Raw genomic sequence first — 57,671 nt, 5'->3', positions numbered from 1 at the left:
ATGACATCTTGAATATCTTGAATAACAGAATCATAGTCAAACTGTAATGTATTCTTATTTGCTTGTTCGTTTGTATATTCCAATACATCATTTGTATAGCGAGGCACATCATTGATTAAAGTAATCAAATCTTGAATATCTTTTTCACTTCGTAAAATGTATTCAGAAAAAACAGAAACCAGGCTTTGGTGAAGTCCGCTCATTGTGCTCCAACAATTATTCAAATATTGAAATTTCTTGTTCTCTGCTTTTAAATTCAATTCATTCTCATACTTTAATTCATCATAGATGGTTTGTTGCGTCTTGTCTAAAGTACTGCGATTAAACTTGTTTAATTCTTTTTGATCTTCTTTGATTTCTTCTGTATTGTCCGTATAAAATTCACCAAGACTTACATCTACATTATTAATATCAATACCATAGTCTTCTGGATGTTCGAAGAATTGGTGCATCGTTGTATAGTCATTCTCGGCATATTCAACAACCAACTGATTTGTGTATTTTGTGAAGTCTTTGTTTTCTTTAGCCGCAAACGTATTGTCTTGCATAGTTGTTGATCCACATGCAGTAAGTGATAATACGGTAAAGCTAATAAATAGTTTTTTGAATGTATTTTTCATTAGAATCCTCCGAATTTTTAAAAAAATGGACTGATTATTCATCAGCCCATGTAATTTTCTTATTCTTAACACCTGCAATAGATGCCAACGCCAAAAGGTCATATCCCTTTTCAGTAATATACGTATGTCCTTTTTGGAAAGCTTTTTCGATAACCATTCCAACACCTACGATTTCAGCTTGTGCCTGTGCAATTAAGTTTTCAGTTCCCTTAAATGCTTCGCCATTTGCCAAGAAGTCATCAATGAATAAAACTATGTCACCTTTTTTCAAGTATTCTTTTTCAATACAAATTGGATATGTTTTATTCTTTGTGAAAGAGAAGACTTCCGCAAATGCTGGATCGATCATTGTGCTTGGTTGTGTTTTCTTGATGAAAATCAATGGCACATTCAAACGAATGGCAGTTGCGAATGCTGGGGCAATACCACTAGATTCGATGGTTACTACTTTTGTGATGCCTTTGTCTTTAAAGTGTTCATAAAATTCATTTCCCATTTCATCTACTAAAGAACAGTCAATTTGGTGATTTAAAAAAGCATCCACCTTTAATACTTCATCATTGATAAAATGTCCTCTAGTCTCGATTGCGTTTTTCAGTGCTTTCATTTTGCTTTCCTTCCTCTTTTCGTTTTATTTGTACAATAGTTTGTCCGATACGATGATTCTTTACTTCCTTAACATATACATCCATTAAGTCTAGACTGACTTTAAAATGTGAACCTTCATCAGGGATTTGTCCATAATGATTTAGGATGTATCCACCAAACGTGTCACAATCCTCATCTTCTAATGAAATGCCTAAAGCTTTTTCGACATCTTCAATGTCAGCTTGGCCATAGATTCTAAATTGATCTGCATCAATTTGTTGGATTGGATCTGGTTCTTCAATATCATCATCTTCTTGGATTTCACCAAGAAGGGTTTCAATAATATCGTGTAAAGTCACGATACCGGTCATTCCTCCGTATTCATCCAGTAAAACCGCAAAGTATACTTTTTTGATTTTCATTTCCTTCAATAAAACATCGGCCTTCATGTTTTGTGAAATAAAGAAAGGCTGATCCATTGCTTTATTGATGACATTATCTTGTTCAATCGAATCTAAACGGAAATAATCACGTGTATCTAGAATACCTACGACATCATCATTATCCTCATCACATACAGGGTATAATGTGTGACGATTTTCTAGAATGGTCTTTTTCCATGTTTCTTTATCATCATTTAAATATAGACAAACAACTTCACTTCGATGTGTGCAAATTTCTTCAACGGGTGTATCATCAAATTCAAATAAGTTTTCAATAAACTCCTTTTGACTTGGCTCAACTCCACCACCGTTGATAACTTCATAAATATCTTCTTCAGAATAATCTTCTTGTTCTTTTTCTACTTCAAAACGCAAGAAGAAAGTAAATGGTGTAAATAAGGATTGAATGCCTTTCGCAATAGACATAAATGTTTTTTCAAACTTGTCTGAATGAGCATTCGCAAATTTTCTTGGTAATAAATCACTCAATAAAATATATACATACACCAATAGAAGTACGACTACATAAAGTAATGGACCATGGATCAAAGATTGTAAATAGATTACGCTCATCACAATGCCAAATACTTCCATGCATAGAGATAACCATTTTAATGTAGCTTGATATTTATAAGAATCATCTTCGATTTCTTTGTTTGTAGAAACGATGCTGCTTGTCATTGAAAACAAGATGTTTAGAATAAATGTAAATAAAATTAAGATGGGAAGGCTCATATTAACCCTCCTAAACTATACTGTAACGGGACTGAATCATCCGGATTCATGAAACTATCACTCCTTCATTAATACCCATTATCATACACAATTTAAAGGCTTTTTTCAATGTGATAAAGAAAACAACCAGAAAAATCTGGCTGTTTTAAAATTATAGATATTTACTTGCGTTATTCATTAAATATTGAATGATGGATTGTCGTGTCACAATACCAATAAAGATCTGGCGATCATCGACTACGGGTACGAAGTTTTGTTTCAAAGATTGAGCGAACAATTGATCGACTGGAACATCGATTTGAACTGGTGGCGTAAAGTCTCCACGAATTAGTTCACGAATCTCCATTTGTTCAAGATCTTCTTTATGAATCGAAGGATGGTCTAATAAGTACCAAAGAAAATCCCCCTCTGTAATGGTTCCTACATAAACTCCTTCCTTATTAATAATGGGCATCGCCGTATATTTGTGCTTGCGCATGAGAGCGAGTCCATCTTCTACACTGATATTATCATATAAATATTTAACACTATTTTTAGCCTTCAGAAAAAAGAATACATTTTCCTGCATTGTCTATCACCTCAGCTTTATACTACCATAATATTTATCATTTAAAAATCATACAATTATGGGAAATTGTGCAGAAGTGTGATAGAATTTTTATAAAAGTGGAGGCAAGAAAATGGAACAATATAAAAAAGAGTTTATTGATTTCATATTGGAATCTAAAGTATTAAAATTTGGTGATTTTACACTAAAATCAGGACGTAAATCCCCATTCTTTATGAATGCTGGTGGATATGTTACAGGTAATCAATTAAAAAGATTAGGTGAATATTACGCAAAGGCCATCGTTAATCAATATGGTAAAGACTTCGATGTATTATTCGGACCTGCATATAAGGGAATTCCATTGGCTGTTGCGACTACAATCGCATTAGATAATTTATATGGAATGGAAGTTCGTTATTGTTCAGATCGTAAAGAAGAAAAAGATCATGGAGCTGATAAGGGAAGTTTCTTAGGAACAAAACTACAAGATGGTGATCGTGTCGTTATGATTGAAGATGTTACGACATCTGGAAAATCAATGGAAGAAACAGTACCAAAGGTTCGTGGTGCAGCAAATGTTGAAATCGTTGGATTGATGGTTTCTTTAAATCGTAACGAAAAGGGAAAAGGTGAAAAAACTGCATTAACTGAAGTTAGTGAATTATATGGTTTCCCAACAGCTGCAATCGTGTCAATGCCAGAAGTAATTGAATATTTAGGAGATAAATTAGATCCTGAATTAAAATCAAGAATTGATGCATACTATGAAGAATATGGAGCTAAGGAATAGAGTCGAAAGATTCTATTCTTTTTATATACTTTGCGCACTGCGGTATATTTCTTGTTAAATTACTTTGCGCACTGCGGTATATTTCTTGTTAAATTACTTTGCGTACTGCGGTATGTATATCTGTAAGTGCTTTATATAAAGCAAATTTATACGTTTTGTTTTTCTTGTGTTAAAATGCAACATTTTACGTTACTTTTGACATATTGTGAATTAAAATATAAGTAGATAGTGCAGTGTATAAAAGTGAGGTGATGGTGTATATGATATGCTGTACCATGACTTTAAGGAAAAGACGAATAATAATTCTTACAAAAAATTTATAATTTTGGTAAAATGTCTACAACAACGAGTCTTCTTACAGGATATAATTCCAGTTGTAGAAGGCTCGATTTTTGTATATTAGGAGGTATCTTATGATAATTACAATTACACGTGAATTTGGAAGTGGTGGAAGAACCATTGCCAAGAAATTAGCTGAAAAACTAGGCTATGCTTATTATGATTATGAAATTGTGCAACAAATTGCTCAAGAAAGTGGTTTTGCGAAAGAGTATATTGAAGAAAATGGGGAAGATGCATCAAGCACAAGTACATTTGGTTTTATTTGGAATAATTATGGATATAATTTATCCGACGAATTATATATTGCACAAAGAAATGTAATTTGTGAATTGGCCGATACAGGAAACTGCGTTATTGTAGGAAGATGTTCAGACTATATTCTTCGTGATCGTAAAGACGTATTGAATGTATTTATTCATGCCGATTTTGAATATCGAAAAAATCGTGTTGTTTCGGTTTATGGGCAAAATGAATTTGCGCCAGACAAACGAATCAAAGACAAAGATAAACGTCGTATTGCTTACTATAAATATTACACAGATCGTAAATGGGCCGATGCTAAAAATTATCAATTATGCTTAGACAGTGGTGTTTTGGGTATTGATAAATGTGTAGAATTAATTGAAAAAGCCATGTAATTTTACTTTGACAAATTAAAAAAATAAAAATATAATCACTTCGTAACGAGTAGCGGAAACAGCGTAAATCCAGTTTTCTGCTACTTTTTTATATTTTTGTAAAGTGTGTTGCTCAAAAGCGTAAGTCCAACTTATGTAGACAATGCACTTTTTTGTGTTTTAAGGAGGAAAAGAATGGAAGAAAACAACAAAATGAAAAATGAGCCCATCAATAAGTTAATGCTTCAAATGGGTGTGCCCATGATTTTATCTATGGCTTTGCAAGCTGTCTATAATATTGTGGACAGTGCCTTTGTAGGAAATATGAAAGAAGGAAGTGAAGCCGCATTAAATGCACTTACCTTAGTATTTCCAATTCAGATGTTGATGGTGGCCTTAGCCATTGGTACAGGTGTTGGAGTAAACGCCTTACTCGCAAGAACTTTGGGGCAGAGAAATCGTGAAAAAGCTTCTAAAGTAGCCGGAAATGGTTTGTTTCTAGCTACAGTTATTTATATTATTTGTGTGTTGTTTGGATTGTTTGGCATTAAAGCCTATATATCCTCTCAAACAAGGAATGTGCTTGTATTATCGATGAGTGTAGACTATCTAAGGATTTGTTGCCTATTATCCTTTGGCGTTGTGTTCTTTTCTATATTTGAAAAACTGCTCCAAGCTACAGGACGCTCCTTATATTCTACAATTGGACAAGTTACAGGAGCCGTAATCAATATGATTCTAGATCCTGTATTAATCTATGGTTTCAATTTAGGTGTACAAGGAGCGGCTTATGCGACAGTCATTGGACAAATTTTATCGGCTCTATTATTAGTTGTGTTTCATATGCGTTTAAATAAAGAATTTGATCATGGTCTCACTTATACAAAACCCAATAAGCGTATCATCAAAGAAATCTATTCGATTGGACTTCCAGCCATTATTGCGCAGGCATTGATGTCATTCATGGTATATGCGATGAACTTAATTCTAAAATTTGATGCATCTGCACAAACAGCCTATGGACTTTTCTATAAAGTACAACAATTTGTACTATTTATGGCATTCGGTTTAAGAGATGCGATTACACCTATCATTGCCTTTTCGTATGGTATGCAAAATAAGCAGCGTGTTAAGGATGGAATCAAGTATGGCTTAATATATACTATAGTGTTAATGGCCTTGGGTACTCTAATTACAGAACTGTTCCCAAACTTTTTTGCGACACTATTTAATGCAGGACAATCTAGAATATATTTCATCAGTGCTGTTCGAATCATATCCATTAGCTTTTTGTTTGCAGGTGTAAATACCGCATTTCAAGGTGTGTATCAAGCTTTGAATGGAGGTATGGAATCCTTGATCGTATCCTTGCTTAGACAAGCCATTTTGATTTTACCTTTAGCTTGGGGATTTTCAAAATTAGTCATTCAATATAAGATGGATGTTTCTTTGATTTGGTATGCATTTGTGATTACGGAAGTTTTATCTTGTGTTGTGGGATGGGTATTTTTAAGACGAATTGAGAAAAAGAAGATGGTGTTTGATTAAGGTCAAACACTTTTTCTTTTGTGTGGTGTATAATAAAGTACATATGGAGGAAACATATGGAACAAGATTCTCTATTTTCAATACAAGAAGATACAAGGCCTTTAGCCGATCGTATGCGTCCGGAAACATTGGATGAATATGTGGGACAAAAACAGCTTGTTGCCAAGGGAAATCTTTTGTGGCAAATGATTGAACATGATCAAGTGACATCGATGATTTTCTGGGGTCCACCAGGAGTAGGAAAAACGACATTGGCACGTATTATTGCACATCAGACAAAGAGTTATTTTGTGGATTTCTCAGCTGTTACTAGTGGCATTAAAGAAATCAAGGAAGTTATGAAACAGGCTGATACGCGTAGGGCCTTGGGACAAAAAACAATATTATTCGTAGATGAAATCCATCGTTTTAATAAGGCGCAACAAGATGCGTTTTTACCTTATGTTGAAAAGGGAAGTATCATTCTGATTGGTGCTACAACAGAAAATCCAAGCTTTGAGATCAATTCAGCCCTTTTATCTAGGTGTAGAGTATTTGTGTTAAACAGTCTAAATACGGATGACTTAAAAGATTTGATTATTCGTGCTATTTCCAGCTCAAAAGGATTAGGCAATTTAAAAATACATATTACGGATGAAGATATAGATGCGATTGCCGCATTTTCAGGTGGGGATGCCCGCTTTTGTTTAAACACATTAGAGATGGTTGTATATAATAGTCCAAGTGAATTGGATGGAATTCATGTTTCACAGGATATTTTGAAGCAATGCCTTCAAAAAAGGTCGTTACTGTATGATAAAAAAGGGGAGGAACACTATAATATTATTTCGGCTCTACATAAAAGTGTACGAAACTCCGATGTACAGGCCGCTGTATATTGGCTAGCACGTATGTTAGAGGCTGGAGAAGACCCTTTATATATCGCAAGAAGATTCGTTCGTATGGCTAGTGAAGATATTGGTATGGCAGATTCTAGAGCCTTAGAAATCTGTGTGGCAGCCTATCAGGCATGTCACTATTTAGGTGTTCCAGAATGCAATGTACACTTAACGCATGCAGCTGTATATTTGGCTTTGGCTCCAAAATCAAACGCTTTAGAAGTGGCTTATAATAATGCGAAAAGTGATGCATTAAAAACATTAGATCAGCCAGTGCCTTTACATATTCGTAATGCACCGACAAAGTTAATGAAAGATTTAGGTTACAGTAAAGGATATGAGTATTCACATGATTATGAATATCACATGACGGATATGCAGTGTCTTCCAGATGCTCTAGTTGGTAAAGAATATTATGTACCTAGTGATCAGGGATCTGAAGTGAAGGTGCGTAATCGTCTTGCGCAGATTAAACAAATCAAGGCAATGGTGCATAGAAATCGTATGATGAAGCAAAATCCTAAAGGAGGAAAATCGTGAAACCACATGAGCTAATGAATGAATTACAATATGGTGAGAGTATAGAAGTAGAATGTAAAAAAGCGTCAAATTCTTTACCAAAATCTGTATGGGAAACATATTCTTCTTTTGCAAACACAAATGGTGGAACTATATATCTAGGGGTTGATGAACCCAAAAACAATCATTTTGAGATTGTTGGAGTAGATTGTCCTGAAAAAATAATAAAAGATTTTTGGGATACAATTTCTAGCGATAAAGTAAGTTCAAATATTTTGTTGGAAAAAGATGTTCGTAAAGAATGTATTGATGGCAAAAGTATTGTCATAATTCATGTGCCTCGTGCCGATTACAAGCATAGACCAGTTTATATAAACGGAAATCCTATGAAGGGAACATATAAAAGAAATTATGAAGGAGATTATCATTGTACAGAAAGTGAGATAAAATCATTCTTTCGAGATGCTAGCGATGAAGGGAACGATGGTACCTTGTTATCAGGCTATACAATGGAAGATATTGATGGAGATACTTTGCAGATGTATAGGAATGCATTTGAGGTACATAATCCAAATCATGTATGGAATTCATTGGATAATAAAAACTTTTTGAGAAGTCTTGGCGGATATGCTGTAAACAGAGGGACAAAAGAAGAAGGATTGACGTTAGCGGGATTATTGATGTTTGGGAAAGGTCTCTCTATACGGGAAAGATTAGAGAATTTTCGCTTTGATTTTTTAGATATGACAAATTTGATTGGAGACAGAAGATGGTCAGATCGTTTGACATATGATGGAACATGGGAAAATAACATTTACAATTTTATTAAGATAGTATTACCTAAGTTAGTGTCTGATTTAAAACGACCTTTTGTTTTGGAAGGTTTTCAACGGAAAGATGATACAGAAGTACATGCCTCTATACGAGAAGCAATGATGAATAGTATTATTCACTGTGATTATCATCAAGCTGGAATTTTAAAGATAATTAAAAAAGATAATGAATTTATTTTTTCTAATCCAGGTAGATTAAAAATATCTATTGAAGAAATTTATGAAGGTGGAAATTCAGTTGCGAGAAATCCTAAAATACAAACAATGCTGAGGATGATTGGATATGGTGAGAATATTGGTTCTGGATTCCCTATGATTTTAAAGACGTGGAAAGCCGAAAATTGGAGAAAACCAGAACTTTTAGAAAATGAAAACTTATCATGTGTTGAATTGCATTTACATATGATAAGTTTATTGCCTCAAGAGATAACAGAATATTTATCGCAAATATTTAAAGAGGATTATTTCTTGTTAAACGCAGAAGAACAAATGATTTTAAGCATTACTTATATGGATAAAGAAATTACAAATGAGAAAATACAATTATTGCTTAACACACATGTTGTTGAAGTTGGTAAATATTTATCTGATTTAGTAAAAAAAGAAATGTTGGTAGTAAACCAAAATGGTAGATGGACAACCTATAGCATAAATGAAAAGTATGGAGTATCTTTGATTTCATCTTTGGAATCAGATGAAGATTTGAATAAAACAGATAGAGAAATATTAGAATATTTAAAGAATAATAAGAAAATTACATCTAAAGATGTTATAAAGGTGACTAATATTTCATCCATATCAGGAGCTAATAAAGCTCTAAAAAGATTATTTGATAAAAATCTGTTGAAAAAAACTAGAATTAAGAATAGTGTATTTTATGAAATAAAGGAGTGTTAAAGTGGAAACCACTCAAAAAAGTGGAAACCACTCAAAAAAAGTGGAAACCACTCAAAAAAAAGTGGAAACCACTCAAAAAAAAGTGGAAACCACTCTATGAGATACAAACAAAACTTGGAGGATTACATGAAAATAGAAATTCATAGTTTACAAGAAACACAGAAATTTGCCACTAAAATGGCAGATCTTTGTAGAAACAAACAATTAGTCATTACATTAGATGGAGATTTGGGTGCAGGTAAAACAACTTGGACCAAAAGCTTTGGGAAAGCTTTGGGTGTAAAGAATGTGATCAATTCACCAACTTTTACAATCTTAAAGGATTATAAGCAAGAAGGTGGAGTCCCATTCCATCATATTGATGCATATCGTTTGGAAGGAAAATGTCAGGACTTAGGTTTTGAAGATTGTTTTGATGAAGGAATTACTGTAGTAGAATGGTCTGAATTTATTGAAGATCAATTGCCACAAGATCATATCAAAATTTCTTTTGAAGAAGGCATCGATGAAAATCGTACAGTGACATTAGAATATACGGGTCCTGTATCAAAGAGTATTGTGGAGGCATATCATGATTAGTTTATGTATGGATAGTGCTTATAAAGCATTAGTGTTAGGTTTATATAAAGATGGAACATTGATTGATGGTGTATCTATTGAAGCGTTCAAGAAACAAAGTGAAACGATTTTTGTGGAATTAAATCAATTGTTTGAAAAGACAGGTTTAGACTATAAAGACGTAGATGAAGTGATCATTACAGATGGTCCTGGATCTTATACAGGTATTCGTATTGCGATGACAATTGCGAAAGTATTCTGTACACAAATGCATAAAACATTAAAGTGTATTAGTACCATGCAGTTGTTTGCGGGCATGGATGAAAGTGCCAACGTTATTTTGGATGCGCGTAGTAAAAGAGCGTATGTAGCACACTTAGAAAAGGGTGTTGTGGTTGGAGAAACACAAATTTTAGAAGTCGATCAATTAGAAGATTTCTTGAACGAACATCCTGGAACTTTATATGGAGATGGTTATTTGGTGAATCAAGAAGCTGCAAGTTGTGATTTCTTGAAGAATTTTATTGAGGTACCAAGTCGTACAATTGAAAATATACATGCCTTAGTTCCTCAATATTTAAAAGAAAGCGATGCTTATAAAGCATGATTTTTAAAGAAATGAAAGACACAGATCTAGTTCGTGTTTTAGAGCTTGAACAAGCTTGTTTTAAACAGCCTTGGCTAGAAAAAGATTGTTTATATGAATTGAATGAGAATCCCTTTTCTCATGGTTGGATTTTACTAGATGAAGATACCATTGTTGGATACGCCTTTTTATGGGAAACCTTTGAAATGGCGCAGCTTGCTCGTATTGGAGTCGATCCAAACTTAAGAAAAAGAGGATATGGTAAAGAATTGATGATGCATTTGTTTGATCGAGCTCGAGAAGTGGCTTGTGAATATATGACATTAGAGGTTCGTGCCAGCAATGAGGCAGCCTTGAATTTATATCAAAAAATGGGCTTTATTCAAGTCAATGTATCTAAAAGTTATTATCCAGATGGAGAAGATGCCATTGTGATGACATTGGCATTGTAGGAGGATTATATGATTATTATCGGAATTGAAAGTAGTTGTGATGAAACAGCCGTTGCGGTTGTCAAAGATAAAAAGGAAGTATTATCAAGTGTAGTCGCAAGCCAAATTGATGTGCATACAGAATTTGGTGGTGTCGTACCCGAAGTTGCGAGTCGTATTCATGTAGAAAATATTTCGTATTGTATTGAAAAAGCATTGAAGGATGCCAATATCACTATGGAAGATGTGGATGCGGTTGCCGTTACGCAAGGGCCTGGTTTAATTGGATGTTTACACGTTGGTGTGCAAGCTGCCAAGACTTTGGCTTTTGCCTACCACAAACCATTAGTTCCTGTACATCATTTGGCAGGACATATTTATGCCAATGAATTAGTTGTGGATATGAAATATCCAGTATTGGCGCTTGTTGTTTCTGGTGGAAATACAGAACTTGTTTATATGAAGGATGAAACAAGTTTTGAAATCTTAGGAGAAACGCAGGATGATGCGATTGGAGAAGCCTTTGATAAGGTGGCTCGTGTATTGGGTCTTGGATATCCGGGTGGTCCTAAAATTGATAAATTAGCAAAAGAAGGAAAGCCTGTTTATGAACTGGCAAAACCTAAGACACAAGGTCGTTATGATTTTAGCTTTTCTGGATTGAAGAGTAGTGTTCTACAATTTACGAAACGTATGGAAAGACAGGGCAAGACATTTGATATGGCAGATTTAGCTTGTTCATTCCAAGAATGTGCATTGGATGAAATCTTCTCTCGTGTAAGAGCCGTATTAGATGATCATAAAGATATTCGTCATTTCGTTGTAGGTGGTGGTGTAAGTGCTAACTCAAGACTTCGTGAAAAGGTAGAAGAATTAAGAAATGAATATCCGGAAGTTGAATTTACTGTACCTCCAATGTATTGTTGTACAGACAATGCGAGCATGATCGGTGTTGCAGGAACAATCGCCTATCTTTCTGGAAGAAGAGCAGATGCAAGTTTAACTGCCGATTCAAGTTTAGAAATCCAATAGGAGGTTTTATGCAAGAGCTACGTTTACTTCAAGAAAAAGATTTAGAAAGTATATATCCAATCTATGTACATTATGTAAAGACAAGCGTTGCGATTTTTGATGTTGTGTCAGATTCTTTTGATGTATTTAAAGAACATATGATGGAAATATCAAAGACAAATCCATTTTATGTCGTACTTAATGATGATGTTCTAATTGGCTATGGCTATGTACACCCTGCTTTTTCGAAGGAAGCGTATAAGTATTGTGTAGAGCTTACTATTTATTTTAAAGAAGGAAAACATTATGGTTTACCTTCTAAAATGTTAGATCAGCTTGAAGCGGATTGCAGAAAATTAAACATGCGTTGGATCATTTCATGTATTACAGATTCGAATGAAGAAAGTATTGCCTTTCATAAAAAACATGGCTTTACTATGTATGGGGCATTACCTTCTTGTGGTATGAAATTTGATGTGTGGCATGGTGTAGTTTGGCTTTGTAAGAGACTGGATGAGGTTAAAAAGAATTTTTCTTGTGCAAGTAATGCAACCATCTTGGGTAATGTTTCAATTGGCAAAGATTCAAGTGTTTGGTATAACGCCGTGATTCGTAGTGAAGAAGAAACGATTGAAATTGGGCAAGAAAGCAATATTCAAGATCAGTGTGTTTTGCATACGGATTGTGGCTATCCATTAAAAATTGGTGATCGTGTTACGATTGGTCATGGAGCCATTGTGCATGGTTGTACGATTGAGGATGAGGTGCTTATTGGAATGGGCGCTATTATCTTAAATGGAGCTCATATAGGAAAGCATAGTATCATCGGTGCTGGTTGTGTTGTGCCTGAAAATATGGTGATTCCACAAAAGAGTGTTGTGGTTGGAGTACCGGCTAAAATCATTAAAAAGACTTCAGAATCTCAGGTTTCTGACATTCTTTCAAATGCAGATCATTATGTAAAATTATCAAAAAAATTGGGTTAGTCATTTGGCTAATCCTTTTGTATATTGTAAAATCTTTGTAGTGAGGTTGACTATGGAAAACTTATTGAATTATGTACATTTAAGAAGAGATATAGACTTTTCTATTCGTCCATTTAATGATGTGGATATGTTAGTATGTGCCGATCTATCTTATGTGGATTGGGATGGCATTGTGGAAAAGGACGAGGTTTCTTTAGAAGAAGCATGTCGTAAATATCTTTCTTTATATAGTGAAGAGGAATTAAAAAGTAAGTATACATTTTCAATAAATCTTCCACATTTGATTGATGCATTACAAGATACGATTCGTTATGGAAATATAAAGTTAAAGAACTATAAAAAAGTCTATAGCGATGAAGATGTGATTCAATTTAGTGTCGTAACACTTGTGTTGCCAGATGGATCTTTCGTTATTTCTTTTAGTGGTACAGATGGTAGTATTACGGGCTGGAAAGAAAATTTAATGATGACTTATAAGCAGGACCTTCCTTGTCAAATCCTGGCGAAGGATTATGTCAAAGAAACCATTGAGAATATTCCTGAAACGAATTATTTGTTTGGATTGAAAAAGAAGAAGGTCTATCCAAAGATGTATTTAACGGGGCATTCAAAGGGTGGAAATCTAGCCATGTATGCGTATTTAAAAAATCCAGAACTACAGGGATATATTGAAGGTGTGAAAAGTTTTGATGGGCCTGGCTTTGTAGAGAGTTTCTGGCAAGGTAATGAGGATATATCTAAGATCACAAACTATATTCCTAAGGATAGCATTGTGGGTCGTGTTTTAGATCATAGAGAACAAACGAAAGTCATGGATGCCGAAGGTTCTGGTCTAGTTCAGCATGATACGCTTATGTGGAGTGTGGATGTAAAAGACTTTAATTATTGTGATGCACTCACAAAAGAGAGTGATGATTTATTGGAATATGTAAATAAGTTATTAATGGATCGTCCACTGGAAGAAAAAGAGCGTTATTGTCATTTGATTGGAGAATTATTTGATCGTATGGAAATTTATACGATTGCGGATTTAACTGAATTTTCATTTAAACAGGCATTGTCTGGAATTAAGGAGATTCGTCAATTGAATGCAGAAGAAATTAAGTTTATGTTTGAAGTTGTGAAATTTATCGCGGTGCAATCCGCTCCAATATTAGTGAAAGGAAGAAAGTAAAATGAGAAAAATAGGTTGGATTGGTGCTGGCATTATGGGTCAGCCAATGGTTATTCATTTATTGAATAAGGGTTATGAAGTGCATGTGTACGCAAGACATCCAGAAAGGGTAGAACAAGCTAAAAATGCAGGTGCCATTTTAGAAGAATCGATTGTGTCTTTGACATCCAATGTAGATGTGATTTGTACAATGGTCGGTTTTCCTAGTGATGTTAAAGAAGTATATGATGTGATTTTTAGTTGTATTGAAGCGGGTAAAACTTGTATTGATTTTACGACTTCAAGTCCAAAGCTTGCTAAAGAATTGTATACAAAAGGAAAAGAATTGGGCGTTCATGTATTGGATGCGCCAGTGACTGGTGGAGATACGGGAGCTAAAAATGGTACTCTAACTGTTTTGGTTGGTGCAGACAAAGAAGATTTTGAAACAAATAAAGAAATCTTTGAAGCGTTTGGAACACAGATTGAGTATTGTGGCAAGGCAAGTTGTGGTCAACATGTCAAGATGGCCAATCAAATTATGATTGCGAATACGTTACAAGGTATTTGCGAGGCTATGTCGTATTTAAATTGTAAAGATGTGGATGAATCTTTCGTGTATCGCTTCTTGCGTAATGGAGCTGCTGGATCTAAACAGTTGGAATTCCAAGGTAAGAAGATGTTAGAGAATGATTATGCGCCTGGTTTTTATGTGAAGCATTTTGTGAAAGATCTAAAGATTGCACAAGATGAGGCAAATTTTCCTCTGTATGGTGTAAATCGTGTAATCAAAGAATATGTGGATCTAATGGATCGTGGCATGAGTGATTTGGGTACGCAGTGTTTGATTGAGTATTTTAGAAAGCCACAAATCAAAGCGGTTATCTTTGATATGGATGGTTTGATGTTTAATACGGAGAAGATGTTTAAGGATGAGTTTAAAGAGAAGGCTAAAGAATTAGGTGTTTCTTGTCCAGACTATTTTCCAGAACCATTGATTGGTTGTGATTCAAGAAAGGTTGCACTCTATGAAGAAATGTATCCGGGTGTGACTCAGGTTATGGAAGAAATTCAGGAAGAACGCGTGGATTATTTCTTTACATATTTTAAAGAGCCTGGTAGTGCCAATATGGTTGGGTTACAAAATTTAATTGAGTATATTGAAGAGAATAAGATTCCTTATGCGGTTGCCTCAAGTTCGCATCCGCAAGCTATTAAAAAGTTCTTGTCGCATGCAGGTTTTGTGTTAAGTCCAAATGTGATTGTATCTTCTAAAGAGGGATATAAATCAAAGCCGGCTCCAGATGTTTTCTTGGCAGCAGCAAAAAGATTAGGAATGGAACCAGAAAATTGTTTAGTATTAGAAGATAGTAAGCATGGAATTATGGCAGCAGCCAATGCGAAGATGCATTCCATTTTTATTCAAGATCAGATTGCGCCAGATGACGAAATGAAGGAGTATATTCAAGAGTCTTGTACGGATTTAAATGGGGTAATTGATTATTTAAAGCGTTGTAAATAATTGGTTGCTACTTTATAATATTGTTGAGAAATTAATAGGAGGACGTAATGAAAAAAGAATTAGTCATTGTTCTTGATTTTGGAGGACAATATAATCAGTTGGTTGCACGTCGTGTTCGTGAGTGCAATGTATATTGTGAAATTTATTCATATAAAACAGATTTAGAAAAAATCAAAGCTATGAATCCAAAGGGAATTATCTTGACTGGAGGACCAAATAGTTGTTATGAGGCAGATTCACCTACATATTCAAAGGAATTATTTGAGTTGGGTATCCCAGTTCTTGGTCTTTGCTATGGCGCACAATTGATGATGCATGTATTGGGTGGAAAAGTAGAAAAAGCGGATCACCGTGAATATGGTAAGACAGAGGTTCTTGTGGATAAGACTTCTTCTAAAATCTTTGAGGGTGTATCTGAAAAAACAATTTGTTGGATGTCACACTTTGACTATATTTCACAGGTAGCACCTGGATTTGAAATTACGTCTCATACAGATAACTGTCCTTGCGCATCAAGTGAAAATGCAGAAAAAGGATTATATGCAATTCAGTTCCATCCAGAAGTATTACATACACAAGAAGGCTCAAAAATGTTATATAACTTCGTTCGTGGTGTTTGTGGATGCAGTGGTGATTGGAGAATGGATAACTTTGTTGAAGAACAAATTAAGGCTATTCGTGAAAAGGTTGGAGATGGAAAAGTTTTATGTGCCCTTAGTGGTGGAGTAGACTCTTCTGTTGCAGCTGTATTATTATCAAAAGCAATTGGTAACCAATTGACATGTGTATTTGTTGATCATGGTTTACTTCGTAAAAACGAAGGGGATGAAGTAGAAGCTGTATTTGGTCCTGAAGGTCCATATGAATTAAACTTCATTCGTGTAAATGCGCAACAAAGATATTATGAAAAGCTAAAGGGTGTTGAAGAGCCAGAAGCAAAGCGTAAGATCATTGGTGAAGAATTCATTCGTGTATTTGAAGAAGAGGCTAAGAAAATTGGAAAAGTTGATTTCTTAGTTCAAGGAACGATTTATCCAGATGTTGTTGAGAGTGGTTTAGGTGGAGAATCTGCTGTAATTAAATCTCACCACAACGTTGGTGGACTTCCTGATCATGTAGATTTCAAAGAAATCATTGAACCATTACGTGACTTATTCAAGGATGAAGTTCGTAAAGCTGGTTTAGAATTAGGTATTCCTGAATACTTAGTATTCAGACAACCATTCCCAGGACCTGGTTTAGGAATTCGTATCATTGGTGAAGTAACTGAAGAAAAAGTAAAAATCGTCCAAGATGCAGATGCCATTTATCGTGAAGAAATCGCAAATGCTGGATTGGATCGTTCAATTGGTCAATACTTTGCAGCATTGACAAACATGCGTTCAGTAGGTGTTATGGGTGATGAAAGAACATATGATTATGCCATCGCTTTACGTGCCGTTAATACAATTGACTTTATGACTGCTGAATCTGCTCAGATTCCATATGAAGTATTAAATAAAGTTATGTCTCGTATTATCAATGAGGTTCGTGGGGTTAACCGTGTAATGTATGACCTTACTAGTAAGCCTCCTGGAACAATTGAGTTTGAATAATATCAAAAGTTGAAAAAGTCCTTTATTCAAGGGCTTTTTTTAATATCTCAAGTGGTGCTGAAAACATTTTGAAAACGTATTTTGTATTTGGTGCCTTAACTAAAGGCTTTCATAAGGGTCCAAAATCGCGCTTTTTAGCAAAAAACAGGTAAAATTGACCGATTTTTGACAAGAATCAGGTTATTTTTTAGCTGAAATCACTGAAATTTGGCTAAGCGGTTTGGAGGTGCTTAGAGGTTGTGCAAAAACATTAAAAAAGCCTTTAAAATAAGGCTTTCATGAGGATTTGCTTAGCCAATAAATACTTCTGTTTTACCCTTTTTTCGCATTGCCAAGATGGTTTTGAGGGCCAAAGTAATCATTTCATCGTCTGCATCGTTATCAATTTTAGTTCCATACAAGTTAATGAACCGAATAAGTTCGTCTTGTAGGCTTCTGAATACATATGGATTGCCATATACGGCTATCTCTTTTCCGAGTAATGAATTGACTATAAAATCTTGTTTTGTAAGTCCGGACATCAGTACTCTTCTATCTAATAGTTCTGCTTCCTCTTTTGACATTCTGAAAGAAATAATTTTATTTCTCAAACGTCCTTTCTGATCTAGATTTTTCTTGCTCATCTTTTTCACCATTTCTTGAAATGTTTAATTTTTTGGCAATCATAAGATCTTTATTAGGAAACATATGTGCGTATCGATAGGTTACTTTAACACTTTCATGCCCAACACGATTTGCGATATCTACAGCACTAAATCCCATTTCAATCAGCATAGATACGTGGGAATGTCTTAAATCATGGACACGTATTCTTTTAACACCGGTTTCTCTGCATCCTCGATCTATTTCATGATGAAGACCAGATTTAGTGATTGTAAAGATACGATCATCAACTTTTAAGTAGGGGAGTCTAGAGATATAATCTTGCATTTCTTCGGCTAGAAAATCAGGAAGTGTTAATACACGATTACTCTTTTTGGTTTTAGGTGTTGTGATAACGTCTTTGCCTTTAATACGCTGATATGATTTGTTGATTCTTAAAGTTTTCTTTTCAAAATCAAAATCTTCAGCTGTTAAGGCAAGCAGTTCACCAAGACGTATGCCACACCAATACAAGATTTCAAATGCATGATAACTTTCTTCTTTATTCATCATTGCTCTAGAGAAAGTAAGATATTCTTCCTTAGTCCAAAACTTCATTTCACCAACTTCTTCTTTACCCATGTTACCGGCAAGTCTAGCAGGATTGCTTTTTAATCCATAAAATCTAACAGCATAATTAAATAGTGCGCTGAGTTGATTATGAATCGTTTTAAGATACGTTTGTTTGTAGTTGTTGTCTTTCATGACTTGATCTTGCCAATGGATAATATCTTTTGGAGTAATTTCATCTAGTTTCATTTCACCAAGATAGGGAACGATATGATGATAAAAGATATTTTGTTTGGTCATCAACGTATTTTCTTTAATACGATATTCCATTGATTCTAGATAGATTTCAACAAAGTTCTTAAATAAGATGTCAGTGCTATCTTTCTTTTTGTCAATGAATAAGGATTCATATCTTTGAGCATCATGTTTTGTTCTAAAACCACGTTTTGTAGTTTGTTTAGCTTTGCCAGTCCAATCTTTATATCTTGTGACAACAAACCAAGTATTTCTTTGCTTATCTCTGTATACGGACATACTTGCTATCCTTTGTTTCATCGTCCTTGCCAAAGAAACGTTCATAGAAATAAGTACTAACAACTCTTCCTTTGATAGTTAGATATCCTTTTTTCTCTAGTTCTTCATTTAGCTGGCAGATATATCTATGTGCATATGAAGTTGATCTCCCCATGATTTCTCCGACTTCTTTTGCTGATAAAAATCTTTTTTCTTGCATAAAACATTTCTCCTTTCAATGATGTTATAGATGATTTTGAAAACACATTCACACATGCAAACCATGTTTATGAAGTGCAAGACTCGTTTTGATTTGATAATCAATCCTTGCCATTTGTCTTTTATCGAGCTTTGTAATTCTCTTTATTAATCGTGATTTATCAATAACTTTGATTTGTTCTAGCATGACAATGGATTGGTATTTTAAATCTTTGTTGTAGCGAATTAAATAATGCGTTGGAAGATAGGCTTTGGAATTAACCTTACTAGTTAAACACGCAACAATTGTTGTTGGACTATGTTTATTTCCTCGGTCATTCTGAATAACTAATACAGGCCTTACTCTAGCTTGTTCACTTCCATAGGCATCATTTAAATTGGCTAAATAAATTTCTCCTCGTTTAACTTTCATATTCGAAGCTCTCTTTCTAATATGTAAAACCAGGATTGCTCCTGGTTGATATTTAATAATTAGTATTTATCGTGTTTTCTATTTATCACCTGATTACCCGAAAACAAGGGAATCCTATTCGACAAGATGTTCGCAATTCATCTTTCATTGGGGTCGCACCAACCCATCTTACGCGTGGGCCTGTCGCTAGAAGTATCATTATCTTATATATTGTCATGGCACAATCAGCATCATTGTTTATCAATCTAAAGTATCATCGCTCCGTATTAAACATCATCGCGCAATAGTGAAATAGCTCGAATATATAAGTGGTGTATCGAATAGTTGTTATTGAGTTTTCAAAGAGCTATATAAGAGAATATTTTTCCCTTCACCCTATGAGCCAATTGAAATACTCAATAATTGCACACTTTGCATTATTTTTTTGATTTATATACTTTTTCTAGTTTGGATAGTCTTCTTGATATCGTATATCTAGGAATACCAGTAATTTCGGATATTTCTTTCCCGGTATACCCACGATACATTAAAAAGACAATGAGCTGAACCTCAAATCCAAATTCTTCTAAAGCTTTTGCAAGAGCTATACTATGAATTGAATTCATAAAATCTTCTACTGTTGTTATTTCTGCTGTTGAATTATCACATACGAATTCAAAAAAATTATCGGATGGTTGTAGCGCATGTTCATAGAATCTACGATCCGAATTAAAAATCATGCGATCATAATCATAGATAAGTTTGATTTTGTCTTCTGTCAAACCATTTTCTTTCATGAATTTTTCATCCCTTTCTTTCCATTTTTTAAATCTGTTTTCTTCACTTCTGTGGTTTTTAAATCTTGTCATTTCATCTTTCTCCTTTTAAACTCACACTTTTGAAGGAAGTAGCCCTTCATATATGAGCCGACGAAAGATGACATTTATTGCAGTGGTTTAAAAAAAGAAAGAAAACTTCTTCCATGAAGTATGTGCAATGATAAAAAAATGCAGATCGTTATAAATAGGATCTGCATCATTTATTTGTGTTATCGGTTATTTATGAGAGTTGGATCTCTGATTTTTGCCATCAATACAATTAGAACATTCTTAAAATACTTAAACAATATTTAAAATATAAAAATCGACGAATAAACACAAAATATCATTCGAAGAATATATATCTTATTGCTTTGAATATGATATACTGTTCTTATCAGAAAGAGGAAAAAGTATGGTGCGCCAGTTCGGTGCAGTTGATTTAGTTAGGTGAAACTCCTGACCTGGTAACTCTTGGAGCAAAGAGGCCAGTATCTAGTCCTTGGGCATTGTATCGTGAGGTACAGTGCTAAGCGTAGGAAGGAAAGACTTAGAGCCCTAAAGCGAAAGCCTGAAGCAATTTAGCGTCGTTAGTACCAACAAAGTGGTGCGTGATGCTCTCATACTAGCCGTAACCAATATAGGTTGAATCGTTATGCCAGATTCAATCGGACACCACCGGCGTTATAAAGCAGGGCGAGAAGTCAAGGTATCAACTGCATACCTGGGAGGTCTTGCACATGTCAAACCTGTATTTTTACCAAGCGTATCGGTTGTGTGCAAAATATGTAGAATTAAAATCCGTCAGAAAATTTGTATGTTTTTCACAATTGCATATTTAGCATTATAACTATACAATTAAGATGTAATTCCATTTACAATTGGGGGGATAGTTGTGGTTAGATATGTATTACTTGAAATGCGTAAGCAGTGGGAGTTTTTTCCGTTTGTCTTTATGCTTTTAGCAAGTTTTTTTCTCTCTGTAATATCCCCTTACCTCAATGGTGTCTTTTTAGATTTTCTCACATATAATCATGTCATTGAAGAAGTTCTCAAATTTTCAGTATTTATCGCCACGGTAGGTATTTTGGGAGCGATTATGTCCTATTTTGGGCGCAATAAATTTGGATGGGGTTAGGTGAATTTGCTCTCCAAGAATTTAAGGGGCGGCATATACCCCAAAACGGTTTATAGCTAATTTTGGGCTCGGGCAACATTTAGTTGTCCGAGTTCTTTTTTTTCAACTATTTTAATGCTTCCGTTATCCTTGTCGATTTCAAAATCAATGTCTTTTTTAAAGATCAACATACGTCTGTTTCTGAATCGTTCCCAGTTGCGATATCCATTGGCTGCTTTCGTAACTAATTTAATAATCACATTACAATTCTCTGACAGTGCATTGTTGATTCTTTTCTGTTCTACAGTAATTTCTCCTGTGTCTTTTGAAACGATACAACAGTGATTATACGCGTGTTTCAAAACGAAATGATCAGAGTTTCATTCATACAATCCTGAAAGACATTTATATCTGAATGAAGAACATAAATGTACAGTAATAATCTTATATTTTAATGATACAGTATATTTATTATCTTGAAAATCAAAAAATATGTAGCTGCAGGCACTAAAAACGCCCCAAAATACTTTGGAGCGAATCTTGAGCTGCCTAGCACACTGCCCTATGTAATCTTATAGCGTATCTAGACCCCAACTATTTTTATATAGTCCTATTTTGCAAATATGGCAACGACCAAAATACTGACTAAGACGGCATTTTCTCTTCTGTTTAAATTAACCACTCATATTGAACATATGAAACTGCGTTATATCGAGAAACAAAACGCTGCATATGTTACACAACGAATCTTTAATGATGTTATCCAAGTAACCACATTTGTTATATCAAATTTTCTGACCGCTATCTTATACCTTATTCAGATGGTGGGGATTGCAATCCTGTTTCTCTATATCAATCCTTTACTGTTGATATTGGTTGTAATCTTACTTATTCCATATATATTATTGTTCTGCCTGATGAAGGAACCTCTCTACGAGTCCCTTAAGCAAAAGAAGGAAGCCGATAATTCTATTTTTGGCAACTTAGCGAGCCAAATCAACAATGTTTTCTATACTCAGCTAAATTCCAGCTTTGAACAAAATGATAAAACATTTAGACAAGAGTTTAGTTACTATCTTCCGCATGTTCTTAAAGCAAATAGGTTAAGCTATTTATTCTCATCTACGGACAGCGTTATCTCCACGATATTTCAGTCGCTTATGTTTATTTTTGGTGGTATCCAAATCATTTATGGCAAAATGAGCATCGGCGAATTTCTAATGATCAATTCATACTTTTCACTAATGTTAAAGTCAGTTAAGTATTTCGCAAACATATATAAATCTTATCAGGATGCATCTTCTTCCTATAGCAGGGTCACGGAATTCTTACAAACTCCTGAGATGTCCAACGGAAATATGGAGATTACCCAGATTCAAACGATTGATATAGATAAACTCTCATATCGGTTTACATCCCAAAACGGAGAACTGAAATTATTTAACGATCTATCATACAGTATGGCAAAAGGAAATGTTTATGCAATTGTGGGAGCCAATGGTTCGGGAAAGAGTACCTTGTTAAAGATTTTGGCAGGTTTATACGAATCAGAAAATGCCATATACATTAACAATCATCCATTATTCCACATTAATATGGATGTTGTACGTCAAGAACTCTATTCCATAGTACCACAAAAACTATTGGTTCCTTCTGGAACGGTTCAAAGCTATTTAGCGGAAACACTGGCAGTCCCCAAACAAAGTGTTTCTGCGACATTGGAAGGATCCTGTGAACTCAAGAGTTACGCGGAATCAATAATGTTGCTGCTGGATAATGAGTGTAAAACATTGTCTGGTGGTGAATTAAGAAAATTGCATTTGTGGTTGGCAGTAAACAAACGCAGCAATGTATTGTTTCTTGATGAACCATCTACGGGACTGGACGAAAAAAGTAAAGAGGATCTAATTGATTATCTTCGTGGCGACCCGTTACATCGGATTATTGTCGTAATGACACATGACAGCGACATGATTAAAGCAGCAGATCATATTTTAAAAATTAATGAGGAGGAAGAAAAAGCATGATTATATACCCGGTAGAGATTGAAAAGAATGTTCACTTCATGAAATTGAAACCCAGACGGCTTCCCGTCCCTTACTCCAGAACGGAGAACAACGGTTATTGTTCCATGTTGACTAATAATGGTGACTCGAATTACACCATGTGTAACAGCACGAGCATGAAGATTTTGGATATGTGCAATGGAGAAAAGACCGTTGAGCAGATTCTGTGTACACTGGTTGAGCTGTATCCGGAAGTGGAAAAATCCAGAGCTGAAAGAGATCTGATTCATACACTAAGCAATTTTACACGTTTGGACGCTATTGAATGGAAGGATGATGATGGAATGAGCAATAACCCGTTTGTTTTGACAGCAGTAGGCCATATTGATGAACAGGTAATGATTGCCCTTGCCGGAGAGGATGATATTCGTGATTTGAGTGTTTTTTTCCAGGATTTCATTAAGCAGGGGCCTCATGACAACTTAACTGATACTTACAGTTATTTTTGGGGAAACGATTATAGAGAATATATGAGTCCGACCATGATTCGGCAATGCTTATATAGTTATTATAAGGACTTCTTTGTAATTAAGTGTCAAAGGAAAATTATTGGTGTAATTGCAGTTAAACCGGCTCATGAGGCATATCTGAATGATGCAGTTATTCAGCTCATTTCGGTTCCGAAATACTTGTTTAACAGATGCATCAAGGAAGTGATTTCTTATTACAGAGATTTTCCGTATAAGAAAATAAATGCGCTTAGGGTTCAGGTTCCAAATGGAAATGAAGATGCGAAGAACGTGATTGAAGCTGCTCTTGTACCCAATGGATTTTCGTTGGAAGCAATTCGCGAGAAAGAGTATTGCGGAAATCAAGATATCTACGTGTACTGTGCTCGAATTGTCAGAAATGACTAATGCCCAAGATACATTGGACTATAGAATATGAGGTGAAAGGAATGGCAAATCGATTTACACATATTTTGAGAGCACCACATCAGGTATCGTTTGATATTACTAACAAATGTAATTTGCGGTGTTTGCACTGTTTTAATAGCAGTGGAGAAAACGATGTTGTAAAAAATGAATTATCAGACGAAGAGGTTCTTTCTTTTATTCGGTCTCTGGTACCGATGCAACTTTATAATGTGTGTTTCTGTGGTGGTGAGACTCTCATCCGAAAGGATCTGCTCTGTAAATGTATAAAAGAGCTAAAGCCCTCCGGAACACACTGCAGCATGGTAACAAATGGTATTCTGGCTACAGATGAAACCATTATGGAGCTTGAGCAATCTGGATTAGATGCAATCCAGTTTAGCTTGGACGGAATGGAAGCAGCACATGATAAACTTCGTAACAAAACAGGTGTATATGCTTCTGTTATGCGTGCAATCCATTTTGTAATCAATAATACCAATCTCCATTTATCCATTGCATTCACGCCTACGAATTTCAATTTGGACGATTTTGAAATCGTATACGAGGAATTGGCTCAAATCTGGAAGAACAGCAAAAGAGTCAAAACTGGAGATTATATCGAGCTTCGTTTACAACCGCTGATGCTGTTGGGCAGAGCAAAAAATAACTTGGGTATTGTCCCGACAGATGATCAGTATAGAAGACTCGTCCAGCTCATTCGTGAAAGAGAAGCATATAGATATTCCAAGAGCATTGATGTGAAATGGGGAGACCCGATTGACCACTTGATCCGCTTCAAGGACAACAACAATTTCCTTGATCAAGCTATTGTACATGCAAATGGAGACATTGTTGTATCTGCTTATCTTCCGATTGTTGTCGGAAATATAAATAAACACTCGTTGTCTGATTATTGGAATCATGGCCTGAATGATATTTGGTCAAAGCGAGTAATCCAGTATCTTGTATCGAGAATGCAGTCTATTCATGATATGGAAGAACTGACAGATACAATTGCAGACATTAATATGGATAATGGGTTGAGTTTTGACCTTATGGAATGTGACCTTGATGATCTTAATTTAATTAAGGAGGTGCTTCTTAGTTAAAATCGACCGAAATCACTAAAGAAAGGAGGCAATACATATGTACGAATCACCCGATGTTGATAAGCTGAATGGCGCGTCCCCGGCTGGCATCAATGACTATGTGTGGATGAATAGCGTTGCGATTGGCGAAGCATATGTTGCTGTCGTTATTGCCGGCGTTTTCTTCCAGACGATTTTTCAGGTGGATACCACCTACCCTGTTTCTATCCCTAATGATCCGGTAGAAAGTTAATTGCTTTATAGTTCGTTAATTCTCAAGGCGGCCAAGCAGAAATGTTTGGCCGCCAATTATAAAAAATCAACTACCCTCTTGACAGTATTTAGAATTTTAGCTATAATTAAAAATACAAAGAGGTAGCATATTATGAAGGAAGACTTTTTTCACGCACTTGCAAGTCCTTATCGTCGAGAAATAATAAAACTCTTGAAATGGAAAAATCTAAGTGCAGGTGAAATAGCGGATCATTTTGATATTTCTCAACCATCCATTTCGAGACATTTAGATATTCTAAAGCAAGCTGAGATTGTTACTGCGGAACGTAAGGCAAACCAGATTATATATTCGTTGAATCTTTCTGTTATGGAAGAGATTTTCATGCAGTTATCTGATCTGTTTCAGATAAAGGAAGGTATGCAGGGAGGTCGTACTTATGAGTGTTAATAAAACAAGAGGAATTATTATTGTACTGTCTATTCTTGCTTTGGCAGCGTCCCTTGCTATCGAAAACAAAATGGTAGCACTTATTTTAATGAGTATTTGCATTTCGGGTGCAGTATTTATTTTATATCGTCATCTTGGAGAACTGACTGATATTTCGGCAGACAACCCTAAGATGAAAACGTTAAAAGGGGTCACGATTTTTAACATTGCTGTTTTAGTCGGGTGTGTATTAGCTGCTATTTTGATTGGTACGGATATTTGGAAGATTTCCGAAAATGGAGAAAAGTATTTTGCGGCAACAATTGTCGCTGCGGTGATTTTCTTCTCCGGCAATATAGCTCCTAAACTTCCATATAGTAAGCATACGGGTTTGCGACTCCCCTGGACAGTTACTGATGAAGAAACATGGGTTGTTGCACATAGAGTATTGGCTTATGTTTCAATTCCGCTTGGAATCGCATATATTGCAGGTGTATCAGTAATTGAAAATTTTGAAATTCTGACCCTTGCAACCATTATTCTATGGGTAGGAATTCCAGGAGGACTATCGTATCTTTTCTTCCATAAAAAATGCGGGGGGAAATAATAAAACTAACCGTGGTAAAACTAACCGACAGTTCTAAAAAAACGTAATTATCTTGCAAAACTGCAACCCGTCTGCTATAATATCCTGTCTTTGACAGCCAGAAAAGAAATAAAGTGGTCCAAAGCCCTAGTATAAAGGCTTTGAGCCACTTTTTTGGAATATATAAAAATAGATAGGGATAAATCAACCTTTAAAAGTCATAGGGATTTTTGCTTTTAGAAAGCAATAACCTTAAAACACTCATAGTATTTTAAACCCTACAACTTTTAATCTAGCTGGTATCTAATTGCGGATTACCATTTTACCTATAACCATTCAAATCTATCACGCGATCACATTCTTCAGCTAATTGTATATCATGTGTAACCATTATAATTGTACATCCTTCTTTTTTAAATTCTTTGAGTAATTTTATAACAATTTGTTTATTTTCTTCATCTAGTGATCCGGTTGGCTCATCAGCTAAAATCAATTCACATGGCTTAACTAATAATCTAGCAAGGGCTATACGTTGTTGTTCTCCCCCAGAACATTCATATATGTATTTTTTTGAATATCCATTTAAGCCAACTTTTTTTAACGCGTCTTCAATGTACTTATTTACGGTCTTATTATTTTTTTCATTTATCGCCATCTGTAGATTTTCGTATACAGTTTTATTTTCGATTAATGCAAAATTCTGGAACAAATATCCTATTTTTGATTTTAAGAGTAAAGTGGCTTTCTTTGAAAATGGCTTAATTCCTTTTTCTCCAAACAAAATAATTTCTCCTGAATCTGGACTATCTAATAAGCCAATCATATTTAACAATGTTGATTTACCACACCCGGATTTTCCAATTATTGCAACAAACTCATTTTCATATATGGTACAAGAAAATGAATCAAAGATTACTTTCTCTTTAAATTTCTTTTGAATCGAATCTAATTCTACAATTTTCTTCATAACTATCTGGCTCCTTTCAATGAATCTACACATTCAGCATATTCTTTTTTCTTTAACGTGAAAATGGTAAATATCAAATCTATTCCAAGTATTAAAAAGCCAATTTCAAAAGATTCTAATATTCTTTTAGAATATAATGCATAGAAAATAATCACCGATAGATAAAGAGATATATTTATACTTAAATATAATGAATATCTTTCGTAGAAAGATTTCCCTAAAAGATATTGAATAGACAAATAGTATCTTTTTTCAAATAAGAAAATGACAATCGCTTGAAGTTGGTAAACAAATAAAATTGTGCTTATTAAAACGATTAGTATAGTTAATGAAATCAATTCATATGTTTTTTTGTTCTTGACCTGTGCAAAATAAGAATCACTTAAATAAAATTTTACTTTTTTGTCCATATTGTTCTGAATTAAAAATCTTTTAAAATTTGAAACACTTTTTTTTGTATCGATTGGGATAAAATAATTATCAGTTGAAACCCCTGCATTTTCCATCCAATTATGGTCTATAAAAATTACCGGATTTATTTTTTCTAAATCTTTCGTATTTTCTACATAAGGCATATGTCTTACAAACCTAAGATTTGGTTCGATTCGAATTACCTTACAATCTTCATAATTTGAATAATAGCTTATCTGATCTTGATTGAATGAATAATTTTCAGGTATCAGTAAAATAGATTCTTCTATCTGATTAAAATCTAAAGGATTTCCGAATTCATCGCGAATCGTATAATCTTTTAAATAATTATTATTTACAACTATATATGGTATTTCATTTGAAACAGGTATTTCTAAATCACTGTCCATATGATTTTTTAAGAAGTCAATTCGTTTGTTTATATCGAAATCCTCATATATTCCATTATGTTCCTGCATATAATAATACAGTTTATTAACAAGTTCAGATGAATAAAATAAGTCCTCATTTAAAGACACAGATATGCCGTTTGTTATAATTTTATTCGACATTTGACTTTCATTCAAATTCAAAATGTAGAGATAGTGTACTGATTCTATCCAATCCGCGCAGTTTGTTAAGAATACAGGAAATAAAACAAAAATCAGAATTCCTTTCAAGACCAATGATAGAACTGTTTTATTTTCTTGAGTACCATTTTGTTTTATATACTTCACTGATTTGACGGTTATCGTTGAAATTAACAAAATAATTCCTATCATAATTAAACTGAAAAGTAGCTTAATCCCCTCATTGATTAGATAGTATAAGAATAAAGAGGCACATGGTCTATAAGGGCCAACAAATAATGCGAATAAAATAATTTCTAAGAAAAGAAATAGACCGTATAAGATTGCGATATGTTTTGTATATAGTGATATAAAAATTTTCTTGTTTGAATTTCCTAGCATTTTACGTATTACTATTTCTTTTCTATCTTTCAAAAAAATAAAAGCGAAAATCAATGCAGTCCCTAATATTGCATTCAAAAAAACCATATTCAAAAATTTTTCTTTTTGCATAGAGTAAGGAACAATTTCAACATCTGAGATACCTTGTCCTTGGCTATTTTCAGGGATAAATTCTTTAAAATAATCTTTCATTTGACTTGTAGAAGTTTTATTTGAAATAGAGTAAAGTGTAATAATTTCAGAACCTGGAGTGTGATTCAATAAATCATTTAAAGTGTGAAATTCATATATGTCATTATAATCTCCGTAATAGCCTCGATTTAAATAATCAATATAATTATATGCATCCTTATCATTTAGATTTGTAGAATAATAATTCTTTGAATCCTTTTTAAAATTAATTCGTTTTTGATCATTCCGTATATATAGGGATTTCAAATCCTGTGGATCAGCAGAATAAATATAGATTAAATTCTTTTGTATAAACCCCTCAGTATTTTCATGAACTGCTATAATTCCTGTACTGTTTGTCTTTTCACAATATTCATGAATTGTTGAAACTAAATCTTCATTAAATTGCAGGTTTAATCCTGTTACTTTTTTATTAGTTGTTTGTCCAATTGAAGTGGCAAAAGAATCCATTCTGTTTATCTGATCAGAAGAAAAGGATGAGAATCCGGAATAAAAAATATATACACTTAGGATAGCAACAAGCAAGTATGATAATTTTTTCATAATTCATCTCAACTTTCTAAAAAAGAGTCCCTTATTGACAAGGGAACTCTTTTGATTATCTAGTTCTTAATCCTGAAGAGGCAGTATGTGAGTGTGAATAAGCTTTTTTTGGATTCCAATTAACACTGAAATCAGTACTAGATTTACCGTTTTGCCCAGATACCATTGTCGAACCATCATAAATAATAGCACCGCTTATATAATTATTAGTATTGTATGCTTTTCCAAATAGCCAATAACTTCCAATTGAATCCAAACACGAAGCTTCAGCAGTTCCGTATTGCAAACTGATTTTGGTGTTGTGAGGAATATTTTTAGTATCCGCTAATATTGAAAATGGGAAAGCAAGTGTGATTATAGAAAGCATGATTATCGAAAGTCTCTGTAGTTTTTTCATTTTCTCCTCCTGTTATTCTTTCTTTAGTTTGTATTACATAATCAATAGACAAAAATTCACCATTAAGTTCTTATTTAAGTATCTTCTGCTTATTTTGACGATTAAATCAGTTGATTTTGGTTCTATTATATTTTTCTATACTTTGTCTATATCTGGCACGCTATAACGATAATAAACTCAGAAGATACGATATATTTTGAGACTGAAAAATATATCTACTGATTTTATATCAATCGTAATAATCTTTATAAAACTACTTCTTAACACCGGTAAGCAGTGGATTTTTAATACCAATTTTTTTGGACCAATGACTACATTCTGAGATAAACTATTCCTCATATAAATCTTTCGTTTTATACAAGCAGTACAGTTTTATAGCCATAAATTAGTTGATACACAAATAAGCTACATTCATAAAAAATATTAATACATAAAATTTTATTGCTTTCTGCTCAATAATCTATATTCTTTTAAATTATTATGAGAATGCTAGATAACGTTATCTTTACATTAATTTTCACATAGATATGCTAATAATGTCAAGATAAAAAGCATTAAAATGAATCATTTTTGGGAGTTTAACATTCCAATAGTAAAATAGTCAAACGTTGTTTAGATAAGGCTTTTTTACATTTTTGATTTTAGCTAGTTGAGTACGAAGTGCAAAACAACAAAAGCGTCAGCTATGTGGTGAATAGAACGGATGAGCAAGCCCATCCGTTCTATTCAAAATGTTAATAATTTTAGTAACAATAGTTTTTCATCATTTAAAATATACTTGTTAATAAAATATTTGGAGATGATAATTTCCCGCCACTTTTACTTTGGGTTAGCAAACACCACTCCACCATATATAGATCTTAATTGATCTAACGTATATGATTTTGTTTGCCAGTCCTTTTTTGCGTCTTGAAACGTATTTGTAATGCCATCAAGATTACCTTCTTGAACAGTTATAGTATTATCTTTTACTGCAATGACTATACCAACATGATTATGTCCAATAGCAGAGAACACTGCACCGGCTTTTGGCGAAGAAGATCGTTCGAATTTATCAGGATGTGCTGCTATCAATTCCCTAACACAACTGCTTCCATCGCCGCTAAAACCTGGATCATAACCATATAATTCATAAAATCGTCCCCAAGCAAACCATGTACATTGTCCATATAATCCAGCCTGTGCATAAGGATTCTTTGTCACCCAGGCTTCTAGATTATTAAAATTAGGATTAGTACCCCCTCTAAAAGTGATCCCTACATATCTCATAACATGATCAACGTAAGAAGGATCTCCATAGCCGGATACATTTAACTCTTGCTTTTTATTATCAGAAAACTGTTGCGCATTATATTTAGAATATCCACCAAAATTATGAATTGCCCATTCAATATAGCCAGAGCCATAATTATATCCTTGCAAAGCCAAATATATGCGTTCCGTATCGGATGAATCCTTTACTTTTGCTTTCTTTAAACAATCTGAAAAAGTATGTGTTCCTACTTCAATAGAATACTCAGGATTCGTAATTCCATTAGGTACTCTAGGATATTTTGTATTATACCCTGACTCGCTTGCCTGCATTGGATCATTCCCTTTTCCTCCTGACTCCTGCATCATAATTGCCTGTAATAATGTGACATAATCCTCAATATCATATTCTTTTGCATATTTTCGAATTGTATCTTCATACGCAATGACTTCTTCACTTAGAGAAACAATTTCACTACTTGATCCACCATCCTGTGCCAGCACACTAAATGTTCCAATAAATAGAGTAACAACAAGTAATAAAATCAATCCTGTTCCAAAAGAAAAAAGTGTATTCATCGCTGATACACTCTTCTTAACAATATGAAATGATTTCTTTATAGTATGTGTTGTATTTTGGACAATAGGCTTGGAAACAAATTGTTCTGTAGATTTTTTCATCTTTGAAGCATTCACTTTATTCACAACATGCTTCTTTGCCTTGGATATATATGATATTCTCTGTGGATGAATATCATGATTTGATTCAATAATCGGTTTCTTATTAGCTGATTTGATCTTATATTCATGATGCTTTTGCTTAATAAAATTAGTAGTACGATGTTTAGATTCAATTACAGTTTGTTTTGCTGCAACACTTACTTTATTTGTAGCCTGTACCTGCGGATTGGATTTAACAGAAGCCTCCTCTTTTCTATCAACATTTTTATTATGAATTGTTTGCTGTTTAATGAAATGTTGAATATTTCCCTTTGTATCTTTTGTTTTAATAGCTTGCATTTTTTGCTTTGTCTTAATATCTCTCAAATTCGTCAACTCCTTTGTATGTAAAAAAGCAGGACTGTATAACTTACAATCTTGCATATAACTAATCTAATGAAACAAATTCAGTTTCAACTGATGAAGAGATTCCGTTGACCCATTGATTTAAGAAAAAATCATTTTTCTTTGGAAATTCATCTATTAATTTGTGTCCTCGTTTGATTTCTATTTCTTCAGAAAAAGCTGTATTATCTTTTTCAAAGTAGATATCCTTAGTTTCTAAATGAAATATAATTGCTCTTGTTATCAACATTTCATAGATTTCATTAGAAATTTTCACTTTTTGAAGCTCATTTACTAAAGTGATTTTCTTCACTATTTCATTAACTGGAGTATCGATTTGGTTTGTATCCTCAAAAAAAGAGTGAATGTCATTTGCATTTACTTCTTTAAATGTCCATAAAGCTATATCATCTACTGAATCAAAGTATTGAATAGATTTTTGCTCATTTCGTAGTTCGAATGTTTTATCATCAATATAGATTCCTACAATTCCTGTTGCACCGTTTGTATACTCAAATGAATCACAACGATACTTCTTGAAACACTTACCAATTAATGGATTAAAATCGGATTCGTTCAATCTAAAATCCTGTATTTGGACATTCTTATCCGTTCCTTTTATTGCATTCTTTTCCTTAGAAATTTTGATTTTTGAATTATTCATTATATCCAACTCCCATCAAAGTATTTCTTAAACAAATTTTATCATATTGAATCAGTTAATTGAAATAATAAGAAATGCGCTGATGTATAGGTTTATATAGATCCGAGTTATAAAATTTAGGAAACTTATTCACAACAAATATAATAAAAAGTTCCCTGAAATATATTAGTTCATTAGAAGCTTTCGATCCCCAGGCTTCGTTGTATTGAGATCGTACAATAATCCTTTTGGCATCTTATTCACAAAAGGAACAATGGAACCTCCATACTTGATTAATCCAGATCCAGTTGGTGCATTTGTAATGTATCCCATCTGTTCTTCTGAAATATTTAAAAGTCTAGCTAAATCTTCTCTATCGTTGGCAGATTGATTCAACATGACAATAAATTCAGAGTTCGACAACATGCTTGTACCTTGCTGAGAAGAGAGAAGATATTTAACATTTTGTGTAATACCCGTTGGATAGGCATCTCTTTTACGGAATTGTCTCCATGCAGATGCAAAGAAGGTTGCACTTTCTTCATTTTCAAAGATAACATGAATCTCATCAATGAAGACATGTGTACGTTTTCCTTTTCTCCAATTTTCATTGACACGGTTGATAATGGCATCCGTAATCACAAGTAATCCCATCGTTTTTAATTGTTTTCCTAAATTAAAGATATTGAAAGATAGGATTCTAGATTTGATATCTACATTGGTTTCATGGGCAAAGATGTTCAAGGATCCATTTGTAAATAATTCAAGCTTAATAGCTAATGATTTAGCTTCTGGTTCACTTTGTTCTAATAATTTATTGTAAAGATGCTTTAGTGTAGGAACATAGTTATTTTTCATGCAATCCTGATAAACCAAAGATACACAACGATCGATAATAGAACGATCAATAGGGGATATACCACCATGATTCGTATCTAACTGTTCGAATAAAGACATGATAAATTGAGATTTATCTGCAATCGCATTACCACTATCTCCATATCCTTCTGACATATCCATGGCATTAATATAATCTTTACTGTTCGTTCCAATACGAATAATCTGTCCTTTCATCGCTTTAATGATTGGATCATATTCGCCTTCTGGATCCGCAATAATAATATCGTCATTCGTAGACAGAATTAAGAATTCAATTTCTTCTTTTGTAAGAAAAGATTTACCTGATCCAGGAATACCTAATACAAAGGAGTTTGGATTTTGTAATAAAGCTTTGTTACAAAGAATCGGATTGTTGGTAATGGCATTCTGTCCATACCAAATACCACCTTTCTGCATAATTTCATGGGCTCTAAAGGGAATAAATACAGCAGCACTTTCTGTAAGCAGGGTACGAGTGATATTGAGTTTGTTGACTCCAATAGGAAGGGCTGTTTGTAGACCATCCAATTGTCTTTTTGAAAAGTATAGTGTTTCAAGTTCACAAACATATTTTCGAGCCACTGCTTTTAATGTTTCGCTATCTTTATCCAGTTCTTCTAATGAATCGGCAAGATGAACAACCGTAATATTACATAGCATCATTCTTTGATCTCGTACAATTAAATCATCCAAGAATTCTTTACATTCCTTACGTTGTAGCTCCATGTCATAGGGGATAATGGCTGAGAAGTTATTGTTACGATTTTGCTTCATTTGCCAATCCGTAATATTCTTTTCTACACCCAAAAACTTGTTTTCTACTTCACGAACTGCTTCATCAGTAGGAATTGTAATAATGTCCATAGAATACATGAGATTCTTGTTTAAATCACAAAGTTCGGATACAAATTCATCCTTTAAAAAGCCAGGATAATTGCTTAAATAAAGAACTCTTCCAAACTTATCATCAAATTCAAAATATTTGTTGTGGTATTTACTCATTCTAGGCGTAATCAAATCCTTAAAAGAATGACCTTTCTTAGCCAAATCATTCATGTCGAGAGAAAACTCTTCCGTTTCACTACGATAAAAATCATGAAGCATTTTTAATCGTTCTTCCGCATTTAATTCAATGCAAGAAGAGCCAAGACGTGCAAATAGGGTAGAGAATTCAGTGGTGATTCTAGAAAAGGTGAATCTTGCTTCTTCTATACTGTTTTTAAAAATTGTTACCGTAATATATTTTTCTTGAACAATGTCATCACTTTCGGATAACTTATCTAGAAGCATATTATTGTATTCTTCTCGATATGGATCTAAGTTATCTTGTTTTAACGGAATCAAGATATCCTCTTTAAACTTTTTAATATCCACTTTTCGATTGTTGATAGTTATCTTTGTCATAACAGAAGAATCAAAAGAATTCAGTAAATCACTATAGCTTAAAAAGAGATTATTTTTATCTTCACCAGATGCAATCTTATAGTTGATATCTAAGAACCTGTAACTCTTTGTATATTTATTACCAGATTTAAAAATACCATCCTTATAGATTGTATCTACCGGGATGGTATCCTGAACAATTCTAGGCACTCTTATTTTTTCTTTGTTGAGCTTTTTCAATCTTTCGTAGCTTTTTATCATGTACAATCGACTCCTTTCTTGATTGTTTAATCGATGGTTCCAATATTTCGTAATATAGATTAAAAGGTGTATTGATTAAGTTTCTTGTTGATAAAAGAAAAGAAGATATTGCCATCTTCACAATATCTTCTGTATACATACCTTGAAATCTAATAAAGCCAAATGCTGCAAATGGTGTAGCACCAAGCATACATAGCCAACTGGTAACTTCTGTACCAAGTCTTTCTTTGAATAAAAAATACAAACCACATGCAACAGCACACGCTAGTATCGAAAAGATAGTTTGACGTAAAGATAGGCCAAGAAGTATGCTTTCGGTATAATCTCGTATTTCCTTGTTGATCTTAATTTCAAAATTAGATTTCATCTGCTTCTCCATCATCAAATGGAACAGAAGTCGCAAATAATATGTTTTCTACCGGTATTACAATATCTCCATTATTGCTATGAACAACTACCTTATCTTCTTCATGTTCAATCTTATACATAATCTTTTGATTCATAGGTAAATTCAATGGTTCTTGAATTTGAATCGTATCTCCTGTTTTTAAAATAATTTGATTTAATATAGTTTCTTTCATATAAGTTCCTTTCTTGCCAAAAAGGCATAATAAAAGCAGAAACAGCTTGTTTCTGCATATTTATAATTGGTTTTCATTTCTAAAAGTTTGTAACATATGTTTTAACTTAAAAAAGTTATCCCATTCTTTATCAAAAAATTCCATTTTCAATCCTTCGATTTCATGTAAATACGGTTTGATATCTGCACTTTTATCATACTTAAATGTTAGCCAATTTTGCTCAGCGTAATATTTAAAATGCTCAAATTCCATTTTCGAGTCAAAAATAAGAATTGATTCTATAAATCTATCATGTGCGTACTTATCATTATACGGTGATCGATAATAAAAATTGTGAATAATGTATGGTAAAGATCCTTTGACAAAATATTTAAAATATATGGTGTTTTCATTGAGATGGTAACCATCTAAATGAAAATATCCAAATTCTGGAGCAATAGTAAAATAATTGAATCCATCTAAACCAATCCCTGAAAATTCTAATAATGATGTGCTCATATATTTCAATTGTATAATTCCCCAATGAGGATTATGATTGCATTGATTAAAGAAATAGTATTCATATCCATCTCTTTCGTCTTGTTCAAAGTCGATTGAATATTCTGGATATAGATTATAGTACAAATGGTCTTCACTACTACTTTGTGACCAATTATCTTTATCTAAAAGATAATATCGAAATTTTTCAATAGGTGTATCTATCATATGAAATCTCTTTTTCCATAAATATTCGACATTATTGATATCTGCACTTTTATCTTTTGGTGTATTTGTATCTTGAATTCTTGTGTAAATACTATTTGCTTGTATTTGTTGAAATCTCTCTGCCAAATAGAATGGAGTATTATAGGAATTTTCAACCACAATAACATCTATAGTTGCATCCCCATAATCTAATATTTCCACATGAACAGATGGCCGAGTACCACCAGCAAATTTTTTATCTTTTAGAAAGTCTACTAACATTTGAGTATTTTTTCTATTTGAGTCTTTAGAAACATCAATAAATCTAAAATTATTTTCTTCATCAATTCCAACTATTATATAAGCATCTCTATTTTCCAAATTATTTGCCATGCAAATAATATCATGCAACAAATCACATTTATCGGAATACCATTGCTTTTTGAAATCCCAATAAGATCCTTCATGATGTAAATTGATTAATTTTAATATCTCTTCATGAAACACATAATCACTCCTTTTTAAATATAATTATATATTCTAAGTATATCATCATAGATGATTTGAAATATATATTTACAAAAATATTGAAAGTTACAATCCCATCATCTCCTTTACTATACGATCTGACATCTTGATTGTTCCTACAAGAACTAACATATTGAATATTAATTCTCCAATGTAGCTCCAAATCATAGATACACTAGATGCTGTTGAATCTACTACTGGCGGACTTGATGCAAAGGCAGAGAAGATAATACATGCAAGGACGATGATAGCTCCTTCTAAACATACTCCAGCATAACTTTTAATAAATGTAAAAGCGATATTTTGCGTGCTTTCTCCTGCAGCTGCTGCAAGTGGGATTGGAGATATAGCTGTATACATGTATAGTTTAAAGAATCTTCCATATACTGTTAAAATCATCACGAAAGATAATATTGTGATAAATATAGATCCTAGTAAGGTCACAGCCCATAATGGGATAGATTCTAGAAAACCAGTATTACTTACTGCATCTACAATTTCTTGTGGAATCACTGTTTCGTTAGATACTCCAAGTCCTACAGTTTCTGTAATCGATTGGATAATTCCTTGTACGATTTCAAATATTTTTGTCATAAGTTCCATTCCATAAAGCACTAAAGTTCTTGCGATGATAAATCTAAGAAATAGTTTGAAGGCTTGTTCTGGTCGTTTAACATCTTGCCAACTTGTACAGGTTCGTATTAATCCCCATACAAAGAAAAGTACAAGAAGGGAAAGTCCAATTGCTTGTAGGCCTTCATGTACTTTTACAATGATTTTCCATATATCACCACCTTTAAATGACGCTGGTGATTCAGTAAGCAACAACCATATTTCAGCCAGTTTAGAATTCCAAGTATTAATGGCACTTGTTAGGTTATCGATGATTCCATCCATACATTAACCTACAATAATGTTTAAAATCTCTTTCGCAAACGTAATAATAATTCCACCAGCAACTGTCATAAATCCATTAGCCCTTTGGCTTGGATCATGGCTTTTTAAAGATAAACCAACCTGTACAATTCCAAAGCCTAATAAAATCATTCCGATAGCTCGGATGAGTCCAAACATAAAGTCACTGAAGTTATTGACTACAGTAACTGGATCATTAGCTGCATAGATGGGTGTAGTAAAGTTGGTAATGAGTATTAATGCCACATAAGCATAGAATAATACTTTTCTAATTGTTTTTATTTTCTTCATTTTCTTCAATCTCCTTTAAATATTTTTCTGTTTCTTCTTGATTTAGCAATTCATATTCATTATCTGAAAGAATAATATTCTGCCAGTCATCAATGAAATGATGTGCTTGTCCATGAATATAAGGCTCTCGTCCTCCATCTAGTGTTTGTTTAATATTTGGATGTTTTAACAAATCATACTTTTGATCTTTGATTGGTCTTTCACCCTTAATAAAAAGAAGTCCGTAATTGTTATCCAATAAACGAACTTCATCCGCTGTTAATAATTCTCTTCCTGTCTGCTGATAGTTGGTTGAATAATTTCCACTTCTTCCTGAAGATTTCCCAAAGGTATTGGTATCTAAGGTTTCTTTTCCTAATAATTCACTAATATATTTATGTGTACTTTGTTCATTACCACCAAGATAATAGGTTTCATCACAGTTACCCACAATGGATTCCCAACTGTCTTTATATAAGGCTTTGATCTGTGCTAAGTTTTGTAGAATAATCGACACAAAGATTTGTCTGGAACGCATGGTTGAAAGCAATTTATCAAATTCATCTGGTAGGGCAACATTGGCAAATTCATCCATTAAGAAATGTACGGGTATTGGTAGTTCTCCACCATGTACATAATCCGCCTGGTAATAAAGCATTTGAAACAATTGTGTATACAACATACCTACAATGAAATTAAAGGTGGAATCGTTATCAGGGATAATCGCAAACAAGGCTGTTTTTCTTTCTCCAATTTGTTCTAGTTCCATTTCATCATACTTAGTAAGTGATGCCAGTTCTTCCAAGTTAAAAGCAGCAAGTCTTACACCAACTGAAATCAAAATCGATTTTGCGGTTTTACCTGCTGCCTGTTTATATATTTTGTATTGTTTTAATGCTAATGAATTAGAATCTATCATTTCCAGTCTTTTAAACAATTCATCCAAAGGACTTTCATAATCTTCTTCATCCTCTTTGACTTCTGCATAATTGAGCATTTCCATAACCATAGTAAAGTTCTGCTCATCTTCTGGAGCATAATGGTATAGATACAACATCAGAGCTTCCAATAGTGCTGTTTCACTCTTTTCCCAAAATGGATCATTTGTCGAAGATCCTTTGGGTGTCGTATTACGAATCAGATTCGTGATTAATTTAAGAACATCTTTATCACTTTGAATATAGTGAAATGGATTATAGCCAAGTGATTTTGACATATCGATTAAATCAATGACCTTTACTTCGTATCCATTTTCTTCCAATAGATATCCAACACTACGAATAATTTCACCTTTTGGATCCAGAACGACAAAGCTTGTATTACACTGCATGATGTTTGGCTTGGCATAAAATCTTGTTTTGCCAGCACCAGAACCACCAATAACCAGTGTATTTAAGTTTCTACGATGTTTCTTGCCATTTAAACCCATTCTTACATTTTGAGAAAAGACTTTATTCAACAAGTAATTCTTATCGGCATATTTCTTACATACTCGAAAAGGATTAGCCCATCTAGCGGATCCATATTCTTCATTCCTTCGATAGTTTTTGGATGAAGATAAATAGATACCAAATGTAATTCCATATGTTAGTGAACATAGGCCTATTGATTTTAAAGTGTTATTTGTCCATTTGATTTGAAATGGATGGGATATGGCTTCATTTAAATTGGGTAGGGCATATAGTAATCCTTTATCCATGTGTGGAGCGATTAATAACCCAAACCAAATTACAGGAACGATTAACAGTATTAGAAATACAATTTCATCTTTTCTTTTATCAATACATATCACCTACCTCTGTTTAAGCTCATTGATTTATCAGAATCAGCATCACATACTTTGACAATCAATGAATCTAGAAAATCATAGTTCTTTTGAGCTAATCTTTGTTTATCTCTAAGATCTGCAAGAGCACGCACAATGATTCTTCTTTCTGTATCATCAACTTGGAGTTCAATCATTTCATCATTTTGTTTCTTAAACCAGTTACGCATATTTGTTATCTCACTTTCTTTTTTGATTTCTTTCTTACTGGATATTTTGGTGCAGAAGATTTTAATTGTTGCTGCTTAATATCTTTTAATTCCTGACGGACAGAAGGTCTATCCATAGTAGCTGTTGATTTTTTTCTTTCGACGGTTTTCTTCTTGTTTTCTTTCCTCAATGTTTTTGAAGATGGCTCGAACGGAGTACCGTCCTTGCTTGTCCGAGCCTTGTCGGGGTTTGGTTTCTCATCCATTAATTTGGATAATAATGCATCATGCTCCTCATCACTCATTGGCTTTATATCCTTTTGTGATAAGACAGATTCACGAATAGCTTTTGTATCAATGGTTGCCAAATCAAATTTATCTACCATCCTAGATATCTTAGATGCATCTTCTGCTTTGACCATGATATCTACAATTCCATCTGTATTATTCTTTTCTTTTAATACAGAATAGAGGACACCATAGTGTTTAGCTTCTATACAGAACTTTTCTAAATCCTTATGATGAATCGCAAAAACTTTTAATTCTTTTCCAGACTTTAATAAATTATCTAGATTTGTTTTCCCTTTGATTTTCTTATTATCTGTAATGATGGCATACAAGGTAACAGCTAAAGATTTTGCAGCTGTTCCACCAGCTTTTAATCCAATTTCAGCAGCTACCTGAATACCTTCTAACGTCATTTTCATCATCTGATCCGCCGTATCGGAACTGTTCATAAATTCAAGCTCCTTTCGTATTCTTTTTGTGTTTGCATACGCTCCGTTTCTAATGCGTTTACCATTTTTAGTTTTTCTTCAATATCAGGTACTCTCTTTTCTATATCTTCGCATAATCGGATTTCCTTTTTCCCATGTGCAATTTTAGAAGTGAATGTATCTCGATCTTGCTCTAATTGTTGTTTTAAATCATGATTACGACATCTTTTAATCTTGTTGTAAATGGATCTTCTTTGATTCATCCAGTTTTCTATTTGATTGTTTAATTCCAATTTAAAAGCAAGCACATCTTCCACTGTTTCAAGATTGTGCTTGCCAATGAATGTATTTTCATCTGTGATTTTGTCCATATAAATCAAATCCTTTCTAAGTGTTGGACTTGGATATTTTTGTGGTATGCCTTTTGGCTTTAAGATACCTAATTCAAAACAATATCGAATATACATCGCTTTGATTCCTTTTAATTTTCTATGATTGCCTTGATATTCTTTACAGGGAATAACATCTGGAACAGATGATTGCATAGGGAATAAGAAGTTACTGTTGATACGTTCCATCAGATGTTCTTCATCATACCGATTATCACGAGTTAATTTATAAAAGCGGAATGTACGCTTGGATTGAGGGTGTTTTAAAGTCCAATGCTTTCCACTAAGGTTAACAACATACCCGATTTCTTCAAGTGCAGCTTTAAACTGTTCTGGAGTTCTTGCATACAATAAAACAGAATCTACATCGTAACGAATAATCTTACGAAAATAGATTCCATCGTTTTTTTCGGCATTCCATTCACCATAATTCATTGCTTTTGCTTCCGGCTTTGTGATTGTAGTTAAACCATGTTCTTTACAGATGGCATCATTGATTTCTCGAAAGTGATCAATATCCGCTTTTTTATTGTCATACTTTTTACCATCTACCCAAGAGACGGAATTAACGACAAAATGATTATGCAAATGTTCCTTGTCTAAATGAGTAGAAACAACAACTTCAAATCGATTTCCCCACATCTGTTTAGCAAGTTGTACACCAAGTTTATGACATTCATCAGGTGTAAGTTCTCCTGGTTTAAAAGATTGCACCGCATGAAAGGCGAGTCTTCCATCCATTTTATTGTAGGAAAGCTTTGTATTCATCATTTGCGATAATGCGGTTTTAGGATCACAATTGATTCCGGTAATGTATTCTTTTTCATTAGTCTTATAGCCTTGTGTTGTATAGGTTAATACTTCCTTTAATCCATCACTCATTTCTTCTTTTGTCTTATCCGGATTTTTAATGTACTTAAGGACACGATTCAAATCATCTTTTACTGCCCATATTTTTGTGATTGCCATAACTCCTCCAAATTAGTAGGTTGTCGAATCAAAATCATAATCTGATTGATTTGGTCTTGTAGTAACTCAAAGTCTTCCTGATATTTTTGAATGCTAGAATGGTTGATTGATATTTGATAGATATCATTAGAGATATTTCTAAGAAGCAAAATTGTATCAATCAATTCTTCACTAGGGGATGCGCGTGGAACTAGACCATTAATAATCATTCTTAGATATGATTCACGAGATAACTTAGATTGTCTTACAAGATGATTTAAGTGCTTTAATTCTTCTTCGGTCATCTTGATTTCAATTCTTTTATTCCTTCTTCTCATATTCTTTACAGGTTGCTCCTTGAATGAACAAAAGAGATGTGATGCCAACAATCATTCCACTAACAAAGGTTAATAAGTTTAGTAATAAATCCATATCCATTTTTGATATTCCTCCTGGTATTGAGTCTTAGGGATAATCCCTAAATATATGTCTTTGGTCGGTCAAAGACGTTGCTTGCTACAAATGTAGACAGTTATTTGGCTACATACTTCTTTTTAGATGGAATAAGATCTGATAATTCAGATTCCATCTTTTCTAATACTTCCTTCTTTTGATTTAAGAGTTTTAAAGTAGAAGTAAGTGTTAAATTTTCTTCATTTAATTGTGCAAGCTTTTCATCATTTTTAGCTTTTCGATCCTCATAATATTTGATTTTTTTTAAGATATCTTCGTACTTTATCATTTTTAAAATCTCCTAATGTAAGATTTGCGAATACTGCTGTTTATGAATTCGCTTTTGATAATCTTCAGCTTTTTCTAAGACACGTTCTTCTTTTGAATAATGATAAATAGTATCTGATAGCTTTTGATTTTCATCCACAATCGTATTATTTACATAATGCAATGTATTTTTTACATGTTCATGATTTAGATTTGGTGAATCACTTAAAACCAAAACTTCATCTGTAGAAGATGGGATAATGTATAAATCACGATCCAGCTTAGAAGCTATTTCATTTAATAGATTTGGGTAAAACATAGATGCAGCACCATCCGTATTATGCTCATTGGATACGATAATAAGTTGTTTATCTTTTTCGCGATAGGCCACATTTTCAGGTACTCCTAATAGAAATGTTTCAATAGGAATATACTTAGGAATCATGATTTTAGGTGAAGAAACAAGGGCATCTTTATGCAGAGTAGCTACATCAATTCCATACTCATCCATCATTTGATTCGTTACTTTAGCCGAACAAAAACGTTCATCTGTTGTTTGAATCATGACACGATAAATGATGGCTAGATCTCCAATAATTGTATGCGGCATGTTTTCCAATTCTTGTTTATGGGTATCGGCATTAATCACATTTATAAACAAGTAATCTTTAACATTTTCATATTTAAGCAATGCATTTACGTTATCCAATACTTTTCTGTTTTCAATCATTAAGCTACCTCTTTCTTTAATTCTTCCAAATAAAAAGCCAATCGTTTTTCTTGATTGGCTGTTGAAAATTCATTAAATACAAGTGTTATTTCCATGATTATTTGTTCTCACTTTCTGGATATAAACCATAGAAAAAATCATCTGTATCAACTTCTTCAATTTCATGTTCATATCCTTCAATCGCAAAAACCATCCATTCAATGATGTCATCGTACATGGATTGTTTAGCTTCAATGAGCGCTTTGATTCCTTCTTGATATGAAATGCGTTCTAGTTGATTATCAGCAGCTTCATTAGAAAATGTATATTCTGTAATTACATTTTCAATGGAATCTAGCATCAATAATTGTGCTACTACGATTTGTTTATCTTCTTCAGTTAGATTTGAATAATTAAAAACTTTAGTGTTGTAAGTCATTCTTCTTTCCTCCTTTAGACTCGATTTCAATAGAATAGGTTCTTTCATTTTGTAAGTCGCCAAATAGACTAGCCATTAATTCAGAATCATTTTTAGTAGCTTCATAAGAATCAATGTATTCATGATCCACTAAATGAAATTCTTTTTTCTTTGATTTTTCACTTTCAACTAGTTCTGTAGCGGTAATCTTTAAGGCAGCTTCTTCATTTAAATCTAATGAATCTGGTGTTTTATTTAGATCCATTAGTAGTAATGTTTCATTAAAGAGAATTGGTTCTTCTTCCTTTAATGCCTTCATTTGTTTAAACATAATATTTAAGAATTGTTTTTTTACTTGATCATTGACTAGTACTTCCACTGGTTGATCTAAAATATCTTTGTAGTGTTTAGATGGAACAATGGTAGGTTGTTTTGTATCTGGATTAATGTAGGAATAAGTCATGCGACTGATGTTGTCACAGACTTCTTTGATTTTCATTTTTTGAAATAGATCAAATTGTTTGTTCACGATGTGCTCCTTTCATATTTACTAATTTTTCATTTACATCTTTGTATTTTGTTGGATGTTGATCTACACAATGGTATTTATTCTTTAAACGATTCATTATATAAGTAGTAGCACTCGTGCCAACTTCATCATTGTCTAGATGAAATATAATTGTTTTAATGTTTGGATTTCTGCTTAAAAATGATTTTAAAGATATAGGAATATCACCATTCGCTTGATTATTTGCACCAGATAAAGATAAATAGTTCTTTGTAATAAAATTTTCATTAGTTTCTTTTAAAATGGTCATATAAGATAAAAGATCAATAGCTGCTTCAAATACATGAAGTTCATCACTATTAGTGTTTGCGTAAGAAAAGCTGAAAGCTTTATTACTTCCTGCATGATCTAATTTAAAATTTTTGTAGATACTTCTTTTAAAAGCATAGGCAGGTTGTTGACCATCATAGCCAACAAAGACAACATTCTTATAGTATTTACTTTGATAAAGCATATTATTATCAATAAAGTAATTTACGATATCTCTATCAATTTTTCTCACATCACAAAGATAATGAATAAGTGCGTTGTTATTAGAATCTTTTAAAGGTAATACAAAAGATTTTCTTTCTTTGGACTGTTCAACAGTAATAATTGGGGCACTAACTTTCATTAAATCAACTAGGTACCAACATGCATCTAAGAATTTCATTCCTTCTACTTTGGTTAAATAATCAATGGCTGATTTACCACCGGTTCGTTTTGACCACCAATACCATTTGCCATTAGAAAAATGAAGGGAATCATGATATCGATGGTAATAATCGGTTCTTCCATTTTTAATAAGAAGGTCAGGATGATAATTCTTCATATAATCAAAAGCGCTAAATGATCTGATATTTTGTAGTGTCTCTGAATCAATATATCTACTCATTATCTTTCAATTCCTTTGCTGATTGGTGGAGCCATCTTTTCAATTCCATACTGTTCACAAAACTTTTGGATATCTTTTTTGTTTGTTATTTCATCTTTTTCTGTATAGATAGCATTCACTTTATATTTTTGTTCAGGAATATTTTTAAGCCATTGATTCATAAATTGATTTAATTCATTTTGTTTTAATGGAGTATCTGCAACTTCATAGAATTGAAGATTATCTTGTTGATAAGTTTGAGGTAATAATAGTTCCTTATCTTTATCAACAATAAATTCAACATCTGGATCTGCCATAAGATCACCATTTAAAACATAATTATGAGCCATTACATATCGATTCTCATCAAACATTTCAATGTTTAAATCCATAAAGTGTGGAGTTGAATATTTCATGTATATTGCATCACCGGTAAGTATTGGTCTAGCAATATTTTCAAAAAGCTTATAGTTTTCGTGTTCAATATCTTCTTTCGTTAGCATGATTAATTTCTCCTTGTAGATAGGTTCAAGCTGCTCAATCATTTCATGAACAGTACTTTGAATATTGTTTAGAATTTCTTTTAATTCTTTTGGATCATTGTTTGCATAGCTTGCAATGTAACCAAAAGAGTATTCAGAAGTATCTAATCCAAAGTGGTCACAAATAACAAAAGCCAACGATTCTGCTTCTATTTCTCGTTGGCTTTGATCTTTATCTGTTTGTTTATGAAGTATGCTATGAGCGTACTCGTGTATTAGTGTTTTTGCGGTATGGATATCTTCTAAGCCCTTATTCACAACAATTTGATCTGTAGTAGGGGAATAATATCCTTTGGCACCATTTGCTAGATTAGAGTCTTCAGACTTGTTTTTAAATTCGATTGGAATCTTGCTAGCTGATTTAATTGTTTCTATCATGGCGAGAGATTCTTTATTAGAACCTTTTAAATCTGAAATTAATTCAGGAAGGGGGTCGCCTGTGGTTTGCGAAATATCAAATACAGTTGTTGTCTTAAAACACAATTTATCGAACTCTTTTTCTTCTTGAACTCTATGACCATTAGAGTCTAAAACTATCTTTCCATTCTCATCTAATTTATCAACCATTCTTGTTTCCTTAGTTGGAAATGGAGCTAGGATAACTAATCCTTTTTCACCTTTATTAACTTGTCGATTGAAGTTGTACTTCCAGGCATTATACCCAGCTACATGAGTAGCATTAGGATTTTGATAAAGTATCAATAGTGTATTGTTTAATGAATAGTTATGGAATTTGCTTAAACAAGATAAATAGTTTTTAAATTTATCTGACGAATATACGTCTTTAACACCTTGTTCAATCATATCGAAAGCTTGTGCAGTCTTATCATTATTTGCCATAGTATCACCGTCCTTTCTAAAATAGGGTAAAAGAAAAGCGCTACCGGTTTTGGTAATGTCAGTTTGTTGACAAAGTAAGGGACTCTCAAATGAGAAACTATGCAATACTACTCCGTTTTACCCCTCGTGAGCCCCGTTTTACTCCGTTCTACTCCTCGCACTTTTCCTAAAAGTTATAAACAATCAAATATTTATGTTAGATATTTGTACTTTTGATTCAGGTGATTATATCTTTTTCGCTATTACAATAATTCTTTTGTTGTTATCTCTTGTATCACAAGTCACTAAAGTCATTATTTTATCTTCTGAATCGACAGTTACACTAGTTTTATATAATTCACGATTAATAGAATCAGATATAAAGGCATTAAAAGCATTATTCGAATCCCAACTAGCTTGTGTGAATTCTAAAGAATCATCTAGACTGTTTAAATCAATATTTAATACCGCGAAGATTTGATAGGTTCTTGTTTCGGTTTCTGTAATGAATTGAAATGTAGAATGCTCTTTATAGTAGCTTTGATTCACATAGTTCATTAATGGAGTAAAAATAATATTGTTCCATTTACTGGAATGACCATAAATCACAACATTTTTTGAATCAATATTTCCATCTGCCGATACAAAAGGAATACCTGCATTGGCATATTCTTTGTTGATGTTTTTACGAACATAGTAATCATTATCCGGCGCCTGTACAATAGGTTCATAAATAACTCTATTATCAAATTCTAGTATTCCAACAATATCATTATTGGCTTGTTTAAGAAGAGATAAAGAAAGCTCCTTTTCAGAAGCTTCCTCATTATCTTTATTCTCTTTTGTTGTTTTACTTGGCTTAGATTCTACATAGTAATCCGAATAATCATAAGATTTCTTTGTACCAAACTCACTATATAGAATACCACTTAGAAGACTTGCAGTTACTATCGCAAGTGCTGCTATTTTTATTTTCTTATATTTCATACTATCTATACCCCAGTATTAGGAACAACGATACGTGCATTTTCAAAATAATAGATAATTGTATCGGTTTCCTCATCTGCCTCTACTTTATAAGCTTTTGTTTTATCGGCTAATTGATAAGAAGTAGGAGCTTTGATTTCCTTAAATTCATATTCATGACCATAAATTGCATCAGAAAGTACTGCTTTACCATCTTTACTGACATGTTTAGTGACTTCATCACTTCCTGATTTTCTAGAATAATATGTTCCATCATCAATATCTAAAATTATTTTCTTATTCTCATCTGTTTTAACTTTCTTAACAATCTTGGTGAAATCTTCATCTTTAGCGATTTCATACTCTTCATCTGGAGAATCACCAATAATCATCAATTGTCCAGAAGCTAATGTAGTAACGTATTTATCTAATGTTTTATCGTAGACTTCAAAAATTGCTCCATTCAAGAAATGATCATGGTGATCTTTATCCACTTTATTGACATCCAATTCTAAACGGCGTTTTTCATTATAAAGATCCATTGAAACTGTTACAGTAGGTTTATTTGTATCTTCATCATAATCGAAAGTAAAGTCATGCTTTTCTTCATCCAATTTGAAGCCTACATTTGTTTCCAATTCCTTAACATAATATTCACCTGTTGGAAGATCCAACTGTTCAATATTCTTGCCATCTTCATCAATTGTTAATGTTCCAACCAATCCATCTACAGGAATAATAACTTTGCCATTTAAAGTAATATCATTTTTAGAATATACACCAAAGATAACATCTTTATATGCATCTTTATCTTCATCTTCAAATGTTTTAGTAATCTGCAAATCTAATTTCTGCCTTTCATTTACATAAGACTGTTTGATTTCAACAACATCAATCATCTGACCAGCATATTCAATATCAAAATCATATGTGTGTTCATCTAACACAAAACCAGTTTGTGTTGCTGTTTCTTTAATAGAATATTTACCTAGCTGTAATAAAGAAGAAGTTGTTATGCCATCCCCTGTTGTAAATGTATCAACTACATCTCCTTTGTGGAACCACACAGTTCCTTCTGGAGTTACAATATCTTCACGTGCTGTAATTTCATACGTAACACCTGATAAATATTTTTCTTTGTATTCTGGAGTATACAAAGTTCCATAATCTGTTTCAGATTCTTTTGCTCCTGACAACATCTCACCTGTCTTTTCCACATAGACCTGGCCTTTTTGTGTTTTATTGTCAAAATTCATAAAGATTTCTGTACTAGAACCGTCCACATTGATTGGAATTTCTGTATCTTTTAATACATAACCATGAGGTGCTTTGATCTCCACTAATTTATATTCACCATACTTTAATGGAGAAGGTAAATGTACAGAACCATCTTCATCCGTTTTAAATACATCTGTAGTTTCTTTTTTAGGATACGTTACTTCCTGTGTTACATAATTACCATCTGCATCTTTGATTTTAAATTCAACTCCGGCTGCCGGAATACGTTTTCCAGTTTCACTGTCCGTTTTGTAGATAGTCAATTCAGCTTTGATTGTATCATTATAGATGTTATAGAAATATGTCTTCTCATTTTGATTAATCTTTACTTCAAAAGGTTTTAAAGTATCATAGCCTTTTGTTTCATGTTCTTTAACGATATAAGTTCCATATGGAAGATAATCACTAATAGCTCGACCATCTTCATCCGTAGTCAATGTTGATACGACTTTACCTGTCGATTTTAAAATAATATCAAATTTAAATCCTTCACCAGGCTTTTGAACATTGCTTTGGAATAATCCATACTTCTCTTTATCAATTGTTTTCGCAATCTCAATGCGACCCTTAATAACCTGATCTTTAACTGTTGTATAGAATGTACTAGGTGTGTTATCACCTGAATATTTAAGTTCTACTGTATTACAAGAACTGTTAGTTAAATATCCTTCAGGAGAAGTAACCTCACACACATTTAAAGTTGTTCCAACTGGATATTTTTTAGATTTAACTTTTGAACCATTTGTCGTAATTGTTTCAAGTACATTTCCACTTGTATCCTTAATCGCAAATGTAGCTCCATTGAAAGTAGCATCTCCTTGAGTCTTAGTACCTGTTTGAGAATCCTGTTTTTCAACTTCAATATCTGCATACATCAAATCGAAATTTAATTTGAAGTTTGGAGAAGGATCTCGCCTCGATGCTAAATAAATAACTCTTTGATATCCACCTGATCCATAGATAACATTTACATCTCGTGCTGTAAAATTACGTGAAAAAGTAATACTCTTATCATAATTTTCAGATGTGATAGCTACTGTAAGATTGTTTCCATTTACAGAAGCACGAATTCCATTTGAGCTTGTGATTGAATAGTTTGCTAAAGTACCCTTCGTATCCGTTAATGTCACCGGTGTATTTAATCCCATTTTAATCGTTTGATTATTGAATGAAGGTCTACCCTGAGGCTGAGTACGTAAATTGTTAATGACTGTAACCTCATTTGAAATATCATAAACGGTTGTTCCATCTGTATAGTAAGGCTGATACCAAGTTCCAGTCACTGCCTGCCAAATCATAACCTGAGTTGCGACATAGTATTTTTCTGTTTGATGACCAGAATAGCTGTATCCATAATAATTGATTTCCCAGATATTTTGACGAGTTTGTTCAGATAATTCATCCCATTTTGCAGTATCCTGATGATAATCCAAGCCTTCTGTAAAAAGCTGCATAGGCTCAATACAGAATACTGTCTTATCCCCAACATATAATTGCTGTACATAATCAAATCCATACTGATTGGCAATATGGATCATTGCATAAATACTGCCTGTTCCTGTTGTATCCGTTAATGAGATTCCATCAGACTGAGGCATCAAATCAGGAAATACATCTTCTGCATTTCCAAGTTCTACAATTGTATCTAAATCATTTTCATCTGTAGTCGTTTCTTCAGCATGTACCGGTAGAGTATTCATCAATGAATTGAGAATAACTAATGCTGTTAGAAAGAATTTACTACCTTTCTTCAATATGTTTTTCATATTCTTTTTTCCTTTCCTTTAGGTTGTTGCAACAAAAAAGACGAGATTTCTCTCGCCAAAGTATTTATTCAATTGTCATTTATCACATCCTTACTGAATCAAACTTCCATTGCTCCAAAGATTCAATCCGTAATAAGCAATGCTATGATCGTTTCGATATACCGGTTGAACAGAATAGTTTGTAATTTCAGTTTCGCCAATATACATCACATCATTTAAGTAATATTCACCACTTGAATTTGCTTCACCTTCCGAAGAAAAAGTTGCGTAGTAAAAATTAGAATCCAGGATAACATCACACGCTTGATTTTGATCAACACCACCAGGACATGCATAGCTTGGTTCTACTGGTACGGGTGTAGATTCAATAACTGGCTGTTGAACAGCTTCTTGTGTTTTAACTCCTTCAGCTTCTTTAACTACTTCTTGCTTGCTGATGCTCGTATTAGATTGGTTGGTTGAAGTGTTGTCCAATGCTTTCTTTTCACTCTTATTGTTTGAATCTTGAGAAGCAGTCTTTGTTTTGTTTTGCGATGAAGTCTTATCTTTGCTTGTAGTGGATGCTTTTGAACTTTCTTTTTTTGCTGCTGTTTGTTTACTAACAGCATTTGTTTTATTGCCATCTGCATCTTTCTTTTCTTCAGATTTTATTGCTTTCTTAACTGTTTTTACTTCTTGTTTACTAACCTCAGTTACTTGTTCACTGCCATCTGTTTTGCGGTTGACAAAACAATAAGCAGTAATACCTAAAATACTCAATAAATAAAAAAGACTTATAATTATTTTCTTTCTCATAATTAATCCTTTCTCTTATCTAGCTATCTCTAAAATACCTAGTTTATATTTACTATTCATAACTAGAAACATTTTTTTATTTTCGGATAGTAAATAAATTCTTCGGAAGGTAGGAGGGGTTTTAGGGGAGAAAACAGTCACACTTCCAGGCAAAGTCAGACTGCCCCTCCAACAGTCCTTTACAATCATAGATACAAAAAAGACAATCGAATCTACGATTATCTCTCTTCTTCTTTTGATTGTTTCTTTGCCCAGTTTTCAAGCAAGTGAATCATAATATCTTTCTTCTTGCCTGGCGAAAGATTCTTTGGGAAATATTTATTAATCTCATTCATTTGAAATGATAGTTTTTCTCTTTGATTTGGTTTTTCTTCAGCTAATGTATCGTTAACAAAATCAAAAGTTAATTCGCCATCATGACTTAACCGTTTGAATTCTTGGCATTGCGCTAATGATGGCGTTCTTTGATTGTCGTTAATTGAATCAACAACATATTGCTGTTCATCAGAAGTAAGATAAGATAGTTCTACTGCTGGATTAAACGCAATAGTAATATTATCTTCATTTCTTCCATCGACCATTTCCTGTAATGGTTCAATCAAATAGGTGAGGCGGATAAATCGTTGGATTTGACGAGCACTAAATTCTGTTGTCTCCGCTAAAGCAATATCGCTTCTTATCTTTGTGCCAACTTGGCACGAAGTGGCCTTGCCGTATTCAACAGGAATGTCTGTATTATCAAAATCAATATCTACTTTCTTCCCTTGATGTTTCATTGCCTCTAGTCTCATCTTATAAGCGTAGCCACGTTCACTAGGGTAGATGTTTTCTCTTTGAATGTTGCTATCGACCATTAATATAGTGGCTTGATCATCATCGAGGTTTCGGATAATAACATTCATTTCATTTTTGCCAAGCTGTGACATAGCAAATTTACGCCTGTGACCAGATATCATTTCATAAGTTCCGTCTTCTTTAGGTCGGACAAGGGCAGGCATCAACATATCGTTTTCTTTGATTGAATCAATAAGCTTAGCCATGTCTTCATCCATCGTTACATGAAAAGGATGGCCTTTAAAATCGGATATCTTATCAATAGGAATCTTCATTACCTTTTCAGCACTGGATTCTTGTCTTTCTTTTTCGGTTGAAAACAGGGAATCATAACTTGGCAATCCTAAATCTAGTTTTGGCATGCTGTGCCTCCTTATTCATTTAATAATTCAAAACTTTCTACAACAACGTTCATTGAATAGATCTTTTGATCATCTTTCTTATATGAACTCGTTTGTAGATTGCCAATGATCTTAAACTTTGTGTCAGAAGAACCAACTATTTCAAGTTTTTCTGCAATCTCACCAAATGCAATACATCCAACATAATCAAAACGTGTTCCTTGATCATCTCTTAGGCATTTGAGAGTAAACTTTGTAAAAGAATTACCTTTTTGTGATCTGGATACTTCAATGTTTCTGGTAAGTGTACCTTTTAATTCAACATGATTGTTTTTCATTTCTTCATCTTCTTTCTATCGACTGAAATCATTTCTTTGTTTTTCTTTGTCTTTGTTCAGAATCTCTTTTGTAAGAGATTCATAAGCCAAAGCTACTTTAGAATCTTTTGCATATTCATAAATGCTTTTACCACTAGTACTAGCTTCACTTGCCTTAGTAGCTTTAGGAATGATCGTATCAAACACTTTGATATTCTTGCTGAAAGAATCTCTTATTGTTTCGATGGTGCTTTTAGTAATATTGGTATTTGAATCCGCAAGTGTCATAACAATGCCATTAATCTTTAGATTGTCATTAATCTTACGCTGTACCTTATTTACTGTTTGAAGCAACTTAGTCATGCCTTTTGCCGGTAAGTATTGCGTTTGTACAGGAATCAATACTTCATCTGCTGCAGCTAAAGCATTAACGGTAAGCATTCCTAAAGAGGGCGGGCAATCAATAAAAATGTAATCATACTTACTTCTTAAAGGTTCGATACAATTACTTAATGTCTGTTCTCTATTAATTACACTGACTAGACGCATCTCAAAGTCTGCAAGTTCGATATTGGCTGGAATAACATCAACAGCTTCAGGATGATTCAATATAAGGGAATCATAATGGATTGATTCATCATTTATATAATCATCGAGCATTGAAGAAACACTGTTTTCTAATGCATCATTTGTTTTCCATCCCAGAGAACTTGTAAGATCACCCTGTGGATCAAAATCAATAATCAAGACATCATACCCATTTCTTGCCATACCGATTGCAACGTTTAAAGCAGTTGTTGTCTTGCCAACGCCACCTTTTTGATTTGCTACCGCAATTACTTTACATTTATCCATAATAAAAACTCCTTTCCCATACCAGTCGAATCACTGGTTATGTAAAAGGGGCGAGAGGATATTACTTGTTGGCTTGTTTGGCTAGTGAATCATGCTTGATAATGATAAAAAGCCTTTGCTATTTATTTACTCTCACTTGGTTAGTAAATCATGTTTGATAACAAGTCTAAAAAAGCGTTGAAATTCAACGCTTAATTTTTATTTGTGCTGTATTTTCCAATAGCCTGTTTTATTAGAACCTATTCTAACAATGATTTCTTTTTCTTTTAATTCTTTAATGATTCGGCTAACTTTTCTAGGACTAATTTGCAGCACTTCTGCCATTTGCTTTGCAGTAATAGATGGTTGCTTCTCAAGTAGTAACAGAACTCTATTTATATCGCCATTTATATCGCCATTTATATCGCCATTTATATCGCCGTTTATATCGCCATTGTTGGTAGATAAAAGATTTAATGGCACTGAGAATGGAAATTCTACCTTTATAAAGTGTTCGGAAATTTTAAAGATGCTCTTGTTGTAAACTTTTAAAATCCTACTCATTCCTGATCCTAATTGTTCCACTAAACCAAGATCTTTAAATACTCTCATTAACTCACGATTTCTAGGCATACTACTACAACTGAAGAAATCTTCTTCACTTTGCCCTGGAAGTAAACCACCGTATGAAGTGAAGACCATTTTGTCAGCAAAAATTTCAAAAACAGGAGGGATTTCTTTAGAATAATCAGAATGAATAATTGCATTAATAATAGCTTCACGCATTGGAATTGGATCAACTAAGTTCTTTTCAATTCTTTCAGACGAAGTTATTTTCGCTAATGTGGCATTCTCAATTTTTAGTTTATCAAGCACGTTGTATGTCGCCTTAACCAAAGAACAGTACCCATACTCTTCATTTTCAATCAAATCAACTTTATCGGTTCCTGCGTATTTTGCGACTTTAATAGAAACACCGTTTTCATCAGCAAGAAGGTATGCGACATAATTATATTTGCCATCAGGTGTAAGCAGTTCTAAAGAATTTGCGAATTTATCATTTAATTCAAGGCCTCTTTCTTGATAGTAAATTTTCAATTGGGCAAAAGATAAATCTTGTCTTGGTGAAGGAATGTTTCTTAATGTTGTATGTATTCTTTTACTATAAAGGTCATCAATCATTGAAGTGGTCATTTGTTGAGTTGAAGTTCCGGTTCTTGTAAAGCAACCATTTGGAGACATTCCGTTTTTCTTGATGTAATAAGGTTTTTCTAGTCCACTAGATATTAATATTTTTATAACGGTTACATTATCAACGCTTTCAGTAACTATATCAAATAATCCTAGCGTAGAAGGAAGGATGTTATTTTTAATTCGATCTGCAATTTTTAATTGAGTATCATCTAAATTAGAAACTCCAATGCCCTTACCATTATCATCAACGCCAATATATAAAACTCCACCTTCGCGATTATTTAAGAATGCAACTACTTCCTTTTCTAGTTTATCGTTTAAATCTTGTTTAAATTCTGTTCTATTATTCTCCATCAGCATTATAAGGTCTCCTTTCCGCTTTTAATTCAGCAAAATTTGATTAAAACATATAAGCACTACCTATTAAATTCTATAAAATATAATACCATTAAAGTAGATTTGATTTCTACTTAACTATTTTCTTTTTTTGCATAGCAATTTCTTTTGCCTTCGCTTTTCCATAGTAAAAACTCCTTTCCCATACCAGTCGAATCACTGGTTATGTAAAAGGAGTGAGCTGCGTGACAACGCGTGAAAACAGATTGGTAAAAAACACCTCCAAACCGTGGCTTACAAGTGCTTAAAACAAGCCATTTTATGTGCTTTTTCAAGACTATATGCAAAAAAATTGGTCGAGTTTGAATAATTCAATAAACATCAAAAGGCCTTTATATAAGGTCTTTTTTATATGCTGATTTTGTCCGTGAGTATAAAATGAACACATAAATTATTGGATATGAATAATTAAATAAATTGAAGTCGATTTACATTCTTACTAATATAAAGTATAATATTAGCAAGAATGTAAAAGGCGGTGAGAGTATGGAAGGAGTAATGGATTCTAAAAAAATTGAGGTTTTGAATGTTAAAAAATTAAAGAATGTGAATGTATCGAGACAGTCTATTTATAATTTTATAAAAAGGAATTGTATGGAAAAAGTTGGTCCAGGTATTTATATTTCAAAAGATGTGTTGGAAGATGAAGCTTATGTTTTGTCACAGCGTTGTCCAAAAGGAGTTATTTCTCATGATGATGCCTTATATTATTATGGTCTGGTTGATCGAGAACCTTTTGTGCATTGTATTACAATTTATAGTGGATATAATCCTTCTGCTTTAACAAACTCAGGTTACAAGGTTTATACTGTAAAAAAGGAGCTTTTGGATCTAGGAAAGACTACAATCACAAATCAATTTGGTCATGAAATCCCAATGTATGATTTGGAAAGAACAATTTGTGATTTAGTGAGAAGTAGACGTAATTTCGAAATTCAGGATTTTAATATGGCAATTAAAACTTATTTACAAAGAAGTGATAAGGATCTTAATCGTTTAATGGTGTATGCAAAAGCATTTCGAATTGAAAAGATAATTAGACAATATATGGAGGTTTTATTGTAATGTATCTAACTCCAGCACAAATAAAAGGTAGAATTAAAAACGTTGCCAAACAAAATGGATCGGATCCTATAACTTTGTTACGTATTTATATGATGGAGCATTTTCTTGAAAGAATAACGTATTCTAAATATAAAGACGATTTCATTGTTAAGGGTGGAATCTTGGTTACTTCTATGATTGGTATATCGATGCGATCGACTATGGATATTGATACAACAATACGTAATTTTGATTTAACTAAAGAAGAAACCACAAGGATTGTAAATGAAATTAAAGATATTTCTCTTGATGATCACATTGAATTTATCTTAAATGATGTATCTGATATCATGGACAATATGGAGTATCCAGGAATAAGAATTCATATGGATGCAAAATTAGAAAATTTAATAGTGCCAATCAAAATAGATATATCAACAGGTGATGTGATTACACCTAGAGAAATAAGATATGAATATCCGTTGTTGTTAGAAAACAAATCAATACAACTCTGGTCATATAATTTAGAGACAATACTTGCAGAAAAAATTCAAACAATTCTTTCCAATGTCATTAAGTTAAGCTAACGGGATAGTGGCAGTGATAAATTCTTATTAAGTTAAGCCTGGATACAATTCT

Annotated in this window: 61 protein-coding genes (1 of these 61 running past the window's edge); 22 read left to right on the top strand and 39 right to left on the bottom strand. The window is 33.2% G+C overall.

What is annotated here, in order from left to right; all coding sequences use genetic code 11:
• From Q3907_RS02215 to Q3907_RS02200, 4 genes are all read right to left on the bottom strand, one after another.
• Positions 1–620: the 5' end (the start) of a DUF885 family protein gene (locus Q3907_RS02215; RefSeq protein WP_301897030.1), read on the bottom strand. It extends 1,129 nt beyond the left edge of the window; 620 of the gene's 1,749 nt are visible here — the first part of the coding sequence; its start codon is at positions 618–620; its stop codon lies beyond the left edge, outside the window.
• Positions 621–654: 34 nt separating this feature from the next.
• Positions 655–1,227 (bottom strand): xanthine phosphoribosyltransferase, encoded by a 573-nt coding sequence (locus Q3907_RS02210; protein WP_301897029.1) that lies wholly within the window; start codon positions 1,225–1,227, stop codon positions 655–657.
• A complete protein-coding gene (locus tag Q3907_RS02205; protein ID WP_301897028.1) occupies positions 1,196–2,386 on the bottom strand; it encodes a hemolysin family protein in 1,191 nt (396 codons plus the stop codon). Before Q3907_RS02205 ends, Q3907_RS02210 begins: the two co-directional genes overlap by 32 nt.
• Positions 2,387–2,537: 151 nt before the next feature.
• Entirely contained in the window at positions 2,538–2,954 is a 417-nt protein-coding gene (locus tag Q3907_RS02200; RefSeq protein WP_118011141.1) for a CBS domain-containing protein, read from the bottom strand.
• Between the two features lie 112 nt (positions 2,955–3,066).
• On the opposite strand from Q3907_RS02200, the gene pyrE reads away from it, so the two are divergent.
• The 13 genes from pyrE to guaA all read left to right on the top strand — a co-directional run bounded on the left by pyrE (position 3,067) and on the right by guaA (position 17,202).
• A complete protein-coding gene (gene pyrE, locus Q3907_RS02195; RefSeq protein WP_301897027.1) occupies positions 3,067–3,726 on the top strand; it encodes an orotate phosphoribosyltransferase in 660 nt (219 codons plus the stop codon).
• Between the two features lie 413 nt (positions 3,727–4,139).
• The gene (locus Q3907_RS02190; RefSeq protein WP_301897026.1) at positions 4,140–4,706 is read left to right on the top strand and encodes an AAA family ATPase; all 567 of its coding nucleotides are present in this window, start codon (positions 4,140–4,142) and stop codon (positions 4,704–4,706) included.
• A 174-nt stretch (positions 4,707–4,880) separates the two neighbouring features.
• Positions 4,881–6,233, top strand: a complete 1,353-nt coding sequence (locus Q3907_RS02185) for an MATE family efflux transporter (protein ID WP_301897025.1) — start codon at positions 4,881–4,883, stop codon at positions 6,231–6,233.
• A gap of 56 nt (positions 6,234–6,289) precedes the next feature.
• Complete coding sequence (locus Q3907_RS02180; protein ID WP_295644890.1) at positions 6,290–7,651, top strand: replication-associated recombination protein A; 1,362 nt, start codon at positions 6,290–6,292, stop codon at positions 7,649–7,651.
• The gene (locus Q3907_RS02175) at positions 7,648–9,360 is read left to right on the top strand and encodes an RNA-binding domain-containing protein (protein WP_301897024.1); all 1,713 of its coding nucleotides are present in this window, start codon (positions 7,648–7,650) and stop codon (positions 9,358–9,360) included. Before Q3907_RS02180 ends, Q3907_RS02175 begins: the two co-directional genes overlap by 4 nt.
• Positions 9,361–9,486: 126 nt before the next feature.
• On the top strand, positions 9,487–9,939 hold the full coding sequence (gene tsaE, locus Q3907_RS02170) for a tRNA (adenosine(37)-N6)-threonylcarbamoyltransferase complex ATPase subunit type 1 TsaE (protein ID WP_301897023.1): 453 nt from the start codon (positions 9,487–9,489) through the stop codon (positions 9,937–9,939).
• Positions 9,932–10,525 (top strand): tRNA (adenosine(37)-N6)-threonylcarbamoyltransferase complex dimerization subunit type 1 TsaB, encoded by a 594-nt coding sequence (gene tsaB / locus Q3907_RS02165; RefSeq protein ID WP_295644885.1) that lies wholly within the window; start codon positions 9,932–9,934, stop codon positions 10,523–10,525. Before tsaE ends, tsaB begins: the two co-directional genes overlap by 8 nt.
• A complete protein-coding gene (gene rimI / locus Q3907_RS02160) occupies positions 10,522–10,956 on the top strand; it encodes a ribosomal protein S18-alanine N-acetyltransferase (protein WP_295644882.1) in 435 nt (144 codons plus the stop codon). Before tsaB ends, rimI begins: the two co-directional genes overlap by 4 nt.
• Before the next feature lie 9 nt (positions 10,957–10,965).
• Entirely contained in the window at positions 10,966–11,967 is a 1,002-nt protein-coding gene (gene tsaD / locus Q3907_RS02155) for a tRNA (adenosine(37)-N6)-threonylcarbamoyltransferase complex transferase subunit TsaD (protein ID WP_117572160.1), read from the top strand.
• Positions 11,968–11,975: 8 nt separating this feature from the next.
• On the top strand, positions 11,976–12,932 hold the full coding sequence (locus Q3907_RS02150; protein WP_301897021.1) for a GNAT family N-acetyltransferase: 957 nt from the start codon (positions 11,976–11,978) through the stop codon (positions 12,930–12,932).
• A gap of 52 nt (positions 12,933–12,984) precedes the next feature.
• Positions 12,985–14,106, top strand: coding sequence for an Mbeg1-like protein (locus tag Q3907_RS02145; protein ID WP_301897020.1), 1,122 nt, complete (start codon positions 12,985–12,987; stop codon positions 14,104–14,106).
• A 1-nt stretch (position 14,107) separates the two neighbouring features.
• The gene (locus tag Q3907_RS02140; protein ID WP_301897019.1) at positions 14,108–15,607 is read left to right on the top strand and encodes an HAD-IA family hydrolase; all 1,500 of its coding nucleotides are present in this window, start codon (positions 14,108–14,110) and stop codon (positions 15,605–15,607) included.
• A 47-nt stretch (positions 15,608–15,654) separates the two neighbouring features.
• Positions 15,655–17,202, top strand: a complete 1,548-nt coding sequence (guaA, locus tag Q3907_RS02135; protein WP_003865445.1) for a glutamine-hydrolyzing GMP synthase — start codon at positions 15,655–15,657, stop codon at positions 17,200–17,202.
• A gap of 290 nt (positions 17,203–17,492) precedes the next feature.
• Here the strand turns inward: guaA and Q3907_RS02130 are convergent, their stop codons facing one another.
• From Q3907_RS02130 to Q3907_RS02110, 5 genes are all read right to left on the bottom strand, one after another.
• On the bottom strand, positions 17,493–17,723 hold the full coding sequence (locus Q3907_RS02130; protein ID WP_301897018.1) for a hypothetical protein: 231 nt from the start codon (positions 17,721–17,723) through the stop codon (positions 17,493–17,495).
• 58 nt (positions 17,724–17,781) lie between these two features.
• The gene (locus Q3907_RS02125) at positions 17,782–18,888 is read right to left on the bottom strand and encodes a site-specific integrase (RefSeq protein WP_301897017.1); all 1,107 of its coding nucleotides are present in this window, start codon (positions 18,886–18,888) and stop codon (positions 17,782–17,784) included.
• A complete protein-coding gene (locus Q3907_RS02120; RefSeq protein ID WP_176931834.1) occupies positions 18,869–19,087 on the bottom strand; it encodes a DNA-binding protein in 219 nt (72 codons plus the stop codon). Before Q3907_RS02120 ends, Q3907_RS02125 begins: the two co-directional genes overlap by 20 nt.
• A 48-nt stretch (positions 19,088–19,135) precedes the next feature.
• Positions 19,136–19,498 (bottom strand): type II toxin-antitoxin system PemK/MazF family toxin, encoded by a 363-nt coding sequence (locus Q3907_RS02115; protein ID WP_301897016.1) that lies wholly within the window; start codon positions 19,496–19,498, stop codon positions 19,136–19,138.
• Between the two features lie 416 nt (positions 19,499–19,914).
• Entirely contained in the window at positions 19,915–20,346 is a 432-nt protein-coding gene (locus Q3907_RS02110) for a hypothetical protein (RefSeq protein ID WP_301897015.1), read from the bottom strand.
• 844 nt (positions 20,347–21,190) lie between these two features.
• Here Q3907_RS02110 and Q3907_RS02105 point away from each other — a divergent pair.
• On the top strand, positions 21,191–21,433 hold the full coding sequence (locus tag Q3907_RS02105) for a hypothetical protein (RefSeq protein WP_301897014.1): 243 nt from the start codon (positions 21,191–21,193) through the stop codon (positions 21,431–21,433).
• Positions 21,434–21,489: 56 nt separating this feature from the next.
• Here Q3907_RS02105 and Q3907_RS02100 read toward each other — a convergent pair whose 3' ends face one another.
• The gene (locus tag Q3907_RS02100) at positions 21,490–21,774 is read right to left on the bottom strand and encodes a transposase (RefSeq protein WP_301897013.1); all 285 of its coding nucleotides are present in this window, start codon (positions 21,772–21,774) and stop codon (positions 21,490–21,492) included.
• Between the two features lie 261 nt (positions 21,775–22,035).
• Here Q3907_RS02100 and Q3907_RS02095 point away from each other — a divergent pair, with 261 nt between their 5' ends.
• The 6 genes from Q3907_RS02095 (at position 22,036) to Q3907_RS02070 (ending at position 26,691) form a co-directional block, all read left to right on the top strand.
• Entirely contained in the window at positions 22,036–23,439 is a 1,404-nt protein-coding gene (locus tag Q3907_RS02095) for an ATP-binding cassette domain-containing protein (protein ID WP_301897012.1), read from the top strand.
• Positions 23,436–24,335, top strand: coding sequence for a PqqD family protein (locus Q3907_RS02090; RefSeq protein WP_337526219.1), 900 nt, complete (start codon positions 23,436–23,438; stop codon positions 24,333–24,335). Before Q3907_RS02095 ends, Q3907_RS02090 begins: the two co-directional genes overlap by 4 nt.
• 41 nt (positions 24,336–24,376) lie before the next feature.
• Complete coding sequence (locus Q3907_RS02085; RefSeq protein WP_301897010.1) at positions 24,377–25,444, top strand: radical SAM protein; 1,068 nt, start codon at positions 24,377–24,379, stop codon at positions 25,442–25,444.
• 37 nt (positions 25,445–25,481) lie between these two features.
• On the top strand, positions 25,482–25,676 hold the full coding sequence (locus tag Q3907_RS02080; protein WP_301897009.1) for a hypothetical protein: 195 nt from the start codon (positions 25,482–25,484) through the stop codon (positions 25,674–25,676).
• Between the two features lie 132 nt (positions 25,677–25,808).
• Positions 25,809–26,105, top strand: a complete 297-nt coding sequence (locus tag Q3907_RS02075; RefSeq protein ID WP_301897008.1) for an autorepressor SdpR family transcription factor — start codon at positions 25,809–25,811, stop codon at positions 26,103–26,105.
• Complete coding sequence (locus Q3907_RS02070; protein ID WP_301897006.1) at positions 26,095–26,691, top strand: SdpI family protein; 597 nt, start codon at positions 26,095–26,097, stop codon at positions 26,689–26,691. The genes Q3907_RS02075 and Q3907_RS02070 overlap by 11 nt, the downstream gene beginning before the upstream one ends.
• Before the next feature lie 301 nt (positions 26,692–26,992).
• Here Q3907_RS02070 and Q3907_RS02065 read toward each other — a convergent pair whose 3' ends face one another.
• The 29 genes from Q3907_RS02065 to Q3907_RS01925 all read right to left on the bottom strand — a co-directional run bounded on the left by Q3907_RS02065 (position 26,993) and on the right by Q3907_RS01925 (position 55,952).
• Positions 26,993–27,637 carry a putative bacteriocin export ABC transporter gene (locus tag Q3907_RS02065; protein ID WP_301897005.1) on the bottom strand — a complete coding sequence of 215 codons (645 nt, stop codon included), beginning with the start codon at positions 27,635–27,637 and terminating at the stop codon, positions 26,993–26,995.
• A 2-nt stretch (positions 27,638–27,639) separates the two neighbouring features.
• Positions 27,640–29,754 carry a hypothetical protein gene (locus Q3907_RS02060; RefSeq protein ID WP_301897004.1) on the bottom strand — a complete coding sequence of 705 codons (2,115 nt, stop codon included), beginning with the start codon at positions 29,752–29,754 and terminating at the stop codon, positions 27,640–27,642.
• A gap of 55 nt (positions 29,755–29,809) precedes the next feature.
• The gene (locus tag Q3907_RS02055) at positions 29,810–30,151 is read right to left on the bottom strand and encodes a hypothetical protein (RefSeq protein ID WP_301897003.1); all 342 of its coding nucleotides are present in this window, start codon (positions 30,149–30,151) and stop codon (positions 29,810–29,812) included.
• Positions 30,152–30,970: 819 nt separating this feature from the next.
• Complete coding sequence (locus tag Q3907_RS02050) at positions 30,971–32,449, bottom strand: lysozyme family protein (RefSeq protein WP_301897002.1); 1,479 nt, start codon at positions 32,447–32,449, stop codon at positions 30,971–30,973.
• Between the two features lie 61 nt (positions 32,450–32,510).
• Positions 32,511–33,131: a hypothetical protein gene (locus Q3907_RS02045; protein WP_301897001.1), complete on the bottom strand. Its 621-nt coding sequence runs from the start codon at positions 33,129–33,131 to the stop codon at positions 32,511–32,513.
• Positions 33,132–33,296: 165 nt separating this feature from the next.
• Positions 33,297–35,633: a VirB4-like conjugal transfer ATPase, CD1110 family gene (locus tag Q3907_RS02040; RefSeq protein WP_301897000.1), complete on the bottom strand. Its 2,337-nt coding sequence runs from the start codon at positions 35,631–35,633 to the stop codon at positions 33,297–33,299.
• Positions 35,575–36,000 (bottom strand): PrgI family protein, encoded by a 426-nt coding sequence (locus Q3907_RS02035; RefSeq protein WP_301896759.1) that lies wholly within the window; start codon positions 35,998–36,000, stop codon positions 35,575–35,577. Before Q3907_RS02035 ends, Q3907_RS02040 begins: the two co-directional genes overlap by 59 nt.
• A complete protein-coding gene (locus tag Q3907_RS02030) occupies positions 35,990–36,214 on the bottom strand; it encodes a hypothetical protein (protein WP_301896999.1) in 225 nt (74 codons plus the stop codon). Before Q3907_RS02030 ends, Q3907_RS02035 begins: the two co-directional genes overlap by 11 nt.
• Before the next feature lie 60 nt (positions 36,215–36,274).
• The gene (locus tag Q3907_RS02025) at positions 36,275–37,405 is read right to left on the bottom strand and encodes an ATP-binding protein (protein ID WP_301896997.1); all 1,131 of its coding nucleotides are present in this window, start codon (positions 37,403–37,405) and stop codon (positions 36,275–36,277) included.
• A gap of 87 nt (positions 37,406–37,492) precedes the next feature.
• Positions 37,493–38,323, bottom strand: a complete 831-nt coding sequence (locus tag Q3907_RS02020; protein ID WP_301896996.1) for a hypothetical protein — start codon at positions 38,321–38,323, stop codon at positions 37,493–37,495.
• Positions 38,324–38,326: 3 nt separating this feature from the next.
• Complete coding sequence (locus Q3907_RS02015) at positions 38,327–38,632, bottom strand: glutamyl-tRNA amidotransferase (protein WP_301896995.1); 306 nt, start codon at positions 38,630–38,632, stop codon at positions 38,327–38,329.
• Positions 38,610–40,403: a VirD4-like conjugal transfer protein, CD1115 family gene (locus Q3907_RS02010; protein ID WP_367881486.1), complete on the bottom strand. Its 1,794-nt coding sequence runs from the start codon at positions 40,401–40,403 to the stop codon at positions 38,610–38,612. Before Q3907_RS02010 ends, Q3907_RS02015 begins: the two co-directional genes overlap by 23 nt.
• Positions 40,400–40,606, bottom strand: a complete 207-nt coding sequence (locus Q3907_RS02005; RefSeq protein WP_227994112.1) for a hypothetical protein — start codon at positions 40,604–40,606, stop codon at positions 40,400–40,402. Before Q3907_RS02005 ends, Q3907_RS02010 begins: the two co-directional genes overlap by 4 nt.
• Positions 40,607–40,611: 5 nt before the next feature.
• Positions 40,612–41,322, bottom strand: a complete 711-nt coding sequence (locus Q3907_RS02000; protein ID WP_301896992.1) for a PcfB family protein — start codon at positions 41,320–41,322, stop codon at positions 40,612–40,614.
• Positions 41,319–42,659, bottom strand: coding sequence for a relaxase/mobilization nuclease domain-containing protein (locus Q3907_RS01995; protein WP_301896991.1), 1,341 nt, complete (start codon positions 42,657–42,659; stop codon positions 41,319–41,321). Before Q3907_RS01995 ends, Q3907_RS02000 begins: the two co-directional genes overlap by 4 nt.
• Positions 42,632–42,976, bottom strand: coding sequence for a hypothetical protein (locus Q3907_RS01990; protein ID WP_301896990.1), 345 nt, complete (start codon positions 42,974–42,976; stop codon positions 42,632–42,634). Before Q3907_RS01990 ends, Q3907_RS01995 begins: the two co-directional genes overlap by 28 nt.
• Before the next feature lie 194 nt (positions 42,977–43,170).
• Entirely contained in the window at positions 43,171–43,380 is a 210-nt protein-coding gene (locus tag Q3907_RS01985; RefSeq protein WP_301896989.1) for a hypothetical protein, read from the bottom strand.
• Between the two features lie 12 nt (positions 43,381–43,392).
• A complete protein-coding gene (locus Q3907_RS01980) occupies positions 43,393–44,088 on the bottom strand; it encodes a DUF5688 family protein (RefSeq protein ID WP_301896988.1) in 696 nt (231 codons plus the stop codon).
• Between the two features lie 97 nt (positions 44,089–44,185).
• On the bottom strand, positions 44,186–44,506 hold the full coding sequence (locus tag Q3907_RS01975; protein WP_295562749.1) for a hypothetical protein: 321 nt from the start codon (positions 44,504–44,506) through the stop codon (positions 44,186–44,188).
• On the bottom strand, positions 44,490–45,014 hold the full coding sequence (locus Q3907_RS01970; protein ID WP_295562750.1) for a hypothetical protein: 525 nt from the start codon (positions 45,012–45,014) through the stop codon (positions 44,490–44,492). Before Q3907_RS01970 ends, Q3907_RS01975 begins: the two co-directional genes overlap by 17 nt.
• On the bottom strand, positions 44,998–45,927 hold the full coding sequence (locus Q3907_RS01965) for a DUF3991 and TOPRIM domain-containing protein (protein ID WP_301896987.1): 930 nt from the start codon (positions 45,925–45,927) through the stop codon (positions 44,998–45,000). The genes Q3907_RS01970 and Q3907_RS01965 overlap by 17 nt, the downstream gene beginning before the upstream one ends.
• Positions 45,927–47,288 carry an ArdC-like ssDNA-binding domain-containing protein gene (locus Q3907_RS01960; RefSeq protein ID WP_301896985.1) on the bottom strand — a complete coding sequence of 454 codons (1,362 nt, stop codon included), beginning with the start codon at positions 47,286–47,288 and terminating at the stop codon, positions 45,927–45,929. Before Q3907_RS01960 ends, Q3907_RS01965 begins: the two co-directional genes overlap by 1 nt.
• A 225-nt stretch (positions 47,289–47,513) precedes the next feature.
• The gene (locus Q3907_RS01955; protein WP_301896984.1) at positions 47,514–48,254 is read right to left on the bottom strand and encodes a class B sortase; all 741 of its coding nucleotides are present in this window, start codon (positions 48,252–48,254) and stop codon (positions 47,514–47,516) included.
• 5 nt (positions 48,255–48,259) lie between these two features.
• Positions 48,260–51,277 (bottom strand): SpaA isopeptide-forming pilin-related protein, encoded by a 3,018-nt coding sequence (locus Q3907_RS01950; RefSeq protein WP_301896982.1) that lies wholly within the window; start codon positions 51,275–51,277, stop codon positions 48,260–48,262.
• Between the two features lie 90 nt (positions 51,278–51,367).
• Positions 51,368–52,072, bottom strand: coding sequence for a hypothetical protein (locus Q3907_RS01945; RefSeq protein WP_301896980.1), 705 nt, complete (start codon positions 52,070–52,072; stop codon positions 51,368–51,370).
• A gap of 218 nt (positions 52,073–52,290) precedes the next feature.
• Positions 52,291–53,268, bottom strand: a complete 978-nt coding sequence (locus Q3907_RS01940) for a ParB/RepB/Spo0J family partition protein (RefSeq protein WP_295561823.1) — start codon at positions 53,266–53,268, stop codon at positions 52,291–52,293.
• 11 nt (positions 53,269–53,279) lie between these two features.
• Positions 53,280–53,585: a single-stranded DNA-binding protein gene (locus Q3907_RS01935; protein WP_301896979.1), complete on the bottom strand. Its 306-nt coding sequence runs from the start codon at positions 53,583–53,585 to the stop codon at positions 53,280–53,282.
• Positions 53,586–53,600: 15 nt separating this feature from the next.
• Complete coding sequence (locus Q3907_RS01930; protein ID WP_227994130.1) at positions 53,601–54,419, bottom strand: ParA family protein; 819 nt, start codon at positions 54,417–54,419, stop codon at positions 53,601–53,603.
• 198 nt (positions 54,420–54,617) lie between these two features.
• Positions 54,618–55,952 (bottom strand): RNA-binding domain-containing protein, encoded by a 1,335-nt coding sequence (locus Q3907_RS01925; protein ID WP_301896977.1) that lies wholly within the window; start codon positions 55,950–55,952, stop codon positions 54,618–54,620.
• Positions 55,953–56,474: 522 nt separating this feature from the next.
• On the opposite strand from Q3907_RS01925, the gene Q3907_RS01920 reads away from it, so the two are divergent.
• Entirely contained in the window at positions 56,475–57,053 is a 579-nt protein-coding gene (locus Q3907_RS01920; RefSeq protein ID WP_259320840.1) for an abortive phage infection protein, read from the top strand.
• Positions 57,053–57,619 (top strand): nucleotidyl transferase AbiEii/AbiGii toxin family protein, encoded by a 567-nt coding sequence (locus tag Q3907_RS01915; protein ID WP_301896976.1) that lies wholly within the window; start codon positions 57,053–57,055, stop codon positions 57,617–57,619. Before Q3907_RS01920 ends, Q3907_RS01915 begins: the two co-directional genes overlap by 1 nt.
• Positions 57,620–57,671 lie beyond the last annotated feature (52 nt).

Origin of the sequence: uncultured Holdemanella sp., assembly GCF_958348295.1 — a bacterium.
In the GTDB taxonomy this organism is placed as follows: Bacteria; Bacillota_I; Bacilli_A; order Erysipelotrichales; family Erysipelotrichaceae; genus Holdemanella.
Note: the sequence above shows the minus strand (reverse complement) of the source record. Positions and strands in the feature narration are given on the sequence as shown.

Bases quoted from the DNA above. Each gene is read 5' to 3' on its own strand.
- Q3907_RS02065 (WP_301897005.1), bottom strand. From the start codon at position 27,637: ATGAAGAAAATTGTAGAATTAGATTCGATTCAAAAGAAATTTAAAGAG.
- Q3907_RS02205 (WP_301897028.1), bottom strand. From the start codon at position 2,386: ATGAGCCTTCCCATCTTAATTTTATTTACATTTATTCTAAACATCTTG.
- Q3907_RS02150 (WP_301897021.1), top strand. From the start codon at position 11,976: ATGCAAGAGCTACGTTTACTTCAAGAAAAAGATTTAGAAAGTATATAT.
- Q3907_RS02145 (WP_301897020.1), top strand. From the start codon at position 12,985: ATGGAAAACTTATTGAATTATGTACATTTAAGAAGAGATATAGACTTT.
- tsaB (WP_295644885.1), top strand. From the start codon at position 9,932: ATGATTAGTTTATGTATGGATAGTGCTTATAAAGCATTAGTGTTAGGT.
- Q3907_RS02060 (WP_301897004.1), bottom strand. From the start codon at position 29,754: ATGAAAAAATTATCATACTTGCTTGTTGCTATCCTAAGTGTATATATT.
- Q3907_RS02210 (WP_301897029.1), bottom strand. From the start codon at position 1,227: ATGAAAGCACTGAAAAACGCAATCGAGACTAGAGGACATTTTATCAAT.
- Q3907_RS02110 (WP_301897015.1), bottom strand. From the start codon at position 20,346: ATGACAAGATTTAAAAACCACAGAAGTGAAGAAAACAGATTTAAAAAA.
- Q3907_RS02020 (WP_301896996.1), bottom strand. From the start codon at position 38,323: ATGGATGGAATCATCGATAACCTAACAAGTGCCATTAATACTTGGAAT.
- Q3907_RS01920 (WP_259320840.1), top strand. From the start codon at position 56,475: ATGGAAGGAGTAATGGATTCTAAAAAAATTGAGGTTTTGAATGTTAAA.
- Q3907_RS02185 (WP_301897025.1), top strand. From the start codon at position 4,881: ATGGAAGAAAACAACAAAATGAAAAATGAGCCCATCAATAAGTTAATG.
- Q3907_RS01915 (WP_301896976.1), top strand. From the start codon at position 57,053: ATGTATCTAACTCCAGCACAAATAAAAGGTAGAATTAAAAACGTTGCC.
- Q3907_RS01955 (WP_301896984.1), bottom strand. From the start codon at position 48,254: ATGAAATATAAGAAAATAAAAATAGCAGCACTTGCGATAGTAACTGCA.
- Q3907_RS01935 (WP_301896979.1), bottom strand. From the start codon at position 53,585: ATGAAAAACAATCATGTTGAATTAAAAGGTACACTTACCAGAAACATT.
- Q3907_RS02130 (WP_301897018.1), bottom strand. From the start codon at position 17,723: ATGTCCGGACTTACAAAACAAGATTTTATAGTCAATTCATTACTCGGA.
- Q3907_RS02095 (WP_301897012.1), top strand. From the start codon at position 22,036: ATGGCAACGACCAAAATACTGACTAAGACGGCATTTTCTCTTCTGTTT.
- Q3907_RS02030 (WP_301896999.1), bottom strand. From the start codon at position 36,214: ATGAAAGAAACTATATTAAATCAAATTATTTTAAAAACAGGAGATACG.
- Q3907_RS02070 (WP_301897006.1), top strand. From the start codon at position 26,095: ATGAGTGTTAATAAAACAAGAGGAATTATTATTGTACTGTCTATTCTT.
- Q3907_RS01930 (WP_227994130.1), bottom strand. From the start codon at position 54,419: ATGGATAAATGTAAAGTAATTGCGGTAGCAAATCAAAAAGGTGGCGTT.
- Q3907_RS02125 (WP_301897017.1), bottom strand. From the start codon at position 18,888: ATGTCCGTATACAGAGATAAGCAAAGAAATACTTGGTTTGTTGTCACA.
- Q3907_RS02035 (WP_301896759.1), bottom strand. From the start codon at position 36,000: ATGAAATCTAATTTTGAAATTAAGATCAACAAGGAAATACGAGATTAT.
- Q3907_RS01980 (WP_301896988.1), bottom strand. From the start codon at position 44,088: ATGATTGAAAACAGAAAAGTATTGGATAACGTAAATGCATTGCTTAAA.
- Q3907_RS02005 (WP_227994112.1), bottom strand. From the start codon at position 40,606: ATGCGTAACTGGTTTAAGAAACAAAATGATGAAATGATTGAACTCCAA.
- Q3907_RS02055 (WP_301897003.1), bottom strand. From the start codon at position 30,151: ATGAAAAAACTACAGAGACTTTCGATAATCATGCTTTCTATAATCACA.
- Q3907_RS01945 (WP_301896980.1), bottom strand. From the start codon at position 52,072: ATGAGAAAGAAAATAATTATAAGTCTTTTTTATTTATTGAGTATTTTA.
- Q3907_RS02045 (WP_301897001.1), bottom strand. From the start codon at position 33,131: ATGAATAATTCAAAAATCAAAATTTCTAAGGAAAAGAATGCAATAAAA.
- Q3907_RS02080 (WP_301897009.1), top strand. From the start codon at position 25,482: ATGTACGAATCACCCGATGTTGATAAGCTGAATGGCGCGTCCCCGGCT.
- Q3907_RS02180 (WP_295644890.1), top strand. From the start codon at position 6,290: ATGGAACAAGATTCTCTATTTTCAATACAAGAAGATACAAGGCCTTTA.
- Q3907_RS02200 (WP_118011141.1), bottom strand. From the start codon at position 2,954: ATGCAGGAAAATGTATTCTTTTTTCTGAAGGCTAAAAATAGTGTTAAA.
- Q3907_RS02140 (WP_301897019.1), top strand. From the start codon at position 14,108: ATGAGAAAAATAGGTTGGATTGGTGCTGGCATTATGGGTCAGCCAATG.
- pyrE (WP_301897027.1), top strand. From the start codon at position 3,067: ATGGAACAATATAAAAAAGAGTTTATTGATTTCATATTGGAATCTAAA.
- Q3907_RS01995 (WP_301896991.1), bottom strand. From the start codon at position 42,659: ATGGCAATCACAAAAATATGGGCAGTAAAAGATGATTTGAATCGTGTC.
- rimI (WP_295644882.1), top strand. From the start codon at position 10,522: ATGATTTTTAAAGAAATGAAAGACACAGATCTAGTTCGTGTTTTAGAG.
- Q3907_RS01940 (WP_295561823.1), bottom strand. From the start codon at position 53,268: ATGCCAAAACTAGATTTAGGATTGCCAAGTTATGATTCCCTGTTTTCA.
- Q3907_RS01985 (WP_301896989.1), bottom strand. From the start codon at position 43,380: ATGATAAAGTACGAAGATATCTTAAAAAAAATCAAATATTATGAGGAT.
- Q3907_RS01975 (WP_295562749.1), bottom strand. From the start codon at position 44,506: ATGACTTACAACACTAAAGTTTTTAATTATTCAAATCTAACTGAAGAA.
- Q3907_RS01960 (WP_301896985.1), bottom strand. From the start codon at position 47,288: ATGGCAAATAATGATAAGACTGCACAAGCTTTCGATATGATTGAACAA.
- Q3907_RS01925 (WP_301896977.1), bottom strand. From the start codon at position 55,952: ATGCTGATGGAGAATAATAGAACAGAATTTAAACAAGATTTAAACGAT.
- Q3907_RS02015 (WP_301896995.1), bottom strand. From the start codon at position 38,632: ATGAAGAAAATAAAAACAATTAGAAAAGTATTATTCTATGCTTATGTG.
- Q3907_RS02075 (WP_301897008.1), top strand. From the start codon at position 25,809: ATGAAGGAAGACTTTTTTCACGCACTTGCAAGTCCTTATCGTCGAGAA.
- guaA (WP_003865445.1), top strand. From the start codon at position 15,655: ATGAAAAAAGAATTAGTCATTGTTCTTGATTTTGGAGGACAATATAAT.
- Q3907_RS02000 (WP_301896992.1), bottom strand. From the start codon at position 41,322: ATGAACAGTTCCGATACGGCGGATCAGATGATGAAAATGACGTTAGAA.
- Q3907_RS02190 (WP_301897026.1), top strand. From the start codon at position 4,140: ATGATAATTACAATTACACGTGAATTTGGAAGTGGTGGAAGAACCATT.
- tsaD (WP_117572160.1), top strand. From the start codon at position 10,966: ATGATTATTATCGGAATTGAAAGTAGTTGTGATGAAACAGCCGTTGCG.
- Q3907_RS02040 (WP_301897000.1), bottom strand. From the start codon at position 35,633: ATGATAAAAAGCTACGAAAGATTGAAAAAGCTCAACAAAGAAAAAATA.
- Q3907_RS01950 (WP_301896982.1), bottom strand. From the start codon at position 51,277: ATGAAAAACATATTGAAGAAAGGTAGTAAATTCTTTCTAACAGCATTA.
- Q3907_RS02115 (WP_301897016.1), bottom strand. From the start codon at position 19,498: ATGAAAGTTAAACGAGGAGAAATTTATTTAGCCAATTTAAATGATGCC.
- Q3907_RS01965 (WP_301896987.1), bottom strand. From the start codon at position 45,927: ATGAGTAGATATATTGATTCAGAGACACTACAAAATATCAGATCATTT.
- Q3907_RS02090 (WP_337526219.1), top strand. From the start codon at position 23,436: ATGATTATATACCCGGTAGAGATTGAAAAGAATGTTCACTTCATGAAA.
- Q3907_RS01990 (WP_301896990.1), bottom strand. From the start codon at position 42,976: ATGAGAAGAAGGAATAAAAGAATTGAAATCAAGATGACCGAAGAAGAA.
- Q3907_RS02085 (WP_301897010.1), top strand. From the start codon at position 24,377: ATGGCAAATCGATTTACACATATTTTGAGAGCACCACATCAGGTATCG.
- Q3907_RS02120 (WP_176931834.1), bottom strand. From the start codon at position 19,087: ATGCAAGAAAAAAGATTTTTATCAGCAAAAGAAGTCGGAGAAATCATG.
- tsaE (WP_301897023.1), top strand. From the start codon at position 9,487: ATGAAAATAGAAATTCATAGTTTACAAGAAACACAGAAATTTGCCACT.